Annotated in this window: 60 protein-coding genes (2 of these 60 only partly in view); 34 read left to right on the forward strand and 26 right to left on the reverse strand. The window is 43.2% G+C overall.

Annotated elements, in window-relative coordinates; all coding sequences use genetic code 11:
• Together flhA and QS795_RS06210 are read left to right on the forward strand one after the other, a co-directional pair.
• Positions 1-1,580 carry the 3' portion of a flagellar biosynthesis protein FlhA gene (gene flhA / locus QS795_RS06205; RefSeq protein ID WP_154604172.1) on the forward strand. The gene continues 517 nt to the left of window position 1, outside the view, so the window shows 1,580 of its 2,097 coding nt (coding positions 518-2,097); its start codon lies beyond the left edge, outside the window; it ends in the stop codon at positions 1,578-1,580.
• Positions 1,581-1,828: 248 nt separating this feature from the next.
• On the forward strand, positions 1,829-1,984 hold the full coding sequence (locus QS795_RS06210; protein WP_154604171.1) for a hypothetical protein: 156 nt from the start codon (positions 1,829-1,831) through the stop codon (positions 1,982-1,984).
• Between the two features lie 36 nt (positions 1,985-2,020).
• Here QS795_RS06210 and QS795_RS06215 read toward each other — a convergent pair whose 3' ends face one another.
• The 3 genes from QS795_RS06215 to flgA form a co-directional block, all read right to left on the reverse strand.
• Positions 2,021-2,461: a flagella synthesis protein FlgN gene (locus QS795_RS06215; protein WP_154604170.1), complete on the reverse strand. Its 441-nt coding sequence runs from the start codon at positions 2,459-2,461 to the stop codon at positions 2,021-2,023.
• An 11-nt stretch (positions 2,462-2,472) separates the two neighbouring features.
• Positions 2,473-2,775, reverse strand: coding sequence for a flagellar biosynthesis anti-sigma factor FlgM (gene flgM, locus QS795_RS06220; RefSeq protein WP_154604169.1), 303 nt, complete (start codon positions 2,773-2,775; stop codon positions 2,473-2,475).
• A gap of 246 nt (positions 2,776-3,021) precedes the next feature.
• Complete coding sequence (gene flgA, locus QS795_RS06225; protein ID WP_286269297.1) at positions 3,022-3,693, reverse strand: flagellar basal body P-ring formation chaperone FlgA; 672 nt, start codon at positions 3,691-3,693, stop codon at positions 3,022-3,024.
• 240 nt (positions 3,694-3,933) lie between these two features.
• On the opposite strand from flgA, the gene flgB reads away from it, so the two are divergent.
• The 11 genes from flgB to flgL all read left to right on the forward strand — a co-directional run bounded on the left by flgB (position 3,934) and on the right by flgL (position 14,220).
• Positions 3,934-4,347 carry a flagellar basal body rod protein FlgB gene (flgB, locus tag QS795_RS06230; protein WP_006657508.1) on the forward strand — a complete coding sequence of 138 codons (414 nt, stop codon included), beginning with the start codon at positions 3,934-3,936 and terminating at the stop codon, positions 4,345-4,347.
• A 5-nt stretch (positions 4,348-4,352) separates the two neighbouring features.
• Positions 4,353-4,757 carry a flagellar basal body rod protein FlgC gene (gene flgC / locus QS795_RS06235; protein WP_154639136.1) on the forward strand — a complete coding sequence of 135 codons (405 nt, stop codon included), beginning with the start codon at positions 4,353-4,355 and terminating at the stop codon, positions 4,755-4,757.
• Positions 4,758-4,769: 12 nt separating this feature from the next.
• On the forward strand, positions 4,770-5,636 hold the full coding sequence (locus QS795_RS06240; RefSeq protein ID WP_154604166.1) for a flagellar hook assembly protein FlgD: 867 nt from the start codon (positions 4,770-4,772) through the stop codon (positions 5,634-5,636).
• Between the two features lie 45 nt (positions 5,637-5,681).
• Entirely contained in the window at positions 5,682-6,902 is a 1,221-nt protein-coding gene (flgE, locus tag QS795_RS06245) for a flagellar hook protein FlgE (protein ID WP_181478391.1), read from the forward strand.
• 15 nt (positions 6,903-6,917) lie between these two features.
• Entirely contained in the window at positions 6,918-7,673 is a 756-nt protein-coding gene (locus tag QS795_RS06250) for a flagellar basal body rod protein FlgF (protein ID WP_154604164.1), read from the forward strand.
• 47 nt (positions 7,674-7,720) lie between these two features.
• On the forward strand, positions 7,721-8,503 hold the full coding sequence (gene flgG, locus QS795_RS06255) for a flagellar basal-body rod protein FlgG (protein WP_006657513.1): 783 nt from the start codon (positions 7,721-7,723) through the stop codon (positions 8,501-8,503).
• Between the two features lie 80 nt (positions 8,504-8,583).
• Positions 8,584-9,318 carry a flagellar basal body L-ring protein FlgH gene (locus tag QS795_RS06260; protein WP_154604439.1) on the forward strand — a complete coding sequence of 245 codons (735 nt, stop codon included), beginning with the start codon at positions 8,584-8,586 and terminating at the stop codon, positions 9,316-9,318.
• Between the two features lie 35 nt (positions 9,319-9,353).
• Complete coding sequence (locus QS795_RS06265; protein ID WP_036951445.1) at positions 9,354-10,469, forward strand: flagellar basal body P-ring protein FlgI; 1,116 nt, start codon at positions 9,354-9,356, stop codon at positions 10,467-10,469.
• Positions 10,469-11,449: a flagellar assembly peptidoglycan hydrolase FlgJ gene (gene flgJ / locus QS795_RS06270; RefSeq protein ID WP_286269304.1), complete on the forward strand. Its 981-nt coding sequence runs from the start codon at positions 10,469-10,471 to the stop codon at positions 11,447-11,449. The genes QS795_RS06265 and flgJ overlap by 1 nt, the downstream gene beginning before the upstream one ends.
• A gap of 139 nt (positions 11,450-11,588) precedes the next feature.
• Positions 11,589-13,229: a flagellar hook-associated protein FlgK gene (gene flgK, locus QS795_RS06275; RefSeq protein ID WP_286269306.1), complete on the forward strand. Its 1,641-nt coding sequence runs from the start codon at positions 11,589-11,591 to the stop codon at positions 13,227-13,229.
• 55 nt (positions 13,230-13,284) lie between these two features.
• Complete coding sequence (gene flgL / locus QS795_RS06280; protein WP_154604161.1) at positions 13,285-14,220, forward strand: flagellar hook-associated protein FlgL; 936 nt, start codon at positions 13,285-13,287, stop codon at positions 14,218-14,220.
• Positions 14,221-14,573: 353 nt separating this feature from the next.
• Here the strand turns inward: flgL and fliR are convergent, their stop codons facing one another.
• The 13 genes from fliR to fliF form a co-directional block, all read right to left on the reverse strand.
• A complete protein-coding gene (gene fliR / locus QS795_RS06285; protein ID WP_318627072.1) occupies positions 14,574-15,353 on the reverse strand; it encodes a flagellar biosynthetic protein FliR in 780 nt (259 codons plus the stop codon).
• Positions 15,354-15,355: 2 nt separating this feature from the next.
• Complete coding sequence (gene fliQ / locus QS795_RS06290) at positions 15,356-15,625, reverse strand: flagellar biosynthesis protein FliQ (protein WP_006657520.1); 270 nt, start codon at positions 15,623-15,625, stop codon at positions 15,356-15,358.
• An 8-nt stretch (positions 15,626-15,633) separates the two neighbouring features.
• Positions 15,634-16,377, reverse strand: a complete 744-nt coding sequence (gene fliP, locus QS795_RS06295) for a flagellar type III secretion system pore protein FliP (protein WP_132494659.1) — start codon at positions 16,375-16,377, stop codon at positions 15,634-15,636.
• 12 nt (positions 16,378-16,389) lie between these two features.
• Complete coding sequence (fliO, locus tag QS795_RS06300; RefSeq protein WP_154604158.1) at positions 16,390-16,887, reverse strand: flagellar biosynthetic protein FliO; 498 nt, start codon at positions 16,885-16,887, stop codon at positions 16,390-16,392.
• Between the two features lie 2 nt (positions 16,888-16,889).
• Positions 16,890-17,306: a flagellar motor switch protein FliN gene (fliN, locus tag QS795_RS06305; RefSeq protein WP_036951399.1), complete on the reverse strand. Its 417-nt coding sequence runs from the start codon at positions 17,304-17,306 to the stop codon at positions 16,890-16,892.
• Positions 17,299-18,306 carry a flagellar motor switch protein FliM gene (fliM, locus tag QS795_RS06310; protein ID WP_154604157.1) on the reverse strand — a complete coding sequence of 336 codons (1,008 nt, stop codon included), beginning with the start codon at positions 18,304-18,306 and terminating at the stop codon, positions 17,299-17,301. The genes fliN and fliM overlap by 8 nt, the downstream gene beginning before the upstream one ends.
• A gap of 5 nt (positions 18,307-18,311) precedes the next feature.
• Positions 18,312-18,797 carry a flagellar basal body-associated protein FliL gene (gene fliL / locus QS795_RS06315; RefSeq protein WP_154604156.1) on the reverse strand — a complete coding sequence of 162 codons (486 nt, stop codon included), beginning with the start codon at positions 18,795-18,797 and terminating at the stop codon, positions 18,312-18,314.
• Between the two features lie 162 nt (positions 18,798-18,959).
• Positions 18,960-20,405, reverse strand: a complete 1,446-nt coding sequence (locus QS795_RS06320; RefSeq protein WP_286269316.1) for a flagellar hook-length control protein FliK — start codon at positions 20,403-20,405, stop codon at positions 18,960-18,962.
• Positions 20,406-20,849: a flagellar export protein FliJ gene (gene fliJ / locus QS795_RS06325; RefSeq protein ID WP_154604154.1), complete on the reverse strand. Its 444-nt coding sequence runs from the start codon at positions 20,847-20,849 to the stop codon at positions 20,406-20,408.
• Positions 20,850-20,860: 11 nt separating this feature from the next.
• Positions 20,861-22,225: a flagellar protein export ATPase FliI gene (fliI, locus tag QS795_RS06330; RefSeq protein WP_036951385.1), complete on the reverse strand. Its 1,365-nt coding sequence runs from the start codon at positions 22,223-22,225 to the stop codon at positions 20,861-20,863.
• Positions 22,222-22,953 carry a flagellar assembly protein FliH gene (fliH, locus tag QS795_RS06335; protein ID WP_036951383.1) on the reverse strand — a complete coding sequence of 244 codons (732 nt, stop codon included), beginning with the start codon at positions 22,951-22,953 and terminating at the stop codon, positions 22,222-22,224. The genes fliI and fliH overlap by 4 nt, the downstream gene beginning before the upstream one ends.
• Positions 22,946-23,938 carry a flagellar motor switch protein FliG gene (gene fliG, locus QS795_RS06340; protein ID WP_006657530.1) on the reverse strand — a complete coding sequence of 331 codons (993 nt, stop codon included), beginning with the start codon at positions 23,936-23,938 and terminating at the stop codon, positions 22,946-22,948. The genes fliH and fliG overlap by 8 nt, the downstream gene beginning before the upstream one ends.
• Entirely contained in the window at positions 23,935-25,626 is a 1,692-nt protein-coding gene (gene fliF / locus QS795_RS06345; protein WP_154639152.1) for a flagellar basal-body MS-ring/collar protein FliF, read from the reverse strand. The genes fliG and fliF overlap by 4 nt, the downstream gene beginning before the upstream one ends.
• A 260-nt stretch (positions 25,627-25,886) precedes the next feature.
• Between fliF and fliE the strand changes: the two genes are divergently transcribed.
• From fliE to QS795_RS06365, 4 genes are all read left to right on the forward strand, one after another.
• Positions 25,887-26,198 (forward strand): flagellar hook-basal body complex protein FliE, encoded by a 312-nt coding sequence (fliE, locus tag QS795_RS06350; RefSeq protein ID WP_154639153.1) that lies wholly within the window; start codon positions 25,887-25,889, stop codon positions 26,196-26,198.
• A gap of 217 nt (positions 26,199-26,415) precedes the next feature.
• A complete protein-coding gene (locus QS795_RS06355; RefSeq protein ID WP_286269327.1) occupies positions 26,416-26,832 on the forward strand; it encodes a hypothetical protein in 417 nt (138 codons plus the stop codon).
• Between the two features lie 24 nt (positions 26,833-26,856).
• Entirely contained in the window at positions 26,857-27,270 is a 414-nt protein-coding gene (locus QS795_RS06360; RefSeq protein WP_154604150.1) for a hypothetical protein, read from the forward strand.
• Positions 27,271-27,280: 10 nt separating this feature from the next.
• Complete coding sequence (locus QS795_RS06365; protein WP_154604149.1) at positions 27,281-27,640, forward strand: hypothetical protein; 360 nt, start codon at positions 27,281-27,283, stop codon at positions 27,638-27,640.
• Positions 27,641-27,737: 97 nt separating this feature from the next.
• On the opposite strand, the gene QS795_RS06370 is transcribed toward QS795_RS06365, so the two are convergent.
• Positions 27,738-28,202 carry a DUF1097 domain-containing protein gene (locus QS795_RS06370; RefSeq protein ID WP_181478407.1) on the reverse strand — a complete coding sequence of 155 codons (465 nt, stop codon included), beginning with the start codon at positions 28,200-28,202 and terminating at the stop codon, positions 27,738-27,740.
• Between the two features lie 285 nt (positions 28,203-28,487).
• Here QS795_RS06370 and hxsD point away from each other — a divergent pair, with 285 nt between their 5' ends.
• Genes hxsD through hxsA form a run of 4 tightly spaced genes read left to right on the forward strand, consistent with a single transcriptional unit; the run spans position 28,488 to position 31,825 of the window.
• A complete protein-coding gene (gene hxsD / locus QS795_RS06375) occupies positions 28,488-28,763 on the forward strand; it encodes a His-Xaa-Ser system protein HxsD (RefSeq protein WP_318627078.1) in 276 nt (91 codons plus the stop codon).
• Positions 28,760-30,163, forward strand: coding sequence for a His-Xaa-Ser system radical SAM maturase HxsB (gene hxsB / locus QS795_RS06380; RefSeq protein ID WP_318627079.1), 1,404 nt, complete (start codon positions 28,760-28,762; stop codon positions 30,161-30,163). The genes hxsD and hxsB overlap by 4 nt, the downstream gene beginning before the upstream one ends.
• Positions 30,156-31,259, forward strand: coding sequence for a His-Xaa-Ser system radical SAM maturase HxsC (hxsC, locus tag QS795_RS06385; RefSeq protein WP_318627080.1), 1,104 nt, complete (start codon positions 30,156-30,158; stop codon positions 31,257-31,259). The genes hxsB and hxsC overlap by 8 nt, the downstream gene beginning before the upstream one ends.
• Positions 31,256-31,825, forward strand: a complete 570-nt coding sequence (hxsA, locus tag QS795_RS06390) for a His-Xaa-Ser repeat protein HxsA (RefSeq protein ID WP_286269337.1) — start codon at positions 31,256-31,258, stop codon at positions 31,823-31,825. Before hxsC ends, hxsA begins: the two co-directional genes overlap by 4 nt.
• A 131-nt stretch (positions 31,826-31,956) precedes the next feature.
• Here the strand turns inward: hxsA and QS795_RS06395 are convergent, their stop codons facing one another.
• Positions 31,957-33,144 carry a YadA-like family protein gene (locus tag QS795_RS06395; protein ID WP_318627082.1) on the reverse strand — a complete coding sequence of 396 codons (1,188 nt, stop codon included), beginning with the start codon at positions 33,142-33,144 and terminating at the stop codon, positions 31,957-31,959.
• 288 nt (positions 33,145-33,432) lie between these two features.
• A complete protein-coding gene (locus tag QS795_RS06400) occupies positions 33,433-33,915 on the reverse strand; it encodes a DUF4822 domain-containing protein (protein WP_108479070.1) in 483 nt (160 codons plus the stop codon).
• 564 nt (positions 33,916-34,479) lie between these two features.
• Between QS795_RS06400 and def the strand changes: the two genes are divergently transcribed.
• Positions 34,480-34,986 (forward strand): peptide deformylase, encoded by a 507-nt coding sequence (gene def / locus QS795_RS06405; RefSeq protein ID WP_154604147.1) that lies wholly within the window; start codon positions 34,480-34,482, stop codon positions 34,984-34,986.
• A gap of 146 nt (positions 34,987-35,132) precedes the next feature.
• On the opposite strand, the gene fliT is transcribed toward def, so the two are convergent.
• Genes fliT through fliD form a run of 3 tightly spaced genes read right to left on the reverse strand, consistent with a single transcriptional unit; the run spans position 35,133 to position 37,348 of the window.
• Positions 35,133-35,522: a flagellar protein FliT gene (gene fliT, locus QS795_RS06410; protein WP_036951364.1), complete on the reverse strand. Its 390-nt coding sequence runs from the start codon at positions 35,520-35,522 to the stop codon at positions 35,133-35,135.
• Complete coding sequence (gene fliS / locus QS795_RS06415; RefSeq protein WP_006657543.1) at positions 35,512-35,910, reverse strand: flagellar export chaperone FliS; 399 nt, start codon at positions 35,908-35,910, stop codon at positions 35,512-35,514. The genes fliT and fliS overlap by 11 nt, the downstream gene beginning before the upstream one ends.
• Before the next feature lie 4 nt (positions 35,911-35,914).
• Positions 35,915-37,348 carry a flagellar filament capping protein FliD gene (gene fliD / locus QS795_RS06420; RefSeq protein ID WP_286269344.1) on the reverse strand — a complete coding sequence of 478 codons (1,434 nt, stop codon included), beginning with the start codon at positions 37,346-37,348 and terminating at the stop codon, positions 35,915-35,917.
• Positions 37,349-37,824: 476 nt separating this feature from the next.
• Here fliD and QS795_RS06425 point away from each other — a divergent pair, with 476 nt between their 5' ends.
• On the forward strand, positions 37,825-38,970 hold the full coding sequence (locus QS795_RS06425) for a FliC/FljB family flagellin (RefSeq protein WP_286269345.1): 1,146 nt from the start codon (positions 37,825-37,827) through the stop codon (positions 38,968-38,970).
• Between the two features lie 386 nt (positions 38,971-39,356).
• Positions 39,357-40,073 (forward strand): RNA polymerase sigma factor FliA, encoded by a 717-nt coding sequence (locus QS795_RS06430; RefSeq protein ID WP_036951358.1) that lies wholly within the window; start codon positions 39,357-39,359, stop codon positions 40,071-40,073.
• A 221-nt stretch (positions 40,074-40,294) separates the two neighbouring features.
• Here the strand turns inward: QS795_RS06430 and QS795_RS06435 are convergent, their stop codons facing one another.
• The gene (locus QS795_RS06435; RefSeq protein WP_036951356.1) at positions 40,295-40,735 is read right to left on the reverse strand and encodes a GNAT family N-acetyltransferase; all 441 of its coding nucleotides are present in this window, start codon (positions 40,733-40,735) and stop codon (positions 40,295-40,297) included.
• Positions 40,736-41,039: 304 nt separating this feature from the next.
• On the opposite strand from QS795_RS06435, the gene QS795_RS06440 reads away from it, so the two are divergent.
• Entirely contained in the window at positions 41,040-41,402 is a 363-nt protein-coding gene (locus QS795_RS06440; protein WP_225575016.1) for a hypothetical protein, read from the forward strand.
• A gap of 74 nt (positions 41,403-41,476) precedes the next feature.
• Here QS795_RS06440 and QS795_RS06445 read toward each other — a convergent pair whose 3' ends face one another.
• Entirely contained in the window at positions 41,477-43,519 is a 2,043-nt protein-coding gene (locus QS795_RS06445) for a choline transporter (RefSeq protein WP_154628486.1), read from the reverse strand.
• Positions 43,520-43,728: 209 nt separating this feature from the next.
• Between QS795_RS06445 and betI the strand changes: the two genes are divergently transcribed.
• The 3 genes from betI to betA are packed head-to-tail and all read left to right on the forward strand — an operon-like array spanning position 43,729 to position 47,532.
• Complete coding sequence (gene betI, locus QS795_RS06450) at positions 43,729-44,331, forward strand: transcriptional regulator BetI (protein WP_286269546.1); 603 nt, start codon at positions 43,729-43,731, stop codon at positions 44,329-44,331.
• A gap of 21 nt (positions 44,332-44,352) precedes the next feature.
• Positions 44,353-45,831 (forward strand): betaine-aldehyde dehydrogenase, encoded by a 1,479-nt coding sequence (gene betB, locus QS795_RS06455; protein WP_286269352.1) that lies wholly within the window; start codon positions 44,353-44,355, stop codon positions 45,829-45,831.
• A gap of 33 nt (positions 45,832-45,864) precedes the next feature.
• Positions 45,865-47,532: a choline dehydrogenase gene (gene betA, locus QS795_RS06460; RefSeq protein ID WP_286269353.1), complete on the forward strand. Its 1,668-nt coding sequence runs from the start codon at positions 45,865-45,867 to the stop codon at positions 47,530-47,532.
• A gap of 403 nt (positions 47,533-47,935) precedes the next feature.
• On the opposite strand, the gene cutA is transcribed toward betA, so the two are convergent.
• On the reverse strand, positions 47,936-48,283 hold the full coding sequence (cutA, locus tag QS795_RS06465) for a divalent-cation tolerance protein CutA (RefSeq protein WP_154604139.1): 348 nt from the start codon (positions 48,281-48,283) through the stop codon (positions 47,936-47,938).
• A 697-nt stretch (positions 48,284-48,980) separates the two neighbouring features.
• Between cutA and QS795_RS06470 the strand changes: the two genes are divergently transcribed.
• Both QS795_RS06470 and QS795_RS06475 read left to right on the forward strand, forming a co-directional pair.
• Positions 48,981-50,453: an anion permease gene (locus QS795_RS06470; RefSeq protein WP_036951333.1), complete on the forward strand. Its 1,473-nt coding sequence runs from the start codon at positions 48,981-48,983 to the stop codon at positions 50,451-50,453.
• Between the two features lie 274 nt (positions 50,454-50,727).
• Complete coding sequence (locus QS795_RS06475) at positions 50,728-51,048, forward strand: hypothetical protein (RefSeq protein WP_154604137.1); 321 nt, start codon at positions 50,728-50,730, stop codon at positions 51,046-51,048.
• Between the two features lie 105 nt (positions 51,049-51,153).
• Here the strand turns inward: QS795_RS06475 and QS795_RS06480 are convergent, their stop codons facing one another.
• Entirely contained in the window at positions 51,154-52,245 is a 1,092-nt protein-coding gene (locus QS795_RS06480) for an NADH:flavin oxidoreductase/NADH oxidase (RefSeq protein ID WP_286269357.1), read from the reverse strand.
• A 608-nt stretch (positions 52,246-52,853) separates the two neighbouring features.
• On the opposite strand from QS795_RS06480, the gene QS795_RS06485 reads away from it, so the two are divergent.
• The 4 genes from QS795_RS06485 to QS795_RS06500 all read left to right on the forward strand — a co-directional run.
• Positions 52,854-54,170, forward strand: a complete 1,317-nt coding sequence (locus QS795_RS06485) for a CitMHS family transporter (protein ID WP_318627089.1) — start codon at positions 52,854-52,856, stop codon at positions 54,168-54,170.
• Positions 54,171-54,633: 463 nt separating this feature from the next.
• Positions 54,634-55,455, forward strand: coding sequence for a VanW family protein (locus tag QS795_RS06490; protein ID WP_286269361.1), 822 nt, complete (start codon positions 54,634-54,636; stop codon positions 55,453-55,455).
• Positions 55,456-55,674: 219 nt separating this feature from the next.
• On the forward strand, positions 55,675-56,385 hold the full coding sequence (locus QS795_RS06495) for an RNA ligase family protein (protein WP_211885260.1): 711 nt from the start codon (positions 55,675-55,677) through the stop codon (positions 56,383-56,385).
• Positions 56,382-57,325, forward strand: partial view of an AAA family ATPase gene (locus QS795_RS06500; RefSeq protein ID WP_286269362.1) — the 5' portion only. Its footprint extends 190 nt past the window's final position; the window shows 944 of its 1,134 coding nt (coding positions 1-944); it begins with the start codon at positions 56,382-56,384; its stop codon lies beyond the right edge, outside the window. Before QS795_RS06495 ends, QS795_RS06500 begins: the two co-directional genes overlap by 4 nt.

Raw genomic sequence — 57,325 nt, forward strand, 5'->3', positions numbered from 1 at the left:
CCGGTATCATTAATGATGATGAAGCGAAAAAACGCAGAGCAGAAGTTACCCAAGAAGCTGATTTTTACGGTTCAATGGACGGTGCGAGTAAATTCGTCCGTGGTGATGCCGTCGCCGGAATTATGATCATGGTGATAAACGTCATCGGTGGTCTGATTATCGGTGTGGGTCAGCACCATATGACACTCGGTGATGCAACGAGCGCTTATACCTTATTAACCATCGGTGATGGACTAGTCGCCCAAATTCCAGCATTGATTATCTCGACAGCAGCGGGTGTTATCGTCACTCGCGTTGCAACCGATGAAGATGTTGGTGAGCAGATGGTCACTCAACTGTTTAATAACCCACGCGTGATGTGGCTCAGTGCTGGGGTATTAGGGTTGATTGGTCTTATTCCAGGAATGCCTAACTTTGTTTTCCTACTATTCACCGCCGCACTCGCTGCATTAGGGTGGTATCTGGTCAAACGTGCTCGCAACCCAGAAAAAGCGATGGATGATAGCCAAGCGCAGCATTTCCAAGAGGCCAATAAAGTGGTCGAAGCCACATGGGATGATGTGCAACTAGAAGATTTACTGGCAATGGAAGTCGGTTATCGCTTAATTCCGCTGGTGGATAATGACCAACAAGGGGAGCTGTTGGGTCGACTTCGTGGGCTACGTAAGAAATTTGCTCAGGAAGTTGGCTACTTACCTCCGGTGGTGCATATTTGCGACAACCTAGAGTTATCCCCGTGTGAATATCGCATTCTTATTAAAGGGGCTGAGGTGGGGCGTGGAGAAGCTCAACCAGGACGCAATTTAGCGATTGACCCGGGCAATGCGGCGGGAACCTTACAAGGGGATAAGACTAAAGAGCCTGCATTTGGTCTACCTGCTGTATGGATTGACGATGACTTGCGCGAACAAGCTCAAATTCAAGGTTATACCGTTGTTTCCGCAAGTACCGCGGTAGCAACGCACTTCAATCAAATCTTACTGCAATACTCGAGCACGCTTTTTGGTCGTCAAGAAGCCCAAATGCTGTATGACCGCGTGAAAAAAGAGATGCCAAAACTGGCGGATGACCTGATCCCAGACACCATTTCTCTGACCATCTTGCACCGTGTTTTACAAAACCTACTCATGGAAGATGTGGTGATCCGCGACATGCGCACCATTATTGAAACGCTGGCTGAAATGGCGGGTGAAAATGGTGAACAAAAAGATACCGATTACCTCACTTCTCAGGTGCGTATTGCTCTAGGACGTGCCATTACCCAGCAATGGTTTGGTAGTGCTGAAGAGATTCAAGTGATTGGGTTGGATGCGAAGTTGGAGCAAATCCTGCTACAAGCTGCGAAGAATGGTGGTGGCTTAGAGCCAAATTTAGCCCAGTTTATTCAAACTCAAGCTGAAGAGGCGGTGGGGCATCAAGAAGCCATGGGCGCACCAACGGTGCTGTTAGTGAATCATGCACTGAGACTGATTTTATCCCGCTTCCTGCGTCGTAGCTTGCCGCAGTTAGTGGTGATGTCCAATTTAGAAATGACAGATCACCGTAAGATTAGAATGACATCGATGATCAGCGGGTCATAAACAGTCGATTGATTTCAAATTAACAAAACACAAATAAGTATCACAATAGGCAGTGTAGTGAGATGAGCGTCATAACTCCTCACTCACGGCCTATTTTTTTGCGCGTTAGTTCTATACAAGAGCACCGTTAAGGTCTTTACGGACTTTAAATCGAACGGCATCCAGTCTCACTGGCATGAGCCAAAAGACGCTAGATGTTAATCATTAAAGTGCATCGATATCTTATACATAATCATGGTGGAAATAACATGGCAGACACATTGAAGGAATTATTGGAATTTGCTAAAGGACTAGAAAAAGTCGGGGTTACAGATGGAGAGGTTGTGAAGCGTATTGAGGCGAGAAGAAAAGCAAGAAAGGCTAAATTTAATAAACAAAAAGACTCTGATCATTTAACCAGATAAAAATAGGGGGCGAGGAAAATAGGTTTAGTCAGAAATCTAAATTGAAATTTTCTTTCCTAACGCTGGGCGTTTAGATTCTAAGCCATCAGCACCGTAAGTTGACTGATTATTATGCTTTTTCACAAAATTTAGACGTTGTGCATTCAGCTCAATATGCAGTTGAAGCATTTGGTGATTACGATAATTTAAATCTTTTAGCTGAGCCGTCAGGTCTTTAATTGTATTCCAAGTGTGGCTAAGCGCTGGGTTACCTTCATACGGTGCAACGATTTTTGCTTGCTCTTCCAATTGTAAACGGTGGTTCTCGCCATGACTGATAGCGGCAACTAAAAAACGCTTTTGCTCCGTCGTTTCCTGAAATGGAGAAGGTGGCACACGATGGTAACCCAGTAATAACTCTTCATTTTTCATCACAATTTCCAGTGACTGCAAATGACCAAGCTGCTGTTCTAATAGGAGTAATAATTCGTCGTTCATAGTCGTTCAGTTTATTTCATAGAAAGCATGCATTCATGGGCATCACGTAAAATGCCATCAGCGATTTTACCTGCATCCATGGTTAACGTACCGTCTTTGATGGCTTGTTTGATTTTTTCAACTTTAGCGACATCAATATCAGAAGCTTGAGGCTGAAGTAATTTCTTTTGTAACTCACTCGGTGCAAAAGTGCTTTCTTTAACAGCTTCATTAGCGGAGACTTTTTTCTCACGAACTAACGCTGCGGTTTCTTGTGGATCGCGAGTGGTTACCTGAGTCAAGGCAGAGATTGCAGATGTTTGCTCAATAGCCATAGTATTTTTCCTGTTCGCGATATTTTTGATATAGAAGGTTATCGGCAGATATTAGTGAACCTTTAATATTCGGTTAGTTTTCAAATTACTAGTGAGATAAGTAATTTCACTTAAATCGCGATGTAAATCCTGATAATTAACTGCATATTTAACTACTTCAGACGAATTGCAAAAATTATACCTGCAATTCGCTTCAAAAACAGAAAATTATCACGCTATAACTTGATGATTTAATTTTAAATTAAGCTAATTAAGCGCCACTTGAACACTGCCATTTTCTTGCGCTTCACCATTGACCACTTGCCCATTGATGAGTCGAACCCGAATATTCTCACCCATCGCAGCATTATTAATGGCTCGGCCTTCATACTTAACGGAAAAGTTATTGCCAGTAGCAAATACATACACGGTTTGACCCGCTTTAATAGCCCAAGGGCGCCTAACCATTGAGCTAGTAAACGTCTGCCCAGCAGTAATATTGCGAAGGGCTAACGTACCACGCAGTGCCATTTTGTCGGTAGATGCCCCAGATGGCAATTGATGAATAAGCCCTTTTTTGGTGCCAATATCCACAAATTCAATGGTTTCTCCCCGCTGAATATTACGGGTAGCAACATAATATTGCCCGGTGACATTCACCGTCAGCTGTAAATACTGTTTTTTCTTATCGCACTGCACTGGCAATGAGATATTCCCCATATTGCGCCCCCCACTTGGTAAGCCAATTTGCGGCTTATCACAATTTGGCCATTTATCAATTGGGGTTTTTATTTCAATTGAAACGCTATTTTGTTTTCCATGAATTTTACGGAAATACTGGTCAATATCTTGTGGAAGAGATGCTTGAACAGAAAAAGAAAATAGGTTTAATGTACTGATAATTAAAATATATTTAATTGAAAAAATAGTTTTTATCATCCCATTTCCTTTTTCATCCAATACCTTTTCACCCTTGAAGTTTACCTACATCGTCAATAATGAATGAGGCAAATAGGTCAATTATTTTGCCTTTATCTCGCCATTAGATTTTTTATCTGCCAGCTAATATGAGCATCGAATTTCTATATTCAAACTTTGCGTTTATAAAAACCGCAATTAAAAGATTCTTAATTTTCGTCTAAATCGATTAGGAATTAACTGAAATCCATTGAGGAAACCATGATTGATAAATTAGATGCCACCTTTGCTTTTCAGCAACGGGCTTTGTCCATAAGAGAAGCAAGACAGACTGTTTTGGCTTCTAACATCGCCAATGCGGATACCCCCGGTTATCAAGCGCGTGATATTGATTTTAATCGTCAATTACAACAAGCGATGGATAAAGGTGTGGTGAAAGGAAAGGGTATTTCACTGGCAGTGACAGCCAAAGGACATATTGAAGGCCATGATATGAAGCCTGCTGCGCTGGATCTGAAATATCGCGTGCCTTATCAAACTTCAATGGATGGAAATACGGTTGATATGGATGTTGAACGCAGCCAATTTGCTGATAACACATTGAAATATCAAGCCGATCTTACATTCATCAATAGCCAAGTCAAAAGTATGTTGGCCGTTCTACAACAAGGGTAAGGGTTATGGGTTTACTCAGTATTTTTGATATCTCCTCTTCTGCATTAACCGCGCAATCTCAGCGTTTAAACGTTAGCGCGAGTAACATGGCGAACGCAGAAAGTGTGACGGGTCCTGATGGTGAACCATACCGCGCGAAGCAAGTGGTTTTTCAAATGGCGCCACAAGGTCGCAACCAAGTTGGTGGCGTTCGTGTGAGTGAATTAATTGAAGATCCCGCTCCCCCGCGTATGGAATACAAGCCCGGTCATCCTCTTGCAGATGAAAAGGGCTATGTGAAGATGCCTAACGTCGATACCGTGGGTGAAATGATCAACACCATCTCCGCATCGCGTAGCTATCAAGCCAACTTAGAAGTAATGAATACCGCTAAAACATTGCTACAGAAAACCTTAACGCTAGGTCAGTAACGGAGACGCGCAATGGGAATTTCTGCCTCAATGAATGATTCTTTGGATAACACAGTTGCTGGGCCTGCAGCTGCAGCAAGTAACATTCCAAAGAAAAGTCAAAGTGATGATATGCGTGACACATTTTTAACCATGATTGTCACGCAAATGCAGAACCAAGACCCGACCAAACCAATGGATAACGCGGATTTAACGGGGCAATTGGCGCAGATAGCCACGCTTGAGAGCATGAATAAGCTCAGCGATAGCGTCACCGGAATTTCGCAACAAATTGGGTCTGGACAGTCATTACAGGCGACGCAATTAGTGGGCAAAGGGGTACTTATCCCGCGCAATGAAATTGTGCTTGCGCCACTGAAAAAAGAGAGCAACGGCGAAAAGAGCAATGTGGCTAAGCCGGCTAACCCGTTACCTGATGATGTGATTAGCGCGAATAGCCCATCTAATTTTGGGCTCAGTAATTTTGGCGCAACAGAAGGTAATGAAGGCGGAGAAGGTACTGAAGAGCCGCAAACCGATTACATTTCATCGCCATTTGGTTTCTTCCTACCGAAGATGGCCGATAGCGTTGAAATTACCATTCGAGACAAAAACCGCACCGTAATCCGCACTATCACCTATGACTCAGAAGTGAAACCCGATATTTACGATATGGCATGGGATGGTCGCGATAACAACGGCAATGTGGTTGCCGATCCGAAAGGGAAATATTTCTTTGATGTGAAAGCCGTCAGGATGGGGTCTGAAATAGAGGTCACCAAACTCGGTTATACCCGTGTCAATGGTGTCACACCGGGCTCAGATGCACCATTACTGGATGTTGGAATAGGGCAAAGCGTGCCACTAAGCAGCATCTTTAAAGTGTATCCCGCATCTTAATTTTATACCCCAAACTTTTATTCCCCAAATATTCATGGAGAAAATATGTCTTTTTCACAAGCAGTCAGTGGCTTAAATGCAGCATCAGCGGGGCTAGATTCGATTGGTAACAACATTGCCAACTCCGCAACTAACGGTTTTAAAGGGGCGACAACTTCGTTCGCTGATATGTTTGCCGGCTCCGGTGTTGGGTTAGGTGTTAACGTCGCAGCCGTCACTCAAAACTTCAAAGATGGTCCAATTACCCGTACTGACAGAGCAACCGACGTTGCAATTTCCGGTAACGGTTTTTTCCGTGTTCAAGACCAAAACGGGGATGTTTATTACAGCCGTGACGGTCAATTCCTACGCGATAAAAGCGGTAACTTAGTCAACAACCAAGGCATGGTAGTGACTGGGTATCCGGCAAGCGTGGATGAGAAAGGTAACATCACAGTACAAAGCGGCGGTGTTCCGGCTGGGATGAACATTCCAACGGATATGATGGATGCGAAAAAATCGGATTTAGCCAAGTTAACGATTAACCTGAATTCAGAAGATAAAAAGAAAGACAAAGCGTTTGATTTAACAAAGCCGGACGATATTGCGACCTATAACTTTAGTACCACCATGACTGCCTATGATAGCCAAGGTAACACTCATGAGATTTCAGTCTATTTTGTTAAGAATGATGATAATAAATGGACGGCATACGCTAAAGATGCCAGCGAAACAGACGCTAGAAAATTAGGTGATTTAGAGTTTGATGGTAACGGTAAGCTCAAAGATGCCGAAAATGCCATTTTTGATTTTGCTTATAAAGGGCTAAATGGTGCTGATGGCGGCACTCTACAAGTTGATTTGGGCAAAACTCGTCAACAAAAAGTGAGCGAATCTTCAGTCAGTGCTATCGATGTGAACGGTTACCCAGCCGGTGAATACACCACCTTCAAAATCGAAGATAACGGTCTGATTGTTGCTAACTACTCCAACCAACAAAAACGCGTCGTAGGTCAAATTGCGTTATCCGCATTTGCTAACCCGAACGGTTTAGTTTCCCAAGGCGGTAACGTCTGGGCAGCGTCCAACGCTTCTGGTAACCCAATGGATGGCGTTCCGGGTGTAGGTCAATTCGGTAAATTGACCAGTGGTGCGCTGGAATCGTCCAACGTGGATATGAGCCAAGAACTGATCAGCATGATCGTGATGCAGCGTAACTATCAGTCCAACGCCCAAACCATTAAGACCCAAGACCAGATGTTACAAACACTGGTTAACTTACGTTAATCCTAGAGGCTGGCGATGGATCATGTCATTTATACCGCAATGGGCGGGGCGCGTCATGCGCTTGAAAACCAAAGTATTGTTTCGAATAACATTGCGAACGTTTCAACAGCAGGCTTTAAAGCTCAGCTGTCAGCGATGCGCGCAGTGCCTATTCACGGTGATACCGAGCAGACGCGTACGCTAGTTGTCGCATCAACACCCGGTGCGGATATGAGCCAAGGTCAACTGAACTATACCGGTAGACCGATGGATGTTGCGTTGAATGATAAACACTTTTTGGCAGTCGCATTAGGCGATGGCACGGAAGCGTATACCCGCAACGGTAACATTCAAATTTCGCCAGATGGTGAATTGATGATTGGTGAGCGCGTGTTGCAAGGAGATGGCGGTGCTATCAACGTGCCACCTAACGCGGAATTAACTATCGGTAACGATGGAACCATTACCGCGTTGCTGGCAACCGATCCGCCAACTATGTTGGGACAAATTGGTCGCCTCAAAGTGGTTGAAGCGCAGCCGCAAGACTTAGTCCGTGGCGAAGATGGGTTATTCCACTTATCCCCTCAGGCGCAAGCAGCAAATGGCGAAGGATTACCGATGAGCGAGCGTGCGGTCGTGACTTCTGGGGTGATTGAAGGCAGTAACGTCAATGCCGCTGAAGCCATGGTCTCCATGATTGCCAATGCTCGCCATTTTGAAATGCAAATGAAAGTGATCCACAGCGCAGACGAAAATGCGCAGCGTGCCAATCAACTACTTACGATCAGCTAATCACTAACAGCTAGCCGCTGGACGGCAATTGTTAGTAAGGAATGACTATGATCCGCTCTTTATGGATTGCAAAAACAGGGCTTGATGCTCAACAAACTAACCTAGACGTAATTTCCAACAACTTGGCAAACGTCAGCACCAACGGTTTTAAACGCCAACGTGCGGTATTTGAAGATTTACTGTACCAAAACATCCGTCAACCGGGTGCGATGAGTTCAGAACAAACTTCGTTACCATCAGGTTTACAAATGGGTACCGGTGCGCGCCCAGTAGCGACCGTACGTATTCATAGCCAAGGTAACTTGAACAAAACCGGCACGACGACAGATATCGCCATTAAAGGCCAAGGTTTTTTACATGTTCAGATGCCTGATGGTACCGATGCTTACACCCGTGATGGTGCGCTTCAGCGTAACCAAGATGGCCAGTTAGTGACATCGAGTGGCTATCAAGTGGTTCCGGCGATCATGATCCCAGAAAACGCCAACAGCTTGAGTATTGCCCGTGATGGTACGGTTTCAGTCACTGTGTATGGAGACAACCAACCACAGCAAATCGGTCAAATCACGTTAACCACTTTTATTAACGATGCTGGCTTAGAAAGCATGGGTGAAAACCTGTATATGGAAACCGCAAGTTCAGGTGCACCGAATGAGAGTGCTCCGGGCACCAACGGTGCAGGGTTGCTGTATCAAGGCATGTTAGAAACCTCAAACGTTAACGTTGCCGAAGAGTTGGTGAACATGATCCAAACTCAACGTGCATACGAAATTAACAGCAAGGCAGTTTCTGCATCAGATCAAATGCTGCAACGTCTGACACAGCTGTAAGTAAGGATGGCAGTTCATGAATAGCATCGTGAACTGCCTTTCGTGATGACAAAGGTATCCAGTAGCAAAAGAGTCGCATGATGATTGAAAACGGTATTGTTCCTAAGCGGAAAAAAACAGTGTTACAGACCACAAAATCCGTCTGTTTGGTTGCGGCAGTGGCGGTCACATTAAATGGCTGTGCACATATTAAGCCACGCCCGCTGGTGGACACACAAACCAGTGCAGTACCGACTGCACCCACAGCACCCGCTCCTAACGGTGCTATTTTTCAGAGTGCTCAACCTGCTTACTACGGCTACCAGCCGCTATTTGAAGACAGAAGGCCTCGTAACGTTGGCGACATCTTAACGATCAACCTACAAGAAAACGTGAGTGCGAGTAAAAACTCGTCGGCAAATGCAAACCGTAGCGGAAAAACCGGATTTTTGGCAGCGATTCTGCCTGGATTTATGCAAGGTTGGTTAGGCGGTAGCAACACAGAAATTGATGTGAAAGGAAACAGCGACTTTAACGGCAAAGGTGGCGCAAATGCCAATAATACCTTTAAAGGCACAATTACCGTGACCGTTGACCAGTTATTAGCAAATGGCAATTTACATGTCGTGGGTGAAAAACGTATTGCGATTAATCAGGGAACGGAATCTATTCGCTTCTCAGGGGTAGTTAACCCGCGCACGATTGGCGCAGATAACAATGTAAGTTCCACGCAAGTGGCTGATGCTCGGATTGAATACGTTGGTGATGGCTATATCAACGAGTCCCAAACAATGGGGTGGTTACAGCGTTTCTTCTTAAATGTATCCCCTTACTAAGTGAATATCCGTCAGCTAATAGCCGAGAAAAATCAATGAAAAACAAATTATTCGTTCTCATTTCATTTGTTTGCCTTTTCGGGAGCCTATTTGTTGCTCCTGCCTACAGCGAACGAATTAAAGATCTCACCACGGTGCAAGGGGTGAGAGATAACCCATTAATTGGTTATGGTTTAGTGGTCGGGTTGGATGGAACGGGTGACCAAACCATGCAAACGCCATTTACCACTCAAAGCTTAAATAACATGTTGTCCCAGATGGGCATCACGGTTCCACCGGGCACCAACATGCAGCTGAAAAACGTCGCAGCGGTTATGGTCACGGCGAAGATGCCGCCATTTGGTCGCTCTGGTCAATCGGTGGATGTGGTTGTTTCCTCGATGGGTAACGCAAAAAGTTTACGCGGTGGTACTTTGCTGATGACCCCATTAAAAGGGGTTGATGGGCAAATTTACGCAATGGCGCAAGGTAACGTTTTAGTGGGCGGAGCAGGGGCTAGCGCGGGTGGAAGCAGTGTAAAAGTCAACCAGTTAAATGGTGGGCGCATTACTGATGGTGCAACGATTGAGCGTGAACTGGCCAGTAGCTTTGGTCAAAGTGGTGCTATCAACCTGCAACTTAACGAAGACAGCTTCGCATTAGCGCAAGACATTTCAGATGCGATTAACCGTCTGGGGGGAATGGGTTCTGCTCGAGCATTAGATTCGCGAACTGTTCAATTACTCGTTCCTGCAAATAATACAGACCAAGTCCGCTTTTTATCACGAGTTCAAGAGCTGAACGTGCGCACACCGATGGCAGAAGCCAAGGTTATCCTGAACTCACGTACTGGCTCAGTAGTGATCAACCGCAGTGTTACCTTAGACAGCTGCGCGGTCGCACACGGTAGTTTAGCCGTGACGGTTGACCGTCAAACCCAAGTTAACCAACCGAATACGCCATTTGCTGGCGGACAAACGGTGGTCACTCGTAACACTAATATTGGCGTGAAAGAGCAAGGTGGGGCGCTACAGAAAGTGAATGCAAGCGTTCAGCTTAACCAAGTTATCCAAGCGCTCAATACGTTAGGGGCAACGCCAACAGACTTGATGTCTATCCTGCAAGCGATGGAAAGTGCGGGTTGCTTACGTGCGAAACTGGAGATCATCTAATGAGCGATATGCAGTTATTACAAGGGGCTGCGTATGATGTCCAGTCGTTAACCAGTTTAAAAGGTGAGTTAAACAAATCGCCAGAACAAGGGCTGCGTCAAGTGACGCAGCAACTGGAAGCGACATTCGTGGAAATGATGCTCAAAAGCATGCGTTCTGCATTACCGCAGGATGGTATGTTCTCCAGCGACCAAACGCGCATGATGACCAGTATGTATGACCAACAAATTGCCCAAGATCTTGCCCAAAAAGGGCTTGGTTTTGGGGAAATGATGTATCAGCAACTGACCCGTGATCAATCGCCAAGCTCACCTGCACAAGGTGCATTTATGCCACTGAATGAGCAGGATCTGCAATCGTTGCCACCGTTCGCGTTAGAGCAAATGGTTCGACGATTTGCCCCTGCCATGGGGGATGCACTGGCATCACCTTTCAAGCAAATCAAATCCTTATCACTCAATAGCAGTAATTTCATCAATCAATTGATTGAGCCTGCTAAAAATGCCAGTGAAAAAAGCGGTATTTCCCATTTCTTAATTTTGGCGCAAGCGGCATTAGAAAGTGGTTGGGGAAAACGAGAAATTCTGACAGCGGAAGGCAAAACTAGCCATAACTTATTCGGTATTAAAGCGGGCAAAAATTGGCAAGGACCAGTCACGAATATTATGACCACGGAAGTGATCAACGGCAAAACCATCAAAATGCGCGATGATTTCCGTGTGTATGACTCCTATGAAGAGGCGATTTCCGACTATATCAGCCTGTTAACGGAGAATCCTCGCTATAAAGACGTTAAACACGCCGCAACCCCAGAAATTGCCGCACGCCGCCTTCATAAAGCGGGATATGCCACTGACCCAGGATATTCAGACAAATTGATCACGTTAATTAACCAGATTCGTGGTTCGGGCAGTGTGGCGAATACCTCGGCATCACGGGCGATTCAAGCTTATAACATCGACTTAAACGATATCTTTTAAAGCGTCGCAATAAATCAAAGTTTGCGCTAAACATTTGCGCCAATTTTCCGATAAATAAATAAGTGAAAAATTTTGAGTGGCTAGCGCTGAGATTGAGTCAGCCAATCAAAGCGCTCAGTCCCAAGAATAGGAAAAGCTTATGCTGAACAATGTAATGAATAATGCGCTCAGTGGTGTGAACGCTGCGCAAGGCGGGTTAAGTGTTATTTCTAACAACTTAGCGAACGCTGGCGTAGGTTACTATCACCGCCAAAGTGCTGTTTTCGGGGAGAATCCCGGTACGATGACACCTAATGGTTATTTTGGTAACGGCACCTATTTCAGCCATGTTCGCCGTGAGTTTGATGAATTTGTTAATGCGCAATACAGCCAATCCCGCGCGCGTAGCGGTGATTTCGAAGCGTATGTGAAAAACTGTAACAAAGTGGATGACCTACTGACAAACAATGTCGAAGACTTGTCTGGTAGCATCGGCAGCTTCTTTACTGCGCTGGATACAGCGAGCAGTGATGCAAGCGACAAAACGCTACTTGACGTTTTCTTAGGACAATCCAACGCGTTAGTTTCTCAATTCAAAGAAGCTGATAAACAACTGCAAGAGATGGAACGTGATATCAACCGCCAAATTGAAAATAAGGTGAAAGATATCAACGTCTATGCAGAAAAAATTGCGGGATTAAACCAACAAATCGCACGTGTGCGCTCCGTCAGTGGTTCAGAGCCTAATGACCTGCTGGATGTGCGTGACCGCTTAGTGAACGAAGTTAACTCGTTGATTGGCGTTAAAGTTATCGAACAAAACGGCAACTATAACGTGACCTTTGCCAACGGGTTACCGCTGGTTACTGGCGAAAAAGCTAACCGCTTAGAAGCGGTGCCATCCTCAAAAGATGATAGCCGTTTTAGCATTGGTTTTGTGGGGGCAAATGACCAAGTTCGTGAAATCCCTGACGAAGCGTTCAAAGGCGGCGAATTGAGCGGTATTTTACGTTCACGCCAAGAAGTGCTCGACCCTGCTTATCAAAAAATCAATAAATTAGCGTTAGTTTTCGCGACTAAATTTAATGAAATCCACCAAAAAGGCTTTGATTCTAATGGCGAAACTGGCAAAGACTTTTTCGCGATTGGTAAAGGTACTGTGGTCAGTAACACCTTCAATACGGGTAAAACTGACTTTGATTTGAGTTACAGCGATGTTTCTCAAGTTACGGGCAAAAACTATGAAATGCGTTTTGATGGTGGCAAATGGAATGTGACCCGTTTACCGGATGGCGTTGACGTTAAAGTTGATACTAGCACTTCAGGCTCACTGAAATTTGAAGGTATTGAACTCAAAATCACGACCAATTCTCCTGCACAAGGAGATACTTTCGTCGTTAAACCGATGAATGGTGTGGTTAACGGGATGTCAACGCTGGTAACCGAGTCTTCGCAGTTTGCAAAAGCAGGCAGCAAAGACGGTGGCCCGGGTGACAACGAAAACATCAAAGAGTTAGTTAAGCTGCAAGATCAAAAACTGATTGATGGTGGCTCGACGTTCTCTGATTTCTACGCAACATTAGTCAATGATGTGGGAAGCCGTACTAAGCAAGCGCAAATTGATTCTGAAACCCAGAACAAAATGACCGAAAGTTTCTATCGCCAAGAGCAAGAAATTTCGGGGGTTAACATGAATGAAGAGAGCATTCAGATGCAAAAAATCCAGCAATTCTTTAATGCTAATGCTCAGGTATTAAAGACGGTTGATGATTTATTCAATGCATTAATGCGTGCGTTCTAATTGATGACGTTTTGAGTGATCAAAAACACTGGGTAATTTAATAAGGATCTAAGCGATGCGTTTAAGTACGAATATGATTTTCCACCAACGCTTACAGGACATGAATGGCGCTCAATCTCGTTGGATGGAGGCTGGTAGTCAATTAGCTTCAGGGCAGCGTGTAAACAAGCCTTCAGATGACCCACAGGCGTCATCTCAAGCGGTGCGTATTAACCAGTCTGAAAACCGCAACCAACAATATGTGACCAGCCGCGGTTTTGCGAAAACCGGTATGACGTTGCAAATGAGCATCCTGACGCAAATGACGGATGTCACGACGCAAATCGATACCACCATCATTCAGGCCTCTAACCAAGGCGCTTTGAGTGATAAAGACCGCAATTCACTCGCTGAGCAACTGACTGGCCTGAAAGAGCAATTAGTTGCGCTGGGCAACACTACCGACGGTAATGGTCGCTATATTTTTGCGGGCTTTAAATCTGATAAGCCACCATTTGAAATTGATGCTGCCGGCGAAGTGCTGTACCACGGTGGCGATAAGCCAATCACTCAGAACGTCGCGAGTGAACGTGAAATGACTACCTATTTCACGGGCGCCCAAGTGTTTGAAACCGATGGTGCGGGTATGGTCAATGTATTTAAAGCATTGAACGAAGGCATCAAAGCGCTGGGCATTCCACAAGAAAATGCACCGCAAGCAGATTTAGACAGAGCGCAAGCGGGTATGGACACGGCTAACCGTGGCATTAAAGCGGCATTGGATCAAATCTCCAATATCGAAGCGAAACAAGGTTTACAGCTGCAAGAGATTGATAAACTTGATTTCTTAGCGGATACCCGTTCTATTCAGAATGCGGCGCGTAAGAGTGAGTTGTTAGAGACTAACTGGACAGCGACTACAACGGATTATTATAAAGAGAAGGCGATGTTCCAAGCTTCTCAAGATATTTTCAAAGATCTGAACAGCATGTCATTATTTGGCGGCCGTTAATTGATTTTTACCGCACCCTGTAGCAGTGGCATGTGTATCGGGTGCGGGTTTTCTTCTTAGTGTTTTTCATACGTCTTTCCAATTTTCCTCTCTGATTTTTCTTGTACGATTTTTTTCATTCCAACCCCACATTTCGTTTTTCTCTTTTAAGGTCACTGGGTCTGACTTTTTAATAAATTGATTAATAAACAATAGATTAATAGAGCAAGTGGCTTGCCTATTCTTCACCATAATATTTGAGAGGCAGAATAAAAGCTTATGCAGAGTTGCATAGTGAATGGATAAAAGATCCAGAATGTCGCAGTACTTATGAAATAGAAGAGCGAAGTAATATGTCGCTTGAGATGGTTAGATCAAACCCACAAATTAAACATTAACGACAGCTGCTCAAACGCTTGATGTATCAGGCGTTCTGTATAGCGTGGAAGGATAGAAATAATCAGCCCCAACATGCTGATACCGATAGTTAATGTGAGAGGGAAACCCACCACAAACACGGATAACTGCGGCGTCATTCGGTTTAGAATACCGAGGGACAAGTTGAGAATTAAAAACAGCGTAATAAACGGTAGAGCGAGCATTAACCCATTGATAAAAATGGTATTGGCAAACTGTAAAAACACCCAAAAACCATCGCGGTGAAGAGGCGCGGTTTGAATAGGGATCAGCTCAAACGAGTTTGTCAGAATATAAATCAGCCACAAATGCCCATCGAACGACAAAAACAGCAGCAACGTGATTAAATTTAAAATTCGTCCGAGGATCGGCATATTAGGGCCTCCGGTCGGATCAAAGAACGTCGCGAATGACAATCCCATCTGCAAACCAATCACTTCCCCCGCATGACGTACCGCGGCGAAAGCCATCTGCATGGTCAATCCCATGGCAGCGCCAATCACAATTTGTTGCACACAGACCCATAATCCCATCGCTGAAAATAGAGGGATAGTTGCGATAGGTAATTGTGGGGAAATGACTAAAACAGTGAAAAAGGCGAGGGCGATACGTACCTTACTGATAGCCTGTTTTTCATTAAAAAACGGGGCGGTACCAAATAGGGCTAGCAGGCGAACAAAAGGATAAAAACCTTGGCTTACCCATAGCGTGAGCGTTTCACTGGTAATGGTTAACATGATCAGCCAATGATAAACGGTAAGTTACTAAACAATGTGCGGATATAGTCGGTAAGCAGGTTCAGCATCCATGGCCCCGCGATGATTAATACTGAAATCACCGATAAAATCTTAGGAATAAACGACAACGTCATTTCGTTAACTTGGGTCGCCGCTTGCAGCAAGCTGATAATCAAACCCGCGGCGAGTGCGGCTAACAGCAAAGGAGCCGCCAGCATCAATGCGATTTTCATTGCTTCCGTTCCCATTGCCATTACAGATTCAGGTGTCATGTGTGCTCCTAATTAAAAAAGCTTTGGGAAAGGGAACCGAGTAGCAACTGCCAGCCATCGACTAACACAAATAGCATTAGCTTAAACGGTAATGAAACTGTCGCTGGTGGCACCATCATCATCCCCAACGCCATCAATACGCTGGCAACGACTAAGTCGATAATCAAAAATGGGATAAAGATAGTAAAACCAATCTGGAATGCGGTTTTTAATTCGCTGGTAATAAACGCCGGAATTAAAATACGCATCGGCACATCTTTGGCTTCTTGGATATCACCCACTTTGGCGATGCGGGCAAAGAGTGCTAAATCAGATTCACGGGTTTGCCCTAGCATAAAGGTACGCAGCGGCGCAGTGCCTTTTTCTAATGCAGTTTCTAGGCTAATTTTATCTTCGCTAAAAGGCTGATACGCCTCCCGATAAACCTGATCGGCAACCGGGGACATCACAAAGAATGTTAAAAATAAAGCTAAGCCCAGTAACACTTGGTTTGGTGGCGCAGACGGCGTACCAAGGGCGTTACGGAGTAACCCTAATACGATGATAATACGGGTAAAACTGGTCATCATCAGCAACATTGCGGGGATAAAACCCAGCAAGGTTAAAAACAGTAAAGTTTGAACGGGTAACGACCAAGATTGACCACCATCGGCTAATGTATGGCTGATCACGGCAGGCAATGCCGCAGAGGCAGATTGTGGCAGAACAAGTAACAAAGCGCTGATAATGGCAGCAGGTTTTAAAGGTGACATGGGCGCTTCCGGTTACTGTTTTTCAGGTGCCACAGCGTTAGCAGCATCCTGTTTTTTCTTGAAAATCGACTGAAACGTTAACGGTTCAGAGGCAAAGTTCACTACATCGTTTTCTAGTGGTGCAGGGTACTGGTGCAGCAAATTCACGGATTGTGATGTGACGCCCAGCACTAAATATTCGTTATTCACTTCCACCACGACAACACGCTCTTTGCCACCGAGAGTACAACGACCTTTCACATTAATCAGTTGCTGTTTCACAAGTGGATTACGTCCAAACCCAAATGTCTTAAACAGCCACGCACCCAGTAAGATCAGTAAAATGATCCCACCAAGTGCCCCTGAAATCTGCGCTAAACTATCATTTTGGTTGATAGCTTGTGCGGAGTTACCTTCGCTGTTGACAGTGCTGGTCAAAAAAGGCTTTTGAGTGTGCGCCGAATCAACCTGTGAAGGTGGTGTCTGCAAGGACACCTCGGTTTGCAAAGATACCGCTGTTTCGTCAGGCATTTCTAGCGGCTCAAGCGGCGCATACGTTCTGATGGCGTGATGATGTCAGTGATACGAATACCATAATTGTCAGACACCACGACCACTTCGCCTTGGGCAATCAAATAACCGTTGATCAGGATATCCAGCGGCTCACCGGCTAAGCCATCTAAAGAAACCACCGAACCTTGAGACAGGCTCAATAATTTTTTAATCGTCATTTTGGTGCGACCCAGTTCCACCGATAGGCGAACAGGAATATCCATGATCATATCGACATCAGATAACTGATTTAATGGGTTTTGTCCGTCGAAATTATCGAAATTTTGCATACCTGCGGAGGCGGATTCCGCTTGTTTTTGCTGTTCCAGCGCCTCAGCCCACAGATCCTCTTCATTGTGGTTGGTTGATGCATCAAGAGAATTCTTCGCCTCACTCATTGGTACTTTCCTCATCTAGAGTGTTTAAAACAGGATTAATCAAATGTTCCACACGCAGCGCATACTGGCCGTTTTGGGTACCGTATTGACTGGTTAATACAGGTACGCCATCAACATTGACGATAAGACGGTCAGGTTTCTCGATAGGGAGTACATCCCCTTTTTGCAATTGCAGTAAGCGAGAAATACGCAGCGGGATCTCAACCAAATTGGCAATCAGTTCAAGTTCTGAACGTTTTACTTGCGTGACTAAATTGGTTACCCACGCTTCATTTTCTTGATGACCTTGCTCCATTGGTGGGTTGATTAACCGCTCACGCAATGGCTCAATCATGGCAATAGGAATACAGATACTGAACTCACCAACGGTATTACCAATTTCCACTAAGAACGGGGTTGTAACCACGATATCGTTCGGGGAAGTGGTGATGTTGGTGAATTTAACTTGGATTTCAGAGCGCACATACTCGACTTCAACGTCCGCAATTGGCTTCCACGCATCACGGTAAGCGCCTAAAGCCAGCTTCAGCATACGGTTGATAATGCGTTGTTCTGTATTGGTAAACTCTTTACCTTCCGAACGAACAGGGAATCGACCATCTCCCCCAAACAGGTTATCCACGGCGATGTACACTAACGCAGGTTCGAAAGTGAACAGTGCGGTACCGCGAAGCGGTGGCATGTGGATCAAGTTCAGGTTGGTTGGAACTGGCAAGTTACGCGCAAATTCATGATAAGGTTCGATTTTGATGGCACCAACCGTAATATCCGGGCTGCGGCGCAACATGTTAAATAACCCCATACGGAACTGACGGGCAAAACGCTCATTAATAATTTCCAAGGACTGCATACGTTCACGAAATACCCGACGTTGGGTATTCGGGTCATAAGGGCGAACATTGTCTTTGCCTTGGAGATCCGTTGATGGCTGGTTGCTTGATGGCGCATCATCATTGAGTAGCGCATCAATTTCAGCCTGAGATAAAATATTATCGCTCATGGGTCTTACCGCAGAATAAAAGTAGTAAATAACACGTCTGAAATATCCTGATCGGTATCGCCTGGGATCAGGGTAGGGGTAAGTGTCCCCTTAATATCTTTCATTAATTGCAACTTACCCTCGTTAGTACCCATGTTTTTAGATTGCTGTTCTGACAGCAATAACAGTAGGCGACTACGCACTTCTGGTAGGTATTCATGAAGTTGCTTACGCGACTTTTCATTCGCTAGACGTAAGGTGATGTGGATATAGAGCACGCGATCTGCCGCATTGTTTACCCCTGGCAGGTTAACGGTAAACGGTTCTAACTCCATAAAAATCGGTTGAGGCATATTTGGGCGTTTTTCTTCCCCATTCACAGTCTCCTGCGCCTCTTGTTTTGTCGTCCACCAGCTGTAACCACCGAAACCTGCACCGGCTAAGGCAATGAGGGCAAACAGCAAAATTAACCCTTTGTTCGAACGTTTAGATTGATTGCGTGAAGACGACATGTTGCAAAATTCCTGTTGTAAATGCCAAACCCATACGGAGTTTTATACTTTATGATCTCTAGCATTATCCCTAGATTGGGAAGAGTTAAAGGAGTGAAAAACGAAACAAAAAGGCGGTAACTCGACGCTTTAGACCTGAAATTACCGCCATTAGATTATTTCTTAGGCAAAGGTATTAATTCCACCTTGATGTGTTGGCAACTTAACCCCACTCACGCTGGCATGAGATTCACTGATGCCAACCGCGCCCATTGATGAATGGGTCGGCTGAATTTGCCCATCATGTTGGCGAGATTGCTGATCAGCGTTTGATTGACCGCTAAAGTTATCTTGCCCCACGGAGCCTTGGGCCAAATGAATACCACTTTCCTGCAGCGCACTGCGCAGGACTGGCATCATGCTTTCCATCGCAGCACGAACATGGCTATGTGGGGAAACAAAGTGCATCACGGCTTGATTATCTTCGATACGCAAATGCACATTGAGAGAACCTAACTCTTCAGGATGTAAGCGAATTTGCGCTTGAGAAACCCCTTGGCGAGAGAAAAACAGCATTTGCTGGCTAAGTTGTTGCTGCCAAGCTTCAGTACCAAACGGAGCTGCAAAGTTCATGGTTGGCGTTGGCATCGCAGGTGTTGCCGTTGGAATTGGTGTGGCAGATGGTGTCGCCATAATGCCTGCAACATGGGTTACCGTCGGTGTTGCGGTATTGCTAAATGCGCCACTTTCAGCTTGAACACTAAAAGCCCCTTTAGCGCTGTTTTGCAGATTCTGGGTATTTTCAGCCGTCGCACTGGCGATTTGTGACAATGATTCTGTGCCCGGCGCTTTTTTACCGAGCGACATCGCATCTTGATTCAGATCTTTCGTTGGGATTGCGCGTGGATTGTCCAATGCAAATAACGCCTGATCGCGACGTTCACCGACTTCTTTTTTGCCCATTAAAGCGAGCGTCGGTTCTTCGGCTTCCCCGGCAAGCTGTAATTGTGCGCCAGCCAAGGTTTTATCATCAAATGGCGTTACGTTACGTGCCACATCAGTCAGTTGTTGCAGCGTTTGTGTGAACGGAGTTGCAGAGGGTTTCTCCGTGCTGGTTTGCGGGTTAGCAGCCGCTTGAATACGTTCATCCATGGCTTGTTTTAATTGGCTGATTAAGGCTTGTTCATCGCCTTGTTTACCTGTTAATAGCTCCGCTTGCAGTGGTGATTGTGCATTAATATCACGACGGAAATTCAGCTGCGCTAAGGTATTTTCAGCTTGTTGTTTTTGAGCTAACTGATTTTGAATGGATTCTTTTTCAGCTAACTGATTTTCTGTGGTTGCGATTTTGTCCGTTGCTAATGGTGCGTCAGTGGATTTTTCTGAGTTGGCTGTGGCTGCATCAGATTGTTTTTGCTCACTGATCTGTTGGTTCAAAGGTGTTTCGTTAGCACTGCCATTGAGTGCAGGGGCGCTATCGCCGTTTTTTTCTGGTGATTGCTGGTTTTCAAGCATGGCCTGAAAAGGGACGGCCGGCGCTTGGTTTTCATCAATTTGCTTGTCTCGCGGCTGTTCCTTCGCGGTGTTAGCGGCAGGGGTGACCGGCAACAGGTTTGCATTGACGTCCATTTATTGGGTTCTCCGTAAAGTCGCGCGTTGAGCAAATTCATCCATCTGCTTTTGCTCTAAGCGATTTTGACGTTGGTTTTGAGTGTGTTCTGCACGCTGGATCAGGGTATCGAACGCATTGACGCGTTGCTGTTTTTCTTGCCAATGACGATTGGCGTCACTGACGCGCTGTTCCCAGAGCGTTAATTGCTGTTGTTGCTGCTCGATAGTCAGTTCTAAAGTCACAAGAAATTGCTGATAGTTCTGCCATTTGTCCGAGTCCATGCCCGTGTGCAATGTTTGGTTTAATTTCTGCCGATATTCTGACTGATAGTTTTCCAACATGTGTAACTGCTCCGCCATTTGCGTGTGCGTTTGGCGAACTTGAGCAAGGACTTTAGCCGCTTCCTCTGAGGCATCTTCTGCTAAGCTCAGTAAGGTCGCTAATGCATGACTATTGGACATCGCATTCCTCGTTATTCATTGGGAACAACATGAGCCAGTTGTTCACAAGCGGTTTGATAATCACAACGTTCATCAATATCTTGCTGTAAAAACTTCGACATTCTTGGGTAATACTGAATTGCGGTATCGAGCATTGGGTCGCTGCCCATGGCATAAGCGCCGACGTTAATCAGGTCACGGTTACGTTGATAGCTGGAGGTGAGCTGTTTAAAGCGCTGGATCTTACGATAATGTTCTTTGGCGATAAGCTCCGTCATGGCACGGCTAATGGAGGCTTCAATATCAATGGCAGGGTAGTGCCCAGATTCTGCCAATGAACGTGACAGAACAATGTGTCCATCTAAAATCGCGCGCGCGGAGTCTGCAATTGGGTCTTGTTGGTCATCCCCTTCAGTCAACACGGTATAAAAGGCGGTAATCGAGCCGCCATTTTTCCCATTACCCGCACGCTCAACGAGGGCAGGTAATTTCGCAAAAACGGACGGTGGATAGCCTTTGGTTGCTGGGGGTTCACCAACGGCAAGCGCAATTTCACGCTGTGCCATACTGTAGCGTGTGAGTGAATCCATGATCAGCAATACGCTTTTGCCTTGGTCACGGAAATATTCCGCAATACGGGTAGCGTAAGATGCCCCTTGCATCCGTAGTAACGGCGAAACATCTGCAGGCGCGGCGACGACAACGGCTCGGCGTAACCCTTCGGCACCTAAGATATTTTCAATAAAGTCTTTAACTTCGCGCCCACGCTCACCGATCAGTCCGACGACAATAATGTCCGCTTGAGTGAAGCGCGCCATCATGCCGAGTAAGACGCTTTTACCGACGCCGGAACCTGCAAACAGTCCCATACGTTGGCCGCGACCGACAGTTAGCAGCGAGTTAATCGCTCGCACGCCCACATCTAAAATATCGTGGATTGGCGTACGCTCCAGCGGGTTGATGGACGGCGTGATCAACGGCGCACGTTGTTTGGTTTCCAGTGGTCCTTTGCCATCCAGCGGAGTCCCTTGGGCATCTAATACGCGCCCAAGTAGTTCATTACCAAGTGGCAGCAGGCGACTCGTTTGTCCATCTTCTCCAGACGTTTGCGCATACACGCGTGCACCCGGCGAAATACCTTCGAGATCGGAGAGCGGCATCAACAACATGCGAGGTCCGTTAAAGCCAACCACTTCGCAGACAACTTCGTCAGTGCCACCATTAATAATGCGTTCGATATAGCAGGTGGCGCCTAAAGGCATTTTAATGCCTTCGGCTTCCATCACGAGACCTGTAATTTTGGTCAAACGTCCATAGCGGCGTACCATCGGAATGCCTTTCATGCGTGACTCTAAGTCATCGAGAGACGCTATCCAACGGCCGAGTCTCGCAGTCATGACAAGCTCTCCGGTGCATATAGACGGCATAATTCTTGCCAGCGAGTGGCGACCGTCATATCAATTTCACCATCTTCAGCGACCACGCGACAGCCACCCATATGCAGGCTTGGGTCGGCGACTAAGCGCCAGCCATTCAAGTCTAACAATGAGCCTAAGTGTTGTTCGATAAGCGCCACATGATTCGGGTTCACATGCAGTTCAGGCTGGCTCGCAAATATTGGTTTTTGCTGCATTAAATGGCTAATTTCTTCTAACAGCGCGGTACCATCGCACACAGTAGATTGCCCCAACACTTGCTTCGCGGCGGTTAGCGCGATTTGCAGCAATTTGGTGGTAACTACCGTGTCAAAGGTATCCAGCGAATAGTGAAATTCTGATAACAGTTTTTGCCATGTTTCAATCACCGGTTGCTGAAGGGCGAGAGCTTGCTCGCTCCCTTGCTGCTCACCAGAACGTAAACCTTCCGTAAAACCGGCTTGATAACCCTCTTTTTGACCTTTTTCAAAGCCTTGTTGGAAGCCCGTTTTCTGGGCATCCTCTTTGATGTTATCCAGCAGATTGATCTGCTCGAGCACTTCTTTTGGCTCTAAGCAGGGGACTTTCGGCGTGTTCGGTTCAGGAACATCATTCAACGGCGGGATAGCCGATGAATTCAAATCCCATTGATTAAGTTCCCGTAACTGCCAAGGTTGCCATTGCTGATTATTTTTGGATGTATTAGACATACACGTCGTCTCCACCACCAATCGCGATCTCGCCTTTCTCCATTAAGCGGCGAACAATCATTAGAATAGCCTTCTGCTCGGTTTCCACTTGTGACATACGAACTGGCGCTCGAGATTCCAGATCGTCGCGAACAATCTCGGCCGCACGCGCTGCCATATTGTTGAGGAAATGGTCGCGCAGAGCTTGGTTGCTGCCTTTGAGGGCAATAACCAGCGAATCAGTAGACACGTCTTGCAGAATGCGCTGAATGCTGCGGTTGTCCACTTCGATAAGGTTTTCGAACAGGAACATTTCGTCGATAATGCGCTGAGCCAGCTCACCATCGTAATCACGCATGGCATCGATAACGCTTTCTTCTTGCTGATTTTTCATCAGGTTGATAATTTCTGCCGCGGTTCTTATGCCACCCATTTTGCTGCGCTTGAGGTTCTGACCGTCTAGCAGGTTATTTAGAACTTCGGTCAGTTCAGCTAGTGCAGCTGGCTGAACGCCACCAAATGTTGCGATACGCAGCATTATGTCGTTACGTTGGCGCTCTTCGAACAGCTCTAAAACATCGGCCGCTAAGTTGCGTTTTAAGTGAACCAAAATTGTAGCGATGATCTGTGGGTGTTCGTCGCGAATAATATCGGCAACCGTTTGTGGCTCCATATAGTTGAGGCTTTCGATACCAGAGGTAGTCTCTTGCTTCTCGAAAATATCTTCCAAAAGGCTGGCAGCACGTTCTTCCCCAAGCGCTTTGACCAACACCGAACGCAGGTAGTCGTTGGTGTTGATATTGAGGGCGGCAAACTGAATTGCCGACTCTTCAAACTCGGTGAGCACTTCCGCCAGTTCGTTGTTGGAGATTTGGCGCATGTTGGACACCGCCATACTCAACTGCTGAACTTCTTTGGGATTCAGGTGCTTAAACACTTCCGCTGCCTGATCTTCGCCGAGTGTCATCAACATTACGGCGCTTTTTTCTGTTCCAGTTAAATTCATTGGGATTTTCCTAACCACTGACGGATAACCATTGCCACGACTTGTGGGTCTTTCTCTGCCATTTCACGAATACGCTGGCTTTGAATTTCAGCGCTAACACGTTGACGAGTAAGACGGCGACGGGTTTTCTCGTCCATATCTTCACTAATTTCTTCTTCCACCACGAACGGCGCTTTGACTTGAGATGCATTAGCAATGGACATTTCAGCATCGATTTGCGCTTGTTGGGTTTTACGGTATTTCACCCACTGAGGTTTGATACCGAAGCGCCACATAAACCAAGCAATCAACGCGATCAGCAAGATTTTGCCGTAATCTAACGCTTGGCCAATCACTTGCGGGTTATTCAACAACGAAGGCTCTTCAACCACTGGCGTATCGTCAGTAAATAAGGAGTTCGTAATGTTGATGGAGTCGCCACGCTGTGCGGAATAGCCCATCGCTTCACGGGTTAATGCATCAATTTGTTGCAACATTTCTGGTGGGAGCGGCTTCATTTCTGGGCCTTTCTCACCTTCTTGGGATTGGTAATTGACGATCACCGCAACAGACAGTCGATCAACGACACCAATTTGGCGCTGTGTGTGACTGATTTTGCGATCCACTTCGTAGTTTGTGGTTTCATCACGCTGGGTATTGAGGGTGCCATTACGGTTATTCCCGGCAGTTTTCCCATCGGTGCTTTCTTTATTAGCATCAATCGGTGCGCTCGGTGCGCTTACTGGTTGGTTCGATAATGCGCCCGGTACGCCACTTGGGCCACCGTTACTGTTTTGCAGACTTTCGCTGTTCTGGCGAGAACGAACCGCAGCCGCATCAGGGGTTTGGTTTGGCTTGTACTCTTCAGAAGTCTGCTCAACTTTTGAAAAATCCATCTGCGCAGTGACTTGCGCGTGAATATTGGCACGACCGACTAATGGCGACAGAATATCTTCAATGCGCTCTTTAAGATGGGCTTCCATCTCTTTGGTCATTTTGATTTGTGCGCTATTGGCAGATTGCTGGCTATTATCGTTGTTGGTGAGTAGGCGACCCGTTTGGTCGACAATGATCACGTTGGCGGCGGTTAAGCCTGTCACGCTGCTGGAAACCATGTGAACGATAGCGCTAATTTGCCCTTCATCCAACATTCTGCCCGGCAATAAACCGACAGTGACCGAGGCGGTCGGCAGTTTTTGTTCACGGACAAATAAGGTTGGCTTAGGGATAGCTAAATGGACTCGAGCGCTTTGTACTGGGCTGAGAGATTCGATGGTACGAGACAATTCCCCTTCAAGGGCGCGCTGGTAGTTGATTTGCTCGCTAAATTGGCTGATACCAAATTGTTCTTTATCAAGCAGTTCAAAACCGGTATTTCCGCCTTTCGGTAGACCTGATTGCGCCAGTTTCAAACGTAATTCATGGACTTTATCAGCAGGCACAAGAATAGCGCTGCCGTTATCCGCGATTTGATAAGGGACGTTCATCTGGGTCAATTGACCGACAATATCGCCACCATCTTTTGCGCTAAGATTACTCAGCAGCACGCGATAGTCAGGGCTACGGAACCAGAGGAGCAGGGCGACAATAATAGATATCGCAGCAGCACCGGCAATAATTAACGGTATTTTCGGGTCGGCTTTGATGCTTTCGATCAGTGAGGCAAAACCTTTTTTGGCCTCCCCCGTATCTTTAGATGCGGTACTCATAAATATTCCCTGCTATGCAAACTAAACGGATGAATATACGTTTGGTGAAACAATCTTATTTCCCTCTTCGTAACCTCATTTTTTTACGCTGCTATTATTTATTGTCTTGATGCAATCTAATGACGGAATCAGCCTATAATTTTGGTGTTATTTATCGGCTTCAAGTAAAAAACGGTGTGGTAGGGTAGGCAAACTAAAATTCGTGACGGCAATTTTTTGCTCAATTTACCGTTCAACCGAGATTAACTGAAGAGAACAGAATGACGATTCAAGCGATTGAAGGGGTGGTTTCCCAACTAAATGTGATGGCGACTCAAGCGGCACATAACACCAAACCCGTTGTAGAGCCGGTGGGTTTTGCCGATCACTTAGTGGCATCCGTGAACCAAATCAATGAAACTCGCGTGCAATCTGCACAAAAAGTACAGGATTTCACCCTCGGTAAGCCTGATGTTTCATTAAATGATGTGATGGTCGATATGCAAAAAGCCAGCTTGAGCCTACAAATGGGCATTCAGGTGCGTAATAAGCTGGTGGCAGCGTACCAAGAGATTATGTCAATGCCGGTGTGATTATCATTCTTTAATATTTATGTATTGATAAAAAACGCAGGCAATGTCTGCGTTTTTTATTTGTTTTTAAATTGTGAAGTAGGTATCAATAAATAAGTTAATCTATTATTATTCCCCTTTACCATTTTAAATCTAATAATTTCTTACTCATGTAGGGTGAATAGGTAATACACTAAATTAGTGTTTATTTTCTGAGCTCAATAATAGTGGGTATATTATGAATAATAATATTGATGAAAATCACAGGCGAGATAATGTTATTAACAAAAGAGATTATGAAAGTGTTATTAAAAAAGGTGCGTTCTTTATATTAAATAGTAGTGGTGAAACCATTAATTCTATTATCGTAAGTTATTATTCTGGGTTGAAAGGAAATAAAACAACACAACGAATTAACAAGCTAGAGCATTTAGAGATGGCAGAGTCTGGATGTGAATTTACGTACACTGTAATGGCGTGGAGTCATACGGACTATTGGGATGTTGATTTTAAAATATCAACAGGAAAAATCATATCTTATAGAAAACAAGCCTGTAATATCCGGCATTGGGATAATGGTATTGTGATTATTAATATAGTTAAGAATTTTAAATTGCTTATAAAATTTTCGAGTTCAGGTGGTTGTCATAGTTAATTTTTCAATAAAGATTGGAGACAAATGGATAACGTAATAGAAAAAGCGATTTCAACTAACCATACTGGTTATTTTTATGTGATGAACTGCTCTTTACAGGAGCTACAATCTGTTAGTGTCACACATTCTACAGATTATCCTCATAGCATGCTTCATATTACTGCTGATTACAGTAACCTAAAAAATATGAACACAACTAAATTGGGATATTCATTTCCATATGAAACAGGATTTTTATCCCACTTTGATTACTGGACTGTTGAGATAGAAACAGCATCTGGATACAAATATAAAACTAATGATTATTTTCTTTGTAACCTGAGTTACGACGATGATGGTTTTGTGTATATGGCTATTCTTCCTGATTTATCAGTTCATACTATTTTTTCTTATTCAACAGGATGTGTGAATCATTTAATAAATAATTTTTCTAAATAAGGTTTATGCAATGAATAAAAAAATAATTTTACTAAGTTGTATGTTGTTCTCAAGTTTTTCCATGGCGGAAAAAATTAATATTAATAGGGCATTTTCAGATAATTGTAATACCTACATCAATAAAGAAAAAAGAATTTCGACTATCACATTAGGTGAACAAGATGTATTTAACAAAAGAGCATTTTTCACAATAACTCTACGTGATGGTGATTCGGACACAAAAGAAATATCTATATTGGAATCGGTTGGGAACGAGTATGGTAGAGCAATGTTCCAACTGATGAACACTGCATATTTATCAAATTCAAATATTAAAATAACGCGTTGTGAACTCAATAAAATTGCAGGTGCTTCAATAGCCTATAAATAAAAAGTCAGTTGTTTTGATAGCTAGAGGGTAATCAATACCCTCATTTTTTATAATTCTCTTAGATCTTCCTGATATAAAAATATATTTACTTTATACATCAGGAAGTACTATCCAGTTTTTTGACTAACCAGAGACCACTTTGTTTCATTGCGTAGCCAAATAAAACGCCGACAATAAGCGACGGGATAGTCAGTTGCCAATTGCCTTGCGCTGCAAAGGTTGCACAGGCGCCGATAAAGGTTCCTGGTATATAGGCTAGCCACGATTTTTGGGCTTGAAAGCACATGATAAAAGCGATAATCGTGGTCACAAAGTAGCCTGCAAAATTAGGCAAGTCATGGGTGAGTTTATCGCTATGAATAATGACTAATCCCCAAACAACACCACTTAGCGCTGTTAATGCAGTGACAAGCAATCCCTTTATCCCTTCTTTGGGATAAGCAAAATAAGCCGTGCAGCCTAAAAATCCCGCCCAACTGATCAAGCCAAAGAGATCCGCAACCCATGCCCATAACCCAGAAAGAATTGCAGTCGTTAATGATAGAGAAAAAAGTAGTTTCACAATGCGTACTTCATGAATAAGTTAAGATAACAAATTTGAGAAAGCTGAGCATTGTATAGAGGGATGTAACGTGTTGCAATTGGAGAGTTATTTTTTTGAAGTAGATCATGTTGAGGACGTATTAAATTAAACTCTACCTTATCTATACTATTTTAAATTTAATAGTTAATTGCTTAACGAAATTGAACATGATAGAAAGTAAAACTTAAAAAATAGACTGTTAAATATAATTTTTAATTTCATAAAAATATAAATTTTTAATATTTGACTAAATTTGGTAACAAAATGAAACTGGTAACTTTAAATAAGCAAGATTATTCATTGCCTGTGGTGAGACAAGCATTGTATTGGATGAATGAATTTAGTGAGTGGACGATTGATGACAGAGGAAATGAATTGGCTATAACGTTTGTTGATAATAACGAAGCGATACTATTTAAATTTTATCAATTACTAAACGATTATTCATTGCGTGAGAAAATTGATATTAAAACGCGTCATGTAAGAAACTCTATTATAAATAAAGTATTAGCTAGCTTAGATGAGCGGTTATCAAAATGAAACTGCTCCCATTTAACTTTGAATATTTAGATAATGGCAAGGTTATTATCAGCAATTTGGCGGGATATTCTCTAGTGATTAGTAGCGATGACCTGCAAAAAATGGTTGAGGGGTCGTGGGATGATAGTATTTCATCACAGGAAATATTCAAAAGGCAGAAAGCGTTAAAAGAAAAACTATTTATTAGTGATAATCTTAAACTGGCGGAAACCTTGTTAGCTGCGGGATTAGGTAAAAAATTATCAGCGGAAATGAAGTTTTCTCCTATTTTTATGATTGTTCCTACGCTGCGGTGCGATCATACTTGCCGTTATTGTCAAGTTAGTCGAGCGTCAGTGAATGCTAAAGATGTCGATCTTGCAGATGAGAAGATCCCAACCATTATTGGATTGATTAAAAAGTTATCTACTGCACCATATAAAATTGAAATTCAAGGTGGGGAACCTTTATTACGATTTGATCTAATCGAGAAAATTTATGATGAAGTGATTTCTCAACTTGGTGAGGAAAATATTGAATTTATTATCACTTCCAGTTTGTCTTTACTTACTGACGATATGATTTCGTGGTCAAAAGATAAGCCTGTTTTATTTTCAGTTTCTTTGGATGGAACTGCAGTCGTTCATAATAAAAATCGTATTTTGCCAACAAAAGACTCTTATGAGCGGGTGATTACGAATATCAAAAAATTGCAGCAACAGCTTGGAAAAAACAGAGTATCGACGGTCACTACAGTAACAAAAGCATTATTAGCGCAGCCTGAGTCATTACTTGATGCACACCAAGAAATAGGTATTTACGACCTGTTTATTCGACCTATTAGCCCGTATGGTTTTGCGGAAGGAAAAAATGATTACTCGATTGAGGAATATTTGAGTTTTTATCAAAAATTACTTTCACTCATAATGGAATATAACAGAAAAAATATTCCATTTGTCGAGCATTCAGCCGCAATTCATATTAAGAGACTCCAAAATCCTACATTCTGTGGTTATGCGGATTTAAAATCGCCAAGTGGCTTAGTATTCAATAGTTTATTATTTAATTATGACGGTAAACTTTATGGTAGCGACGAAAGTCGCATGCTGCAGAAAGTGTATCCTGAAATTGATTTCTCAATTGGTGATATTGATTCTTTTTCATTTGCAGAAAATCCGATTTATCAACAAATATTATCTGAATCATTTAATATGCTGCAAGTCGGGTGTGAACAATGCGCATTCCAGCCTTATTGTGGCGTTGACCCTTGTCAAAATATCAGTTTATTTGGCGAGCCAGTTGGTAATAAAAGTCAGTCGCGTTTTTGCCAATATCATAAAGGCATGTTTAAACTGCTAGTGTCTAAAATGAATGACGATACCGATGACGCGAGAATATTAAAAAGGTGGTCTCATGCCTGATGTTTTGCGTAATGATCTTTTTGAACTGAGTGCCTCAATTCCATCAGGCTTTTATCAAGTCTATAAAAACAGACTTACCGAACCTGAGTTTTATTTTGACAATTTACTAGTCATTGAAAATGAGAACACTCCCTATGATACAACAGGAACCGCATTTACTATTGTTGATGCTTCCTTATATTACGGAATTGAATCAGGGGATATAGTATCTATTACTCAAGGAAAGCTGAGAGTTATTCTTTCCCGAAAAGCGAACCACAACACATTATTAATTACGGAACGCTGTAATAATTTGTGTTTATTTTGTTCTCAACCTCCCAGGAAAGAGAATGACAGTTGGCTATTAGATGTTGCGAAAAACGCATTAGCTGCATTTAAACTTAGTGGGATTGTGGGAATTAGTGGCGGAGAGCCATTACTGTATGGGGATGATTTTGTTAATTTTCTGGAATTTGTTAAAGAACATTCGCCGGAAACTACATTGCATGTGCTGACGAATGGGCGTCAATTTGCAGATCTCGAATTGACGCAAAAAATAGCGTATGTGACAAAAGACATGTCAATTTCATTTGGCATACCGTTATATTCGGCAATACCCGAGATCCATAATCAGTTAGTTGCCAATGAAAATGCATTTGATGAGACGGTATTGGGCATAATTAATGCAGGTAATAGCGGAATTAATATTGAATTACGTTTTATTCCCACGCAATTAAATTACCAAGACTTGCCTGCCGTGATTGAGCTAGCGGGACGCGTCTTTTCCAATATCAATCAGATATCAGTCATGAATCTAGAGGCAACGGGATGGGCGCGTAGGAATTGGGATGACTTATATATTGCACCGGAGCGCTATCAAGATCTCATGCAGGTGGCAATTAACGTGGCAGAATGTTGTTATCTCCCCATTGTTTTATTTAATTATCCACTGTGCCATCTGCATCAAGAGATGTGGCTATACAGTATTCAATCAATATCAGACTGGAAAAATTATTACCCACAAGCATGTAACCATTGTCGAGTAAAATATGAATGCGGTGGTTATTTCAGCTCTTCTTACGGTAAATATCATCAGGAACCGAGGGCGATAGTATGAAAAAATGGAATCTAGCGGCGTTGTTACCAGGTTTTCTGGCGCTTAATAATCAGGTATTTGCTGATACAGCCATTGTGCCAAATGCCGAAAATACATTTTCACCGAATGACTTGATTTTTGCACCTCTGAATACAGAAACCCCGTTATACATTGCGGGACACCGGAGTCATAGTTCCCATAGAAGTCATAGTAGCCACAGTTCGCATCGCTCTTCTTCTGGTGGGGGGTATTACCGTTCGGCGCCGGCCACTCCATCTTATTCAGCGCCTGCGACTAGTAACACACAAAGAAATCAATCAGGTAATACACGGAATTCAACATCGAGCAATGACTACGGCCCAAGCGTTCGACAGCAAGCACCAACCGAACAGCAGCGTAAACGACTAGTTATGCGTGTTCAATACGCGCTGTTTGATCGAGGGTACTTTAATGGTCCAATTGATGGTGTGATGGGGCCTGCAACACGTACGGCAATTAATAATTACCGTAGGTCACATGGCTTGCCATTAACCGCTTATATTGATGTTGATTTACTGAATTCATTAGGAATCTATGCATCAAATTAAGATCTTCAGGATAAAGACTAAATTGTTATAGAAATTAAAAATAGCACCAATAAAATTGGTGCTATACATTAATGGCATTAGAGAGGAAAGCGTAATAGATTACTGGCTTTTAGTATTGGCAGTTACCAATATCACCAACCGTAAGCAATACCTGCACCAATAACTGCGCTATCAGAATTATTCCAAGAAATAGAGCTACGAACGTTTAAATTTTGTTTGATTTGATATTGAGCTCCTGCGGCAACGGCTTTACCATTCTTAAAGTTACCTGCGCCTAAACCCATACTAAAACGGTTGCCGGTAATATAGGGAATATTGCTCATTGCAGCAACAGAGGCAATACCTGCATTGGCATCACGAGCAGTTTGGTTGATTTTACTTTCCATTCTTTCAAATCTAGAATCAATTTGCTTAAAGTGTTGAGTATGTAATTTGTCTTGTTTATCGAGTTTATCAAAACGATCAATATTCAGCATTTGCTGATTACGTAAAATTAAATCAGCATGAGCTTTGCTATTTACTTCTGCTTCTTCAATATTCTGAAGGGTTGCTGTATTGCTCTCTTGGATTTCTTTATCGAGTTTCTTTATTTCTGCATTAAGTCGTTTGGTTTCTTCAAGGTTTTTTTCACTGACGTCATTAATTAGAGAGTTAATAACCACTTCACTATTAAATAATTCTTTGTCAGTATATTTTTTGTTTTTTATTTCATTGTTTTTAATATTCCCCTCAAGTACAGAGACGGAATTTTCTAATTCCTTAATAGAATCAAATGTTTTCATTTGATTTTCAAGGTTTATTTTTTCATTGATGCTACTAGTATTATTTAAATCAGAAATTGATATGTTTAACATATTAATTTCATCAGTGTTATTTCTAACTCTTTCATCGAGAGAATTTGAGTTGCTTTGTAAGAATATGGGTGGATTATTATCCGGCGATATTGGTGGATAGTATAATTGGCCAATTGGCGAGCCAGCGTGAGAGTAGGGAGGAGATGGAGGGGGAGAGCCGGGTAATGTTGAGGTAGGTGAACGACTTGGTGTTTGTGGTGCTGACTGTTGGATCATTGGCGATAAGCTTTCTGCAGCAAAGGTGCTGATGTCAATGATAGGGGCCATTTCCTCAACGATATTAGCATATTTTTTTATTTTAGCTTTTTGAATATCGATGATATTTCGATTATCTTCATGCCGGTGTTCTGGATAATCATAAGGTGCATTAATCGCATCTTGATAACCAGTTAAAGCAAGGGATTGAGAAGATAAGGACGTGAGGATCACCATACTTAAAGTACTTAATAGTAATTTATTTTTCATAACGAAATTTCCATATAACGAATAAAAATCATAAAGGAATAATTGAGGTAAATTATTCTTAAGAAAAAACGTTGAAATGATAATTTGGATATTAAAAAAAATAAAATCCGTTTTTATTTTTAATTGGTTCGGAAAAATCGTATTGGATTAAGAATAATGCAATGGAATTGATGGTGGGAATAATGTGTAATCTTTAGATGCTTTAAAGTAATTTAAAAATTAATTTTTACCAAGCTAATAATTTAGAAAAAGGGGAATATTAAATACATTCCCCAATTATGGTATAAACTATTTTTTCACTTTATGGACGATATCAAAATACTTGGTTTTATCATCCTGTGATGGGTAGATTCGGTACGTATACTCTTCCGGTGTCACGGTCACATTTTCAACTACACGAGTAAACAAGACTTCACCCTTGTCATCTTTTGCAGTTAATGAACGGGTTTTACCATCTTCGCTGAATGACCAGTCACCCTGCATTTTAGGCGCACCCTCAAGGGTTAGCATCTTAAACGTGCCATCAGGGTAATATTCTGCAAGCCCAAAGAAGTTTGCCACTTGTTTATCTGTTGCAGGCACCTCTTTTTTATCTTGATCGACAGCTTGAGTAGTTACCCAGACTTTATCAATCATAATTTCTTCATAGGCATTGGCTTTTTTCGCGCTAACGGCTTGCTTTGCAACAGGTGCCGTTGAGTTAGCTTGAGCCGTAAAAGCAGCAGTGGTGGACATTACAATCAGAGCAGCAATAATCGGTTTTAATTTCATAAGAACTCCATTTATTAAGATTAGAAATGTGAGTAACAAAATCGAACAGGTCTTCATCATTAATTAAACAGCGAACAAAGCAAAGGTAAGAATTATGATTAAGTATTAAAAACGTAAGCTTACGTTGGGTTATGTATTTAAAGAAAAGGGGGTATCAGCAAACAAAACTCGGCTTATCCCATGTAATTTTTCTGTTAAAAACAGTATTAAATAGAAAGTCGAAATAAAATTATAGCTAAGCTATCTAATCAGTGTTAATTCAGATTTATATTTTGGTCGGTTTGCCATGAAAAATTTACAAATACTATTTTTTGCGGATTGTCTGATTTCGATAAAATGTGTTGGGTTTTGTCTGTAGACAGGGGTTATACGGAGAATTTTCTGGTGATTTCAGATGTATTTTGTCTTAGATCATGTTATTTTTCTGTGAAATTTTCATCTCCAAGCCACTTTGCCATTTTTTGCATCTTTTGTGGGTAAAAAAAGGACGATACTTTAATACATAAATTTGTATGAAAGAGCATGGGCTTGAGTAAAAGTAATTGAATCAACAGGATTTTAGCTATGGCAGTAAGAGAAATTATTGAAATTCCAGATGAAAGATTGCGTATTCAGTGCAGTCCCGTTACGGATTTCGCAGCAGTACAAACATTGGTCGATGACTTAATTGAAACCATGTACAGCACTGACAACGGTATCGGGCTGGCGGCAACGCAAATCGCCGAAACCAAAGCCATTATGGTGATTGATATTTCAGAAGAACGTAATGAGCCAATGGTATTTATCAACCCTGAAATTATTGAGAGCGAAGGGGAGACAAGCTATCAAGAGGGGTGTTTGTCCGTACCGGATGTTTACGCGGATGTGCCACGCTTTTTGCGTGTGAAGGTGAAGGCGTTTGACCGTGACGGCAAGGAGTTTGTTGTCGACAGTGACGAGTTTTTAGCGATTGTCATGCAACATGAAATTGACCATTTAAACGGTAAAGTGTTCATCGACCACTTATCCACGTTAAAGCGCAATATGTTGTTGAAAAAGCTTAAAAAGCAGCAAAGATTAAAACAGCAGTAAAAATTAAAGTAACAGCATTTCCCGTCTATTTTACGGCTTCCCGAGACCCAACAAGTGTGATTCGGGGAGCTGCTATTGCGTGCTTTGTGCCAATTGGGTTGTCCTATTAAGTTAAGCGTCAGGTGAGCTGCCTGACACTTTACCGTTTACTCGAGAGGTTTAATAACCCTTGGAGCATCGGGTTGATCAAATTGGCCGTAGCTATTATTCAATACCTTTTGTTGGTCGAGCTGTTTGATTTCTTTACTTAAAAAATTCAAGTGATTTTGTAAGTGTTCTTTTGTCACTCGTTCGTTTTCAATGATCTGGTGTAGTAACTGCACAAAGTCGTCAGTAATAGGTTGTTCCTGCTCATATTCTTGAGTCAGAGCCGTTAAATTCTCAACGGCAAGGACATATTCAGTTTCTCGGGAGATTAATGACTCCCATTCCCCTGATTGTGCGAGCGAAACTAAGTTTTCACTTAATATTAAGACATTACGATATATTTCAAGTAAATAGAGAGGATTTTTATTGTCCACCTGGTTATCTTTCATCCACATTTGCACCGATTTGTTGCCATGCAGAGGCGATATCGGAGAGTAATTGGTAAACTTCTTGGACATAAGTCACGTTGTTTTCTATGTTGGCGCGGAGCAATTGCCGCGTCATGTATTCATACAAACTTGCTAAATTTTCAGCAAGTTCGCCACCAGCCTCGTAATTTAGCGATTGTTTTAATCCCGTGTCAATGATGTCGATTGCTTTTGAGATTTCTTTACCCTTTTCAGCAATGTTTCCCTGCTCCATAAAAATCTCTCCCCGTTTAAGGGCACTTAAGGCCCCTTTAAACAGGATTTGGATCAGTTGATACGGGGTAGCATTGGCGATTTCACTCTCCAAACTGACCTGCTGATAGGCTTGATTAGCTTTACGTTGATACATACGGTTAACCTAAAAGTCTGCCTAATGAACTGCTTGTGCTGTTCAGTGAACTCATCATCTTATCGAGGTTTTGGAACTGACGACGATAGATATCCATGGTGTTTTCAATTTGTTTATTGGTTTGTTCGATACGTTTATCGATGCTTTTCTTTTTCTTCTGTACGCCATCAGTGGCGGTATGTAGCGTGCCTTCTTTGCTATCTAAGGTCTCTTTTAAGAAGTTAAAGTTTTCGGTCGCAAATCCAGTTTTTTCACCGTCACCGGCAAAGAATACCTTTACGCTTGATGGGTTATCTTTTAGGGCGCTATCGAGTTTTTTATTGTCTATCTCTAACGTACCGTCCAATTTTTGTTTAATCCCCATTTTATTCAGCAGGTTTAATTCGCCGCTATCTTGTGGGGTACGAACTTGGTTACGTAAGGTGCTTTGAATACCACGTAAAGTAGAGTCACCAATTAATGGACCATTGGTTTTATCCGGTGCTGTACCTTTTTCGGTCGGGGTATATTTAGTGAGTTCTTTAGCTAAGGTTTGGAATTCATTATAGGCATCCACCCAGACTTTGATTTTCGCTTTAGCTGGCTCAATATCTTCAGAGATAATTAAATGGTCTGATTTACCATCTTCACTCTCTTTTTTTAAAGATAGGGTTAAACCAGGGAACAGATCTTTGGCTTCGTTAGTTTGCGACTCAAGGTCAAAACCGTCGATAGTTAATTGCGCATTCTGTGGTGGAACTTTTTGTTCCATGCCACTGCTAGCTTCATCAACAATCGTGACTTTACCATCGACCAAGGTTGACTCAACATTCAGCACTTTCGCCAATTTATCATCGCCGTCAACACTGATGCTCATACGGCTATCAGTACCCGCTTTTTTCGAGGTAACAACGAGGTGGTATTGGTTATCTTTATCTTTAATAACGGAAGCAGAAACGCCTTTATCCGCTTTGTTGATGGCATCGGCAATTTCAACTAATGAGGTGCTCTCATTATCGAGTTTGATAACAATCTTATCTTTTGCTTCTTTTTGCGAAGGTTGGGTAATGGTGATGGTACGTTCTTTAGCATCACTACCCAGTAATTCTTTATTATCGCTATGCCCTTTGGTGGCAATAGTTTGCGCTTTCGCCAGTTGGGTGACTTTAATATCATGTACACCAGCAACCGCTTTACCATCGGTTTTCACATCAAAAGATTTATATTCACCACTCACTTTGGTGGTGCTGATATCTTCGTATTTTTTGAGATCTTCCGCCGCTTTTTTCAGTTTTTCTAATGCAGATTGCATTTTACCAAATGCACTGATTTGCGCATCATAGCTGGCTTTCTGTTGTGTCAGTGGGTCTAATCGGCGTCTTTCCATTGCCTCTAATTGATCCATTTGCACATTTAAGTCTAAGTTAGCCCCAATACCAAGTGTGGATATGCCTGCCATAAATCTCTCCTGAATATAAACCCTGAAAATAAATTCGTATTTAGTCCTTTATCGGCGAATTGGGGAAAAATATTAGACTATTCTGAGAAATAATAATGGAAGGAGTTAAACCGTAAAAAGCAGGTAATTAGGCTTATTGAATAAAAATGATAAGGTCATTAAGCATAATCGAAGGGTTTAATAAAAAATTTAGTATGAAAAAAGCTGATTCCAGCGCGCTTTTGCCAATAGGCATGAAAAATTTTTATAAAAATGGCTAAAGGGGTTTTGGGTGCCGCCGATAATGTATTTGCTGACAAAATTTCTTAACAGAATACTCGTCATACTTCACGCTGTATCGGTGTTGGCTGTACTCAGTCACCCTAGTCACATACTTCAGTATGCTCCTAGGGATACCTTCGCTGGCCGCCTAGATACAGCCCGAATTATTTAGAGTATTAACACTGTAATATATTGAATAATAAAGGACATACATTATGGCACAGGTCATTAACACCAACATTCTGTCTCTGACGACTCAGAACAACTTAAACCGTTCACAAGGCGTACTGGGTACTGCGATTGAGCGTTTATCTTCTGGTTCACGTATCAACAGCGCAAAAGATGACGCTGCAGGTCAAGCAATCGCTAACCGTTTCACTGCAAACGTTAAGGGTTTAACTCAAGCAGCACGTAACGCAAACGACGGTATCTCTATCGCGCAAACCGCTGAAGGCGCAGTTAACGAAATCAACGATAACTTACAACGCGTTCGTGAGCTGACTGTTCAAGCACAAAACGGCACTAACTCTAAGAGCGATATCGAGTCTATCAATAAAGAAGTTCAAGCTCGTATGGAAGAGATTAACCGTATCTCTGATCAAACTCAGTTTAACGGTGTAAAAGTATTAACTGAAGACACTAAAATGAGTGTTCAAGTGGGTACTAACGATAAAGAAACTATCTCTATCGGCCTGAAAAAGGTAAATAGCGAAACGTTAGGATTGAAAGATTTCGATGCAAGCGCAAATTATGGTAAAGAAGTATCTTTGGCTGATATCGACAAAATGGGTGCTAAAGATGGCAACCCAATTACAGCTGGAGATGCAAAAACTAAACTTAAAGCAATGACGTTTAAAGTTGGAACTGGTGATGTAAAATTTGATAGTGATATGAAAGTTCATCAAAAACTAGACAAAGATGGCAAATGGGATGGTAAAAGTGTTTATATCTCAGGTAAAGATGATAAAGGCAACTCGTACACTATCGAAAATGAATTAGCATTTACTAAAGGTACAGGTGCTACTGACCCATCTACTTTAGCTGTGGCTAATGGTAAAGTTGTATTGACAGAAGAGAAGTTAGCAAAACTTAACCCATTAGATACTTTAGACAAAGCATTAGCGCAAGTTGATAGCTTCCGTTCAGACTTAGGTGCTATCCAAAACCGTCTGCAATCTACTATCAACAACCTGAACAACTCTGTTAACAACCTGAGCGCAGCACGTAGCCGTATCCAAGATGCTGACTTCGCTACAGAAGTTTCTAACATGAGCCGTGGTCAGATTCTGCAACAAGCAGGTACTGCTGTGTTAGCGCAAGCTAACCAGGTTCCGCAAGGTGTTCTGAGCCTGTTACGTTAATTCGTGATTGGTTAATGATATTGAAGGCCAGCAATGCTGGCCTTTTTCATGCCCGTCATTCTTCGCGCCGCAACGTCGTTGACTTCAGTCGCTCACCCGAATCACGTACTCATGTACGCTCATCGGGATAATCTCCTTTGTCGCCTAGCTGCAACACGAATTATTTAGGGCGCGCTTTGGCATTGTTAAGGTCAAAAACAAGGTCAAAGGCAAGGGCAAGGTCAAAAGAAAAAGCAAAAAATAGACTCAAAAAATATTGGGCTCCATCAAATTTATTTAGGATAAAAAGAATAACGGCTGATTTAGTGCCTTACTATGCGGATTGAAATTACGCGTAACACAGATAATGGCTACCTTTAGTTAAAACTTGAAGGGTGATTCAGGTTGTGAGTGATTTATATACTGCCGAAGGTGTCATTAATAAAAATAGCCTATGGGAGCGTTATTACCCTCTAATACGCCATGAAGCCCTGAAACTGCAAGTCCGACTTCCTGCCAGCGTTGATATCGATGACCTAATCCAAGCGGGTGGCATCGGACTACTTCACGCATTAGAACGTTTCGATGCCTCATTAGGTGCCTCTTTTGCCACTTATGCCGTACAGCGGATCCGCGGCTCCATGCTCGATGAACTGCGCAGCCGTGACTGGGTTCCCCGTAGTGTGCGTCGCCAAGCGCGAGAAATGACCAAAGCCATTGGTGAACTTGAGCAAAGCCTTGGGCGCAGTGCGACAGAGCCAGAAATTGCTAAAGCACTGGATATCGATTTGGCGGAATATCGCCAAGTGCTGCTAGATACTAACAATAGCCAACTGTTCTCCTACGATGAATGGCACGAAGTGCACGGGGAAAGCTGCGAACCTTCGATGGATGAAGACGATGGCGGCAACCCACTGAGTTTACTGATGGAATCCAGCCTAAAAGACCAAATCGTGGCGGCGATAGAACAATTGCCAGAGCGTGAAAAAATGGTACTGACGCTGTATTACCAAGAAGAGCTGAATTTGAAGGAGATTGGTGCGGTGTTGGAGGTGGGGGAGTCACGAGTAAGCCAGCTTCACAGTCAGGCCATCAAACGGTTGCGCTCTAAGCTGAGGACTTAAATGCTCGTCATACTTCACGCTGTGACTGTGTTGGCTTCATAAGCTAACCCTAGTCACATACTTGTGTATGCTCCCAGGGCTTAGCGTATTCGCCGCCTTATCACAACGCGAATTATTTAGAGCTATGTTTGGGGAAGGTCAAGGGAAAAAATCAAAACTAAGGTCAAAGGAAAAACCAAAAACAAAGCAAAAACAAGGGCGAAATTAAGGAAAAATAAAAACTAGCTTTTCATTTTGTCTAGAAAGCTTTTGGCGGAGATATGCCAGGTGTTGGGGCAGGGATTGAAGCCAAGTTTGGGGTAGGTGTTTTGGGAGTCGGGGGTGGAGCGAAAAATTAAATGACACTCGGGGGGAAGCTCCTCGGCGGTTAGGCGCAGCAAATGCTTACCGACACCTTGGTGAAGATACTGAGTATCTACCGCAATTTCAGAGATATAGCAGCAAAAACTAAAATCCGTGATCGCGCGAGCGAAACCCACCACCTGCTCATCCACCCAAGCACTGATCAACAAATCTGCATTATTTAACATCGAATCCAGCAACGCGACATCGTCAGTGGGCACAAACGTATCCAGTGGGGATTGCTTCAATAAATTCAAAAAATCATCCACCGAAATCGAATGGTTCACTTTATAGGTGATGTGGCTATTCACTGGCTCCATGTCATTCCCTCATAAATAAAAACGCTAATATAGTTTTAGCTCGAAATCATGAAAATTGCCTGTTTTTCTTTGTATTTTTGCGTGATGACATTGCGCTATTTGATGGAGAGTAATGAAAGCAATAGATAAAAATGCAGAAATAATCACTATGGATGTTAGTAAGTATTCAATCAATTGATTTTATATCTAATTATTTATAACTGATTAATAAACAATAAATTTTAAAAATCAAAAATATATTTTCCACACCGATAGGTTGTAAGTGCATATAATGCCAAATTATGCATTTACAGTAGGTATCCATATGTTCAAAAAGGTTATTGTTGTCTTTTTTCTTGTTTTCTGTGCTCCTTTTGGCTTTGCCACCGACTTGTCATTTAAAGAAAAATCACCCGTTGATCGCCTATATCATGAAAACTACCAAGGAATGGACTCACTGCGGGAAGAGCAGAAGTTCAAATTTGACCCGAAATTAAAAATTGCTCAGCAAGATCGTAGCTATCAATCGCTACTCGAACAGCGAGATGAAGATGAAAAATCCTTGCTCAATCACATCCGCCCTTGTGATATCAACCCAACAGCAGCAGGCTGCCCAGGACATTTATCATGGATGAATAACCCGCGCGAGCTTCAATCCATGCTAGAGCAAAAATATCAGAATGAATAATTAGCATTCCTCGTGTTGCAAACAAAAGGCGCTTATTGGGCGCCTTTTGCATTGTTTAAATAATCAGCTCCCTATCAATTTCCTTCGGGAAAGGTCAATGTCGCTCCCGGTGCTTCACGGCTCAAATGAATAAAATTCAAATGCTTCTCATACTGGTCAAGAATATCGCTGATCACTTGCTCTTTGGTGTAGTCCATTAAATCGTTGGCTTGGGTGCCTTCCCACAAGTAAGTTTCAAGGCGGTAGTAATGGGATTTCCCTGAACGAGCGCGGTAGGTAAAGCTTGGTACTGTATAGCGACGCGGCCAGATTTGGTAGATAAAGCTTTGCTCTTCTTCTAAATCGACCACTAACTCTAAATGATTAAGCCGCTCTTCTTCGGCAAGAGGATGGATCGCAAATTCCACCTTAGCACCACGCAATTCCAGCTCTTTCGCCACATCTTGCATCGCAGGAATACAGACTAAATCTAACATCCGTTGGGTGTAGGTGGTGCCCGGGAAATTCATCACGCGTCCCAGACGCTGTTTCCATTTAATTGGCTCATTACCATACAGCGGCGCAGGGGCGTTGGTATTAATGGCACTGACGCGGCGATAATCTTCAAACCGCAATGACTTATACAGCCCTGCCATAATAAAGAAGATCACAAAACTAAACGGCAGCCCCATAATCACGGTGGTGTTTTGCAGGGCGGGCACTCCATCGGTCATTAACATCCCGAGAGTGAGTAAACCAATGGCTACTGACCAAAAAATTCGCAGCCAATTAGGGGAATCGTGATTAATATCGCTCAGTTTTGAGGTGAAATTTCCCAGCACTAGCGAGCCTGAATCCGCAGACGTCACGTAAAACAGCAACCCTGTAATGGTGGCAACGGAGGCGGTTAATCCAAACCCCGGATATAACTCGAGTAGGGAATAAAACCCTTTCTCGGGAGCCTCTAATACCGTTTCGGCCAACGCTTTATTGCCATGAATAATTTCATACAGGGCGCTGTTACCAAAGATAGACAGCCAAAGTAGCGTGAAGACAAACGGGATGATCAGGGTGCCAATCACAAACTGGCGAATGGTGCGACCACGGGAAATTCGTGCCAAAAACAGCCCAACAAAAGGCGACCATGCTACCCACCATGCCCAGAAAAACAGCGTCCAGCTATTCATCCAGTCAGTCGGTCTATCAAACGCAAAACTGTTCAGGGTCATACCCATAAAACGGTTCACATAATCCCCGACGTTGAGCACCAGCGCATTGAGCAGAAATTCAGTATCCCCCACAAAGAGGATAAACAGGATCAGTCCCAAGGCCAGCAGCACGTTGAGTTCCGAGAGAATACGGATCCCTTTATTGACTCCCGATGTGGCGGAAATCACCGCCATGATCACCGAAAGGAAAATCAGCCCGCCTTGCACTGTGAGCCCTTGGGGAAGGTCAAACAGTACTTTTAGCCCGTAGTTGAGCTGCACCACGCCAATACCGAGGGTAGTAGCGATACCGAAAATCGTCCCGAGCACGGCGGCAATATCGACGGTATGACCAATCGGTCCGTTAATTCGATTACCAAAAATCGGATATAGGGCAGAACGGATGGTTAATGGCAAATTATAGCGATAACTAAAGTAACCGAGCGCAATGCCCATCAAGGCGTACATTGACCAGCCCGTGAGTCCATAGTGAAACAGTGTCCACACCATCGACTGACGAGCCGCTTCAAGGGTTTCGCCTTCACCCGTTGGCGGTAACATATATTGAGTGACCGGTTCAGCCACCGAGAAAAACATCAAATCAATGCCGATCCCCGCGGCAAACAACATCGCCGACCAGCTGAGCAAACTAAATTCCGGTTTGGATTGTTCTGGTCCCAGTTTGATATTCCCAAAGCGCGAGGTCGCGATAAAAATCACAAAAACGATATATAACGTGGCGGCGAGTAAGTAATACCAGCCGAAGGTTTTTGACACCCAGCCCAGTGTTGCAACAATCCATTGATTTGCGGTGTCAGTCATCAGAATGGTGAAAAAAGAAAACGCCAGTATTAAGGCGGCGGAGGTAAAAAAAACAACGTGATTAAGTTGGTCTTTCTGCCCATTTTTTGGACTTTTTGAATTTGTCATTGGCAGTTCCACAGTTTTATCTGGATGAAAATTTAAAATGAAATTATTTACTAACGCATTGAATTATTAGTAAATATTTAAAATTTCACGGGTATCTCCTCGAGTTGTTTGTAAATGAATTGTTGTAAACAATAGTTAATATTGATTGAACATTCAATTAAAAAATCGTTTAATGAATGGGTTCAATGTTCTTATTAGGTCTTCATGCCATGCCGAAAATAGGCGTTCAATCGATACGTAAACAGCAGTTAATTCAGGCCACTTTAGCGGTCATCAACGAAGTGGGAATGCAAGAAGCCAGCTTTGTGCTGATCGCCCGTAAAGCGGGGGTATCTACTGGGATTATTAGCCATTATTTCCGTGATAAAAGCGGTTTATTGGAAGCCACCATGCGCCATATCCAGTATCAATTAGGGTTTGGTATTGCGATGCGACTCAGATTATTGAGTGGTGAAAATCCTAAAGCGCGAATTCAGGCGATTGTGGAAGGGAACTTTGACTCCACCCAAATCAGTGAAGCCGCGATGAAAACGTGGCTGGCATTTTGGGCGAGCAGTATGCATCAACCAAATCTGAACCGCTTACAGCGGGTGAATGACCGTCGCTTATATTCAAACTTGAGCTATGAGTTTGGACGAGTGCTAAGTCAACCTGCCGCACGCCGTGCTGCTAAAGGTTTGGCTGCCTTGATTGATGGATTATGGCTACGTAGTGCGCTGAGCAATGAGTCTTTTCCTGTGACGGAAGCGCTCAGCATCACTAACGAATATATCGATATGCAATTGGCACGAGCAGGAGACCATTCAACCTAACTATTTTTCAAAGGAGACGTTATGCAACATCCACCGATTCATAAGCTTTACATTCATGGCGGATATGTCGACAGTTCACAACCTGAATGCGGGCAGTTTGAAGCAATCAACCCAGCCAATGGCGACGTGATTGCACATTTGCAATCAGCTAGCATCGACGATATTCACTGGGCGGTGGAAAGTGCAAAACAGGGGCAAAAAATTTGGGCGGCAATGACCGCGATGGAACGTTCACGTATTTTACGCCGTGCCGTGGATATTTTACGTGAACGTAATGATGAACTCGCCTATTTAGAAACCCTCGATACGGGGAAGCCACTTTCTGAAACGCGCTTTGTGGATATTGTGACGGGCGCGGATGTTCTTGAATACTATGCGGGCTTGATCCCCGCTCTAGAAGGGCAGCAAATTCCGCTACGTGAAACCTCGTTTGTCTATACTCGCCGTGAACCCTTGGGGGTTGTTGCGGGGATTGGCGCATGGAACTATCCCATTCAAATTGCGTTATGGAAATCCGCACCAGCACTGGCGGCGGGTAACGCTATGGTATTTAAACCCAGCGAAGTCACCTCATTAACCGCATTAAAGCTGGCGGAAATCTACACGGAGGCGGGTTTACCTGCGGGGGTGTTTAACGTGGTCACGGGAATGGGCGGTGAAGTGGGTCAATGGCTAACGGAACACCCTGATATCGCCAAAATCTCATTTACCGGTGGCGTCCCGACAGGGAAAAAAGTGATGTCCAATGCCTCTAGTTCAAGCCTTAAAGAAGTGACCATGGAGCTGGGCGGAAAATCGCCGCTGATTATTTTTGATGATGCCGATTTAGACAAAGCTGCAGATATCGCCATGATGGCGAATTTTTACAGCTCTGGGCAGGTGTGCACCAATGGGACGAGGGTATTTATCCCAGAAAACCTGAAGTCCGCCTTTGAAGCCAAAATCGTGGAACGCGTTGCACGCATTCGTATTGGTTCACCAACCGATGAAAATACCAATTTTGGGCCTTTGGTCAGCTTCAAGCATCTGGACAATGTGCTGCGCTATATCGAGATTGGCAAGGCGCAAGGGGCAACCGTGTTATGTGGCGGTGAGCGTCTGATGACTGAATCGCTGGCAACCGGTGCTTATGTGGCTCCGACGGTGTTTACTGATTGCACAGATGAAATGCAAATCACCCAAGAAGAGATTTTTGGCCCTGTGATGAGCATTTTAAGCTATCGCACAGAAGATGAGGTGATTGAGCGAGCAAATCACTCGATTTATGGTTTAGCCGCTGGGATTGTCACGCAAGATCTCGCTCGTGCTCATCGCGTTATTCACCAATTGGAAGCGGGAATTTGCTGGATCAACACATGGGGAGAATCCCCTGCGCAAATGCCAGTGGGGGGTTATAAGCATTCCGGTGTCGGTCGTGAAAATGGCCTAATGACACTGCAAAATTACACTCAAATCAAATCCATTCAAGTTGAACTCGGAGAGTTTTCATCCATTTTTTAATCACTTAATTTGACTGAAACAGAGGAGATAACAATGGTCTATGACTACATTATTATCGGTGCTGGTTCAGCCGGTAACGTTCTTGCTACCCGCCTGACAGAAGATACTGATGTTACTGTGCTGCTCCTTGAAGCAGGAGGACCGGATCACCGGTTCGACTTTCGCACACAAATGCCAGCGGCATTAGCTTACCCACTTCAGGGGCGCCGTTATAACTGGGCGTATGAAACAGAGCCTGAGCCTCATATGAACAACCGCCGCATGGAATGTGGGCGCGGTAAAGGGCTTGGCGGCTCTTCATTGATTAACGGCATGTGTTATATCCGTGGAAATGCCATGGATTTTGATGGCTGGGCGCAAGCGCCAGGGCTAGAAGATTGGGCATATGCCAACTGTTTACCGTATTTCCGTAAAGCAGAAACCCGCGATATTGGTGGAAATGATTACCACGGCGACCAAGGTCCCGTGAGTGTGACGACGCCAAAACCCAAAAATAATGTACTATTCCACGCGATGGTTGAAGCGGGTGTTCAAGCGGGTTATCCGAGAACGGATGATTTAAACGGTTACCAGCAAGAGGGGTTTGGTCCGATGGATCGCACCGTGACGCCAAAAGGGCGTCGTGCGAGTACCGCCAGAGGGTATCTAGACCAAGCTCGCAACCGTAAAAACTTGACGATAGTTACCCATGCCACTACGGATACCATTGAGTTTGAAGGGAAAAAAGCGGTTTCTGTGAAGTATTATTTAGGAAAGCATCAGCAAGTGCAGGTGGCGAAGGCGCGCAAAGAAGTCTTATTATGCGCTGGGGCTATCGCCTCCCCGCAAATATTGCAGCGCTCCGGTGTCGGCCCTAAAGCGGTATTAGCGCAGTTTGAGATCCCTCCCGTTCATTATCTGGAAGGTGTGGGTGAAAATTTGCAAGACCATTTGGAAATGTACTTGCAATATGAATGTAAGCAACCCGTTTCCCTGTATCCCGCATTGAAATGGTTTAATCAGCCGATGATTGGTGCGCAGTGGTTATTTAAAGGTACCGGTATTGGTGCCAGTAATCAGTTTGAAGCGGGTGGGTTTATTCGAAGCAGTGAAAAATTTGCATGGCCAAATATTCAATTTCACTTTTTGCCAGTGGCGATTAACTACAATGGCAGCAATGCGGTGAATCAGCACGGTTTTCAGGCTCATGTGGGATCCATGCGTTCGCCAAGTCGCGGTCGAGTGCAGATAAAATCTCGTGACCCGCATCAACACCCTAGCATCTTGTTCAATTACATGTCTTGTGAGCAGGATTGGGAAGAATTTCGTGCAGCGATCCGCATCACAAGGGAAATTATGGCTCAGCCAGCGTTAGACCCGTATCGAGGCGAAGAGATCAGCCCCGGTAAGCACATTGTGACCGATGAACAACTTGATCAGTTTGTACGAGAACGCGCAGAAACGGCGTTTCATCCTTGTGGAACGTGTAAAATGGGCTCGGATGAAATGGCAGTCGTCGATGGAGAGGGGCGAGTTCATGGGATTGATAACCTGCGAGTGATTGATGCATCCATTATGCCGCTGATTATTACAGGCAATTTAAATGCCACAACCATTATGATTGCGGAAAAAATAGCGGACAAAATTCGCGGTCGAGAACCATTAGCACCCAGCCAGGCTCCCTATTTTAAAGCGGGTAGTCAGGCAGCTAGAGCAGGCTAAAACGTGGTTTATGGGTGACGTATTTTATGGGTGAGGGGACGTCCTCACCCTTTGTGTTATTTATCCACAATTAAGTTAGGGAAATGAGCCATGACGCTTGGAGTGAATAGGGCAAGGCAAGTATTCGAAATAAGATATAAAACAGATTTATACTTTTTATTTAATAAAGGGTAGAGTATTGAATTGAAAGGTGCATATTTAGATGTGTAATCTGAAGTTTAACGCTATTGGTGTCAATCTGACAAAAAAATCCTCCAAACGAAGGAGGAAAATAAATATTAAGCGAGACTACTTATATAACACTAATTTTGTATTTACCAAAGCTGACCAGCTAATAAAAATGATCATAATTTGCCATATGAAAAAGGAATATAAACCGAAAATAATATGGCAAGTATGAATATTAACGGACAGAATTAACCAGCCACTGTAAATAATTATCTTCAACTTGGTTCGGGTCTAACCGAATTAATTCAGGGATTTCATAGGGATGAATTTCCTTGATAGCATCAAATAACGCTTGTTGATTACCAATCGTACTTTTTATCAGTAATAGAATTTCATTATCTTCCGTCACATTTCCTTTCCACAAATAGACTGATTTCATTTCTGGTAATAATGAAACACAGGCAGCAAGGTGGTTATTCAACAGGTATTGTGCAATTTTTATCGCGCTTTCTTGGCTATTAGTTGTGCTTAAAACGATACAAGGTTGTTGTTGGCTCTTATAATGATTATCGTCAAATGTCATTTCAATCTCCTTTATTTAAAGGGCTTATTTAAATGAGTAGTCTGATTCATTCTAGCTTAGCTGCCCATAAGAAAACGTAGCCACATAATGATACAAATAGAGAAGTACGTTATTAATGTGGAGGTGATTATTACTTATAACGATTATCTTATTGGGTAATGAATTGGCTGCCCATGAGATAACAATATATTTACTCTAATAGCTTAAGGCTTGAGCTAAATAATTTCATTAATCAATTAGCCTGTTTGATTTTTATTCGCTCTAATAAACTAAAGTAAATCTATTTACAAGGTGCTTTATTGCTATTCTTGATTAATTATGAGTAATTCGATTCAGCATTAAGTTTTAGATAGGTAAATATCAATAATTATTGAATTTTTGTATATTAATTGAGTTTTGGGAAATATTTTAATATTTAATCGCTTTAATCCGATGGAAGAGTTAGTGACGTTTTTACGTATAAATGCTACTCGTTTTTATTTTGCAGCCACTTTTAACTCACTTTAAGGGAGTGTGACTGCTTGTGAATTTCAATTACATTTTGTTACATAATGGCTTGAAATTCATATGAAACTCAGTAACCAAATGATAACGATCAATATTTTCAAATGATTATTTGCTAACATCAACTGAGAATAAAAAAACATATATTGCACTTTCTCTGTCATTCCATCTCAAAAACTGTATGGATACCCTTATGAATAAACTGACTCCGTTAAAACCGATACCCACCTTAATCGCCGTAGCGATTACGTTAATTATCTGGTTTGCTATTCCTGTTCCTGAAGGTGTTAATCCGAATGCATGGCATTTATTAGCCCTGTTTGTCGGAACTATCGCCGCGATTATCGGTAAAGCATTACCAATTGGTGGTGTTTCTATTGTTGCTATTTCATTGGTGGCCGCGACAGGCGTCACTAATCCAGAATCGACGAAAGGCGCGATTGCAGATGCATTAAGTGGTTTTTCCAATGACCTGATTTGGCTGATTGGTATTTCCATCATGGTCTCCATGAGCTTGAATAAAACGGGGCTGGGAGCGCGTATTGGTTATTACGTTATTTCTCTGTTTGGTAAAAAAACCATTGGGATTGCATACTCATTGGCTATTGCAGAAACCATTCTTGCACCGGTGACACCAAGTAACACCGCGCGAGGCGGGGGAATTATTCACCCGATTATGCGTTCGATTTCAGACAGTTTTGGATCTAAGGCGGAAGACGGCACTTCAGGGAAAATAGGGCGCTACCTCTCTTTAGTGAACTACAATATCAACCCAATTACCTCTGCGATGTTTATTACGGCAACAGCACCGAACCCATTGATTGTGAGCTTAATTGTCAGTGAAGCGGGTAAAGGCAATGAGCTAACTTGGGGAATGTGGGCGATTGCGGCATTCGTACCGGCGATTGTCTCTTTGATTTTAATGCCACTGGTTATTTACTTCATGTATAAGCCAGAAATTACTTCTACACCGGATGCGCCTAATTTCGCCAAAGAGCGTTTACAACAATTAGGACCCATTTCACTGCCAGAAATGATCACTTTAGGGGTTTTCATCCTGTTATTAATGATGTGGGCAGGGGTTCCTGAAATGCTGTTTGGCCCATCATTTAGCGTGAATGCGACGACGGCAGCCTTTATTGGTCTGAGCGTATTATTGGGCACTGGGGTGATTAACTGGGATGATGTCCTGAAAAATAAAGGGGCATGGGATACCGTTGTTTGGTTTGCCGCACTGGTAATGATGGCAAGCTTCTTAGGTAAATTAGGTCTGATTAAGTGGATGTCTGTCACAGTGGGAAGCTCCATTGATAGCATGGGAATTAGTTGGGTTTGGGGTACTTTAATTTTGGTGCTTATCTATGTTTACTCCCACTATTTCTTCGCCAGTACAACCGCCCATATTACTGCAATGTTCGGGGCTTTCTTTGCGGCAGGTCTCGCATTAGGTGCACCGCCAATGCTGTTAGGTTTAACCTTAGCATTCTCCTCATCCTTAATGATGTCATTAACTCACTACGGCACGGGTACAGCACCGATTATCTTCGGTTCGGGCTATGCCACACTGGGCGAATGGTGGAAAGCAGGCTTTGTGATGAGTGTGGTTAACTTAATTATTTGGATCAGTTTAGGGAGTATTTGGTGGAAATTCCTGGGTTACTGGTAATGCCATTGAAGATTAACTAAAAATACTTATTCATCAAAAGCCGGAATTATCTTCCGGCTTTTTTATCCTCTATAGACTGTGAGTGAAATTATATTTTACTGGGCGAAAAATCATAAAATTTAAATCTTAAATTAGTGAATTCATTGAGATAAATAGGGCAATTAAATATTCAATGGAAACAAGCTTTTTTAATTTAAAGCAGCTATGATTAATACTAAGGCATGTTGTAGGGTTTTAATGTAATCCGATATAAACAAAGATAAATAGGTTAAAAATGAAAAAGACAGTATTAGTATTGGGTATGGCGGGTATGATGGCATTGTTGTCAGCGTGTTCAGACGAGAAAAAAGAGATTGCAGAGTATCGTTCTGAGTTCGTAAACAACTGTGTAAAAGCAGCAGGCGAATCTGATGCAGAAACCGCACAAGCTATTAGCGCAATCTGTGGCTGCGCTTACGATAAAACTGTTGAAAAATATGGTTTAAAAGAATTTAAACGTTTAGACAGCGAACTGCAAAAATCACCTGCTGCTGCGCCTGAATTCCAACAAACTATGATTTCATTTGTTCAAGAGTGTGCGACTAACGCGCGTTAATTGAATAGCTTTAGTCATTGTTAAATAAAGCCACGGTGATGAAAAATCCCGTGGCTTTGCTGTTTTTAGGACTGGTTTTTAAATCAACGCTTATTTAAAGCTACTTTATTTAAATAACTGCTTAAATTGATGCGGAGCACAGCGTAAATATTGTGGTGCTACATTAATTTGTTCATTGAGAACACTGGCGGCACGCCATGGCCAGCGCGGTTCGTATAAAATACCGCGACCAATCGCAATAAAGTCAGCTTGCCCAGTCGCAATAATCGCTTCTGCTTGATGAGGCTCGGTGATCAGTCCTACAGCAATCACTGGCATATCGGTATGTTCGTGAATCGCTTGTGCCAGTGGCACTTGGTAATTTGGACTAACAGGGATCTGCTGCTTGTCTGACAATCCACCGGAAGAAACGTGGATATAATCGCACCCTAATTCTTCTAGCACTTCTGTGAGTTCAATAGATTGTGTCAAATCCCAGCCTCCAGCGACCCAATCTGTCGCTGAAATACGGATACCGATAGCAATATTTGGACTGACTGCCGCACGCACTTTACGAAATACATCCACTAAAAATCGAGTACGGTTAGCAAAACTGCCACCATATTCATCTTGTCGCTGATTGGCGATAGGAGATAGGAATTCATGCAGTAAATAGCCATGAGCTGCATGAATTTCAATTAAATCAAAACCCGCTTGCTCAGCGCGTTTTGCGGAATCTACAAACTGTTGGGTGATTTCGTGGATCTCATTCACAGTGAGAGCCTTCGGTGGATAGCTGTCACCAAAAGGCAGGGCGGATGGCGCTACAGTTTGCCAACCATACTGATCTTCTGGTGCTAAGTTTTGTCCACCTTCCCACGGTAGTGCGCAGGATGCTTTTCTGCCTGCATGGGCAATTTGAATCCCTAATTTTGCATTGGCAAAACTCTTGATGTTCGTTAACAAGGTTTTAAACGCCTGCATCTGAGCGTCATTCCATAAACCTAAATCTTGGTAAGTAATTCGCCCATCGGGGTTTACAGCACTCGCTTCGACAATCACAAGGGAGGCGCCGGATAAGGCCAGGTTCATATAATGAGCCTGATGCCAAGGACTGATGAGACCTTCATGTGCGGAATATTGGCACATAGGTGGCACAATAATGCGGTTAGTTAGCTGAACTTGACCTAAGTTAGCCGGTGAAAATAGGTAACTCATTCCTTTTTCCTTATAACGAAACTTAAGATAATTCTGACAGTATACAAAAAACGGAAGAGCATTCTTGTGATAAAGCGGCAAATTTAGGTATTCAAAAAAATTTTTCGTTATAAGCAAGCTGAAAAAGCAATAACGCGAAGATAATTTTGAGGAAAAGAATAAAAAGTATAAATCTCTGCTTGCTATTTTTTATTATGAATAAAAATACGAGGGATAGAATATAGATATATAGCAATGTGCCATTTCAAATCATGATAAATACTCGATTAGTGTATCTCTCTTTGTTAACTCCATGATAAATCAAGAGAGATAAACTTAATTCGGTTTTATGGTTTTTATGGTGCTAATAGGTTTTCACTCTGAGTTTCTATTCTATTCAATGATTTTATTTACCTTGAAATCAATATTGCCGCCGCAAAAAAATAATTTTCATCTTGCAACCTATATAGGGGCTTTATATAAGCAATGATTAACCATGAGTAATATTAGTTTTATGTAAAAAGAGCCATGGAGATGAAAATAAAATTACAACTGTAAAAGTGTAGCTGCTTTATTTTCAACAACGTGTATTAGCCTGTGAAAATATAATTCTAAAAAGGAAGGTCAATGTGTTAACAATTATTGGTATTTTAATCATCGTGACAATCGTCACTTTACTGATGATGGGTAAAGCTAGCCCAATTATTGCAATGTCTTGTATTCCTTTTATTGGTGCACTGCTAGCGGGATATTCTGTTGGTGAAATCTCGGTCTTCTTCGAAAGCGGCATTAATAAAGTAGCAAAAGTGGCAGCAATGTTTTTGTTTGCCATTTTGTTCTTCAGCATGATGAAGGACTTACATATTTTTGACCCACTGATCCGCATGATGGTCAAAATGACCCGTGGTAATGTGATTATCGTTTGTATTATGACCACGTTGATAGCGGGGGTGGTGCACTTAGATGGCTCCGGCGCTGCAACGTTTTTAATCATTATTCCGGCATTATTACCGCTATATCGACAATTAGGTATGAGCCCATACCTTATGTTGCTGCTGATGTGCGCAAGTATGGGGATCATGAATATGGTGCCGTGGGGCGGGCCACTAGGTCGTGCGTCAGCGGTAACAGGCATTGATGCCTCTACACTATGGCAAGGCTTAATTCCCGTACAATTGATTGGTATGGGTGGCGCTGTGGTATTTGCCATCATTATGGGAATGCGTGAAAAGCGCCGTATTGCTGCGGCCTCATTAAATGGCACTACACCGTATCAGATGGATTCACTGTTAGGTGAGAGTGAGCAAATCGCAGATGTGGTTGATACTATCCATAAACCTAAAAAGCCATTAATCAATGGTGGATTGATTGTCGGGGCGATTATCTGTTTAGCATTCGGGCTACTTTCAGCACCATATGTGTTTATGATTGCGCTTTCTTTAGCGTTATTAATTAACTATCCAAATCCAAGAGAGCAGATGAAAGTAGTTTCCCTGCACGCCCCACAGGCATTAGGCATGGTGGCAATTATTCTTGCTGCGGGCGCGTTTTTAGGTATTTTATCCGACGGTGGAATGTTGAAATCCATTGCGATGGATCTGACATCAATTCTGCCAACGGAATGGGTATCAAAAATTCATATTTTTGTGGGTATCCTCGGCGTACCTATGGATATTTTCACCAGCACTGACGCTTACTATTTTGCATTGTTGCCGATTATTCAGCAGATTGCCGCGACGGCAGGGGTTGATCCTTCAGCGGTGGTGTACGCCATGGCGATTGGGAATAATGCTGGTACGTTTGTGAGCCCGTTCTCACCGGCAGCGTGGCTGGCGATGGGGCTGGCGGGGATTGATATGGGGCGTCATTTGCGGTATTCGTTCGGGTGGATTTGGTTATTTAGCTTTTTCACGCTAGCCGTCGGGGGGGTTTTAGGTCTCTATTGATCTGCTCGTCGTCTTTTGCGCTGTAGCGGTGTTGGCTGCGCTTGCTACCCCTAGTCACATACTTATGTATGCTCCTAGGGATTAGCTGCACTTGCCGCCTTGCTACAGCACAAAATCCATAGAGCCAATGTTTAGAAGTTGAATTGCTCGTTGTCTTTTGCGCTGTAGCGGTGTTGGCTTCGCTTACTAACCCTAGTCACATACTTATGTATGCTCCTAGGGTTTTTCTTTTTTGCCGCCTAGTTACGGCACAAAATCCATAGAGCCAATGTTTGGGGAAACTAAGGAAAAACCTAAAATCTGGAATCTGGAATCTGGAAAGATAGAAGATAGGGAAAATAAACAGAAAACAGTGGGAGAAAATAGTTGCTAAGTGGAACATTAATTATCGGACAGTGACTATATTGATGATGAGGGAATTATGTGAAGATACCTTTATTATCTGAAACCTATAAGGCTCGACATGCGCAGACCACTTTCTTCCTATCATCCTATTTTGTATTGGCTGCGCGTGAATCAAAAACGTCTACTTAGACGCTGGCATTGGGCATTTTCAGGGCGCAAATATACCCGCAATTTAGCGGAGCAACCGCTAGAATACCGTTACCATAAACACACATCACGGCTGATCCGCAAGCTGGGTCAATCAGACCTTCGGCTACAACATAACAAAGTGATAAACCTAGGAATTGCGATTGAAACGATGAATGGCGTCACTATCGCGCCGGGGGAATACTTCTCGTTTTGCCGCCTTGTGGGAAAACCCACAGCCAAACGTGGATTTGTGGAGGGTATGGAACTTTCTTACGGAGAAGCTCGAAGCGGGATTGGCGGAGGAATTTGCCAGCTCAGTAATTTAATCCACTGGATGGTACTGCATTCTCCATTGCAAGTAGTAGAGCGAGCCAACCACAGTTTTGACCCATTTCCTGATGAAGGGCGAGTACTGCCATTTGGGTCGGGTGCCGCTATCTTCTATAACTATATCGACCTTGTACTGTATAACCCAACCCAAGCAACATTTCAGTTAGTGTTTAAAATTGGCGAACATCAAATTGAAGGGGAGCTATTGTGCTCAGAACCCCGTAAAAATAAATACCATATTTACCAACAGAACCATAAGTTTGTTCGAGAAGGCGGCGTAATTTATCGCCATAATGAAATTTGGCAGCAAATCACCACCAAAGGGCAAGAGCCACTTACGCTCAGCGACCGCTGTTTATACCGCAATAAAGTGGTTGTGAAATACCCATTGGATGAATCTCAATTGAGTGATGTGGGTTAATACGAGCATAATTAGGAATATGTTACTGGCTTTTACCTAATTAGTTCGTTTAGAATCCCCTCAACTAAGTTATTTCTTGCTGTTTTTCTGATAAAACACCCAAAATGAGGCCGTCTCGCGGACTAGATATGTAATACCGACACTTGATTTCTCAATTATCGCAGAGGCAAATCTTGCACAAGATTTGTTGTGTTTTGTTATTTCTGTAGAGAAAGCATAATGAATATGCAATCAAGGAAGTATGGTAGAACGTATCACTATCCGTTCTCACCTGGCACCACCAGCGACGATCGTATTAATAGCGATTGGTGGGCGCACATCCAAAATATTGAACAACTGGTTCATACTGAAAAACTCGATGGTGAAAATAATTGCCTGAATCGTCACGGCGTATTTGCTCGTTCCCATGGCGCTCCGACTCAGTCGGCATGGTCGCAGCAAATCCGTCAACGTTGGCAATTAATTAAAGACGATCTGGGTGATATCGAATTGTTTGGCGAAAATCTGTATGCCGTGCACTCCATCGAATATCAACATATCGAAGATTATTTTTACGTGTTCGCGGTGCGACAAGGGGATTATTGGCTCAGTTGGGATGAAGTGAAGTTTTACGCCTCACTGTTTGATTTTCCGACCGTACCAGAGCTTCATTTGGCTATTGACAAAACCCTCACAGCCCAGCAATACAGCAGCGGATTAATCGCTGCGGCAGGGGAAGATAGCCAATTTATTGCACGAGATACCCACACCGGAAAACCGTGCAGCATGGAAGGCATTGTAACGCGCAATCGCCAAGGTTTTGCCGTGGATGATTTTATGCAGCACGTTTTTAAATATGTGCGCAAAAACCATGTCAAAACCGATATCCACTGGAAGCGAAATTGGCAGCGTGCGAAATTAGCGTTTGAGATGCAAGGAGGTGACCAATGAGTTGGCAACTGACAAAACAGCGTGAATGGTTGCAACTTGCTGATCAGTTTGAATTTGTGCGTGATATGCACGGCGTTCCCCAAGATGCGCTGCACCATGCGGAAGGGGATGTGGCCATTCATACCCAAATGGTATTAGCGGCGCTGGAGGCGTTACCGGAATATCAGCAATTGCCCGAAGCGCAGCAGCAGATTGTCTGGACAGCGGCGCTCTTGCATGATGTGGAAAAACGCAGCACCACTCGAGAAGAAGAGGGGCGTATTCGCTCACCGGGGCATGCAAAAAAAGGCGAGTTATCCGCTCGCAACATTCTGTTTCGTGAAGTGGAAACTCCATTTGCTATCCGCGAACAAATTGCCGCATTAGTGCGCTTTCACGGCTTACCGTTATGGTTGATGGATAAGCCGGACTCAGAGCGAGCCTTATACGCCGCCTCATTACGGGTCGAAATGTCCTTGCTGTGTATGTTAGCGAAAGCAGATGCTATCGGGCGTGAATGCGAAGACAAAGCGGACTTATTAGCGCGCATCGAGCTATTTGAACTGTTTTGCCGTGAACATGATTGTTGGGATCAGCCGAAAGCTTTCGCCTCATTGGCGGGGCGTTTTCACTATTTCCACACTCAACGCGGCACACCGGATTATCAACCGTTTGATGAAGACGGTAGCGAAGTGATTATGCTGTGTGGCTTGCCGGGAATGGGGAAAGACCATTTTATTCAACGGCATTACCCGCAAACGCCGATGGTATGTTTGGATGAAATTCGCCGAATGCATAAAATCAGCCCAGCGGATAAAAATGCCCAAGGTTGGGTCGCGCAGCAAGCGAAAGAGCAGGCGAAAGTCTATTTGCGTAGTAAACAAGATTTCATCTGGAATGCGACATCGCTAAGTGCCTCACTGCGTGAAAGCATGATCAGCCTATTTGCCCGCTACCAAGC

It is taken from the genome of Providencia zhijiangensis, assembly GCF_030315915.2.
In the GTDB taxonomy this organism is placed as follows: Bacteria; Pseudomonadota; Gammaproteobacteria; order Enterobacterales; family Enterobacteriaceae; genus Providencia; species Providencia zhijiangensis.

Coding starts and splice junctions, on each gene's coding strand:
- flgK (WP_286269306.1), top strand. CDS start 11,589: ATGCTGAACAATGTAATGAATAATGCGCTCAGTGGTGTGAACGCTGCG.
- fliN (WP_036951399.1), bottom strand. CDS start 17,306: ATGAGTGAGGCGAAGAATTCTCTTGATGCATCAACCAACCACAATGAA.
- flgJ (WP_286269304.1), top strand. CDS start 10,469: ATGAGCGATATGCAGTTATTACAAGGGGCTGCGTATGATGTCCAGTCG.
- QS795_RS06210 (WP_154604171.1), top strand. CDS start 1,829: ATGGCAGACACATTGAAGGAATTATTGGAATTTGCTAAAGGACTAGAA.
- fliP (WP_132494659.1), bottom strand. CDS start 16,377: ATGTCACCTTTAAAACCTGCTGCCATTATCAGCGCTTTGTTACTTGTT.
- flgM (WP_154604169.1), bottom strand. CDS start 2,775: ATGGCTATTGAGCAAACATCTGCAATCTCTGCCTTGACTCAGGTAACC.
- fliS (WP_006657543.1), bottom strand. CDS start 35,910: ATGTATCAACGTAAAGCTAATCAAGCCTATCAGCAGGTCAGTTTGGAG.
- hxsB (WP_318627079.1), top strand. CDS start 28,760: ATGAAACTGCTCCCATTTAACTTTGAATATTTAGATAATGGCAAGGTT.
- QS795_RS06260 (WP_154604439.1), top strand. CDS start 8,584: ATGATTGAAAACGGTATTGTTCCTAAGCGGAAAAAAACAGTGTTACAG.
- cutA (WP_154604139.1), bottom strand. CDS start 48,283: ATGACATTTGACGATAATCATTATAAGAGCCAACAACAACCTTGTATC.
- fliJ (WP_154604154.1), bottom strand. CDS start 20,849: ATGTCCAATAGTCATGCATTAGCGACCTTACTGAGCTTAGCAGAAGAT.
- fliL (WP_154604156.1), bottom strand. CDS start 18,797: ATGTCGTCTTCACGCAATCAATCTAAACGTTCGAACAAAGGGTTAATT.
- flgC (WP_154639136.1), top strand. CDS start 4,353: ATGGGTTTACTCAGTATTTTTGATATCTCCTCTTCTGCATTAACCGCG.
- flgE (WP_181478391.1), top strand. CDS start 5,682: ATGTCTTTTTCACAAGCAGTCAGTGGCTTAAATGCAGCATCAGCGGGG.
- fliQ (WP_006657520.1), bottom strand. CDS start 15,625: ATGACACCTGAATCTGTAATGGCAATGGGAACGGAAGCAATGAAAATC.
- QS795_RS06475 (WP_154604137.1), top strand. CDS start 50,728: ATGAAAAAGACAGTATTAGTATTGGGTATGGCGGGTATGATGGCATTG.
- fliI (WP_036951385.1), bottom strand. CDS start 22,225: ATGACTGCGAGACTCGGCCGTTGGATAGCGTCTCTCGATGACTTAGAG.
- QS795_RS06435 (WP_036951356.1), bottom strand. CDS start 40,735: ATGGAGCCAGTGAATAGCCACATCACCTATAAAGTGAACCATTCGATT.
- betI (WP_286269546.1), top strand. CDS start 43,729: ATGCCGAAAATAGGCGTTCAATCGATACGTAAACAGCAGTTAATTCAG.
- betA (WP_286269353.1), top strand. CDS start 45,865: ATGGTCTATGACTACATTATTATCGGTGCTGGTTCAGCCGGTAACGTT.
- QS795_RS06360 (WP_154604150.1), top strand. CDS start 26,857: ATGGATAACGTAATAGAAAAAGCGATTTCAACTAACCATACTGGTTAT.
- QS795_RS06490 (WP_286269361.1), top strand. CDS start 54,634: ATGCGCAGACCACTTTCTTCCTATCATCCTATTTTGTATTGGCTGCGC.
- QS795_RS06470 (WP_036951333.1), top strand. CDS start 48,981: ATGAATAAACTGACTCCGTTAAAACCGATACCCACCTTAATCGCCGTA.
- QS795_RS06395 (WP_318627082.1), bottom strand. CDS start 33,144: ATGAAAAATAAATTACTATTAAGTACTTTAAGTATGGTGATCCTCACG.
- QS795_RS06480 (WP_286269357.1), bottom strand. CDS start 52,245: ATGAGTTACCTATTTTCACCGGCTAACTTAGGTCAAGTTCAGCTAACT.
- QS795_RS06425 (WP_286269345.1), top strand. CDS start 37,825: ATGGCACAGGTCATTAACACCAACATTCTGTCTCTGACGACTCAGAAC.
- fliT (WP_036951364.1), bottom strand. CDS start 35,522: ATGAAAGATAACCAGGTGGACAATAAAAATCCTCTCTATTTACTTGAA.
- QS795_RS06355 (WP_286269327.1), top strand. CDS start 26,416: ATGAATAATAATATTGATGAAAATCACAGGCGAGATAATGTTATTAAC.
- hxsA (WP_286269337.1), top strand. CDS start 31,256: ATGAAAAAATGGAATCTAGCGGCGTTGTTACCAGGTTTTCTGGCGCTT.
- fliO (WP_154604158.1), bottom strand. CDS start 16,887: ATGCCTGACGAAACAGCGGTATCTTTGCAAACCGAGGTGTCCTTGCAG.
- fliF (WP_154639152.1), bottom strand. CDS start 25,626: ATGAGTACCGCATCTAAAGATACGGGGGAGGCCAAAAAAGGTTTTGCC.
- fliR (WP_318627072.1), bottom strand. CDS start 15,353: ATGTTAACCATTACCAGTGAAACGCTCACGCTATGGGTAAGCCAAGGT.
- QS795_RS06365 (WP_154604149.1), top strand. CDS start 27,281: ATGAATAAAAAAATAATTTTACTAAGTTGTATGTTGTTCTCAAGTTTT.
- QS795_RS06440 (WP_225575016.1), top strand. CDS start 41,040: ATGTTCAAAAAGGTTATTGTTGTCTTTTTTCTTGTTTTCTGTGCTCCT.
- flgB (WP_006657508.1), top strand. CDS start 3,934: ATGATTGATAAATTAGATGCCACCTTTGCTTTTCAGCAACGGGCTTTG.
- fliH (WP_036951383.1), bottom strand. CDS start 22,953: ATGTCTAATACATCCAAAAATAATCAGCAATGGCAACCTTGGCAGTTA.
- fliD (WP_286269344.1), bottom strand. CDS start 37,348: ATGGCAGGCATATCCACACTTGGTATTGGGGCTAACTTAGACTTAAAT.
- fliE (WP_154639153.1), top strand. CDS start 25,887: ATGACGATTCAAGCGATTGAAGGGGTGGTTTCCCAACTAAATGTGATG.
- flgG (WP_006657513.1), top strand. CDS start 7,721: ATGATCCGCTCTTTATGGATTGCAAAAACAGGGCTTGATGCTCAACAA.
- hxsD (WP_318627078.1), top strand. CDS start 28,488: ATGAAACTGGTAACTTTAAATAAGCAAGATTATTCATTGCCTGTGGTG.
- fliG (WP_006657530.1), bottom strand. CDS start 23,938: ATGAATTTAACTGGAACAGAAAAAAGCGCCGTAATGTTGATGACACTC.
- QS795_RS06320 (WP_286269316.1), bottom strand. CDS start 20,405: ATGGACGTCAATGCAAACCTGTTGCCGGTCACCCCTGCCGCTAACACC.
- QS795_RS06240 (WP_154604166.1), top strand. CDS start 4,770: ATGGGAATTTCTGCCTCAATGAATGATTCTTTGGATAACACAGTTGCT.
- QS795_RS06215 (WP_154604170.1), bottom strand. CDS start 2,461: ATGAACGACGAATTATTACTCCTATTAGAACAGCAGCTTGGTCATTTG.
- QS795_RS06250 (WP_154604164.1), top strand. CDS start 6,918: ATGGATCATGTCATTTATACCGCAATGGGCGGGGCGCGTCATGCGCTT.
- hxsC (WP_318627080.1), top strand. CDS start 30,156: ATGCCTGATGTTTTGCGTAATGATCTTTTTGAACTGAGTGCCTCAATT.
- QS795_RS06265 (WP_036951445.1), top strand. CDS start 9,354: ATGAAAAACAAATTATTCGTTCTCATTTCATTTGTTTGCCTTTTCGGG.
- fliM (WP_154604157.1), bottom strand. CDS start 18,306: ATGAGCGATAATATTTTATCTCAGGCTGAAATTGATGCGCTACTCAAT.
- QS795_RS06495 (WP_211885260.1), top strand. CDS start 55,675: ATGAATATGCAATCAAGGAAGTATGGTAGAACGTATCACTATCCGTTC.
- flgA (WP_286269297.1), bottom strand. CDS start 3,693: ATGATAAAAACTATTTTTTCAATTAAATATATTTTAATTATCAGTACA.
- QS795_RS06445 (WP_154628486.1), bottom strand. CDS start 43,519: ATGACAAATTCAAAAAGTCCAAAAAATGGGCAGAAAGACCAACTTAAT.
- QS795_RS06400 (WP_108479070.1), bottom strand. CDS start 33,915: ATGAAATTAAAACCGATTATTGCTGCTCTGATTGTAATGTCCACCACT.
- def (WP_154604147.1), top strand. CDS start 34,480: ATGGCAGTAAGAGAAATTATTGAAATTCCAGATGAAAGATTGCGTATT.
- betB (WP_286269352.1), top strand. CDS start 44,353: ATGCAACATCCACCGATTCATAAGCTTTACATTCATGGCGGATATGTC.
- flgL (WP_154604161.1), top strand. CDS start 13,285: ATGCGTTTAAGTACGAATATGATTTTCCACCAACGCTTACAGGACATG.